The sequence below is a fragment of the Leptolyngbya sp. PL-A3 genome, from assembly GCF_039962325.1.
Taxonomy (GTDB): Bacteria; Cyanobacteriota; Cyanobacteriia; order Elainellales; family Elainellaceae; genus Vacuolonema.
Map to the genome: position 1 here is coordinate 57672 of NZ_JAMPLB010000027.1, position 42568 is coordinate 100239.

38 protein-coding genes and 2 pseudogenes (1 of these 40 running past the window's edge) are annotated in these 42568 nt (G+C 45.2%); 28 read left to right on the top strand and 12 right to left on the bottom strand.

The window, feature by feature from the left end; all coding sequences use genetic code 11:
• A protein-coding gene (locus tag NDI52_RS19605; RefSeq protein ID WP_348256507.1) for an amino acid adenylation domain-containing protein crosses the window boundary here: on the bottom strand, window positions 1-1162 show its 5' portion. It extends 8882 nt beyond the left edge of the window; the window shows 1162 of its 10044 coding nt (coding positions 1-1162); its start codon is at window positions 1160-1162; its stop codon lies off the left edge, out of view.
• A gap of 830 nt (window positions 1163-1992) precedes the next feature.
• Entirely contained in the window at window positions 1993-2889 is an 897-nt protein-coding gene (locus tag NDI52_RS19610; protein WP_190775739.1) for a sulfotransferase family 2 domain-containing protein, read from the bottom strand.
• Window positions 2890-3804: 915 nt separating this feature from the next.
• Between NDI52_RS19610 and NDI52_RS19615 the strand changes: the two genes are divergently transcribed.
• From NDI52_RS19615 to NDI52_RS19690, 16 genes are all read left to right on the top strand, one after another.
• Window positions 3805-4110, top strand: coding sequence for a hypothetical protein (locus NDI52_RS19615; protein WP_190775738.1), 306 nt, complete (start codon window positions 3805-3807; stop codon window positions 4108-4110).
• Between the two features lie 366 nt (window positions 4111-4476).
• On the top strand, window positions 4477-10449 hold the full coding sequence (locus NDI52_RS19620; protein ID WP_190775737.1) for an AAA family ATPase: 5973 nt from the start codon (window positions 4477-4479) through the stop codon (window positions 10447-10449).
• On the top strand, window positions 10446-11075 hold the full coding sequence (locus tag NDI52_RS19625; RefSeq protein ID WP_190775736.1) for a response regulator transcription factor: 630 nt from the start codon (window positions 10446-10448) through the stop codon (window positions 11073-11075). Before NDI52_RS19620 ends, NDI52_RS19625 begins: the two co-directional genes overlap by 4 nt.
• Before the next feature lie 389 nt (window positions 11076-11464).
• On the top strand, window positions 11465-12031 hold the full coding sequence (locus NDI52_RS19630) for a thioredoxin domain-containing protein (protein WP_190775735.1): 567 nt from the start codon (window positions 11465-11467) through the stop codon (window positions 12029-12031).
• Window positions 12032-12297: 266 nt separating this feature from the next.
• Entirely contained in the window at window positions 12298-13047 is a 750-nt protein-coding gene (locus NDI52_RS19635) for an SDR family oxidoreductase (protein WP_190775734.1), read from the top strand.
• A 417-nt stretch (window positions 13048-13464) separates the two neighbouring features.
• Window positions 13465-13683, top strand: coding sequence for a hypothetical protein (locus tag NDI52_RS19640; RefSeq protein ID WP_199330967.1), 219 nt, complete (start codon window positions 13465-13467; stop codon window positions 13681-13683).
• 267 nt (window positions 13684-13950) lie between these two features.
• Window positions 13951-14187, top strand: a complete 237-nt coding sequence (locus tag NDI52_RS19645) for a hypothetical protein (protein WP_199330965.1) — start codon at window positions 13951-13953, stop codon at window positions 14185-14187.
• Window positions 14177-14869 (top strand): antibiotic biosynthesis monooxygenase, encoded by a 693-nt coding sequence (locus NDI52_RS19650; RefSeq protein WP_242046007.1) that lies wholly within the window; start codon window positions 14177-14179, stop codon window positions 14867-14869. Before NDI52_RS19645 ends, NDI52_RS19650 begins: the two co-directional genes overlap by 11 nt.
• Window positions 14870-15214: 345 nt before the next feature.
• On the top strand, window positions 15215-15451 hold the full coding sequence (locus tag NDI52_RS19655; RefSeq protein WP_190775733.1) for a CopG family transcriptional regulator: 237 nt from the start codon (window positions 15215-15217) through the stop codon (window positions 15449-15451).
• Entirely contained in the window at window positions 15438-16958 is a 1521-nt protein-coding gene (locus NDI52_RS19660) for a helix-turn-helix transcriptional regulator (RefSeq protein WP_190775732.1), read from the top strand. Before NDI52_RS19655 ends, NDI52_RS19660 begins: the two co-directional genes overlap by 14 nt.
• A 1667-nt stretch (window positions 16959-18625) precedes the next feature.
• On the top strand, window positions 18626-20425 hold the full coding sequence (locus tag NDI52_RS19665; RefSeq protein WP_190775731.1) for a hypothetical protein: 1800 nt from the start codon (window positions 18626-18628) through the stop codon (window positions 20423-20425).
• A 382-nt stretch (window positions 20426-20807) separates the two neighbouring features.
• Window positions 20808-21062 (top strand): GlsB/YeaQ/YmgE family stress response membrane protein, encoded by a 255-nt coding sequence (locus NDI52_RS19670; RefSeq protein WP_190775730.1) that lies wholly within the window; start codon window positions 20808-20810, stop codon window positions 21060-21062.
• A 682-nt stretch (window positions 21063-21744) separates the two neighbouring features.
• Window positions 21745-21921 (top strand): hypothetical protein, encoded by a 177-nt coding sequence (locus tag NDI52_RS19675; protein ID WP_190775729.1) that lies wholly within the window; start codon window positions 21745-21747, stop codon window positions 21919-21921.
• Between the two features lie 1055 nt (window positions 21922-22976).
• Complete coding sequence (locus NDI52_RS19680) at window positions 22977-23105, top strand: hypothetical protein (protein WP_277874892.1); 129 nt, start codon at window positions 22977-22979, stop codon at window positions 23103-23105.
• A 173-nt stretch (window positions 23106-23278) separates the two neighbouring features.
• Window positions 23279-23806 carry a GNAT family N-acetyltransferase gene (locus NDI52_RS19685; protein WP_199330964.1) on the top strand — a complete coding sequence of 176 codons (528 nt, stop codon included), beginning with the start codon at window positions 23279-23281 and terminating at the stop codon, window positions 23804-23806.
• A 156-nt stretch (window positions 23807-23962) separates the two neighbouring features.
• Window positions 23963-24403, top strand: a complete 441-nt coding sequence (locus NDI52_RS19690; RefSeq protein WP_190775728.1) for a GUN4 domain-containing protein — start codon at window positions 23963-23965, stop codon at window positions 24401-24403.
• Window positions 24404-24583: 180 nt separating this feature from the next.
• Here NDI52_RS19690 and NDI52_RS19695 read toward each other — a convergent pair whose 3' ends face one another.
• Window positions 24584-25069, bottom strand: a complete 486-nt coding sequence (locus NDI52_RS19695) for a GGDEF domain-containing protein (protein WP_190775727.1) — start codon at window positions 25067-25069, stop codon at window positions 24584-24586.
• Window positions 25070-25403: 334 nt separating this feature from the next.
• Window positions 25404-25751 carry a ssl1498 family light-harvesting-like protein gene (locus tag NDI52_RS19700; protein ID WP_190775726.1) on the bottom strand — a complete coding sequence of 116 codons (348 nt, stop codon included), beginning with the start codon at window positions 25749-25751 and terminating at the stop codon, window positions 25404-25406.
• 157 nt (window positions 25752-25908) lie between these two features.
• On the opposite strand from NDI52_RS19700, the gene NDI52_RS19705 reads away from it, so the two are divergent.
• Entirely contained in the window at window positions 25909-26103 is a 195-nt protein-coding gene (locus NDI52_RS19705; RefSeq protein ID WP_190775725.1) for a hypothetical protein, read from the top strand.
• Window positions 26104-26432: 329 nt separating this feature from the next.
• Here NDI52_RS19705 and NDI52_RS19710 read toward each other — a convergent pair whose 3' ends face one another.
• The 5 genes from NDI52_RS19710 to NDI52_RS19730 form a co-directional block, all read right to left on the bottom strand.
• On the bottom strand, window positions 26433-26663 hold the full coding sequence (locus NDI52_RS19710) for a hypothetical protein (protein ID WP_190775724.1): 231 nt from the start codon (window positions 26661-26663) through the stop codon (window positions 26433-26435).
• Window positions 26664-26810: 147 nt separating this feature from the next.
• The gene (locus NDI52_RS19715) at window positions 26811-27602 is read right to left on the bottom strand and encodes a transglutaminase family protein (protein WP_190775723.1); all 792 of its coding nucleotides are present in this window, start codon (window positions 27600-27602) and stop codon (window positions 26811-26813) included.
• 30 nt (window positions 27603-27632) lie between these two features.
• Complete coding sequence (locus NDI52_RS19720) at window positions 27633-28187, bottom strand: pentapeptide repeat-containing protein (RefSeq protein ID WP_190775722.1); 555 nt, start codon at window positions 28185-28187, stop codon at window positions 27633-27635.
• Window positions 28188-28357: 170 nt separating this feature from the next.
• Entirely contained in the window at window positions 28358-28585 is a 228-nt protein-coding gene (locus NDI52_RS19725) for a DUF3134 family protein (protein WP_190775721.1), read from the bottom strand.
• A 1580-nt stretch (window positions 28586-30165) separates the two neighbouring features.
• Entirely contained in the window at window positions 30166-30435 is a 270-nt protein-coding gene (locus NDI52_RS19730; protein WP_190775720.1) for a hypothetical protein, read from the bottom strand.
• 1252 nt (window positions 30436-31687) lie between these two features.
• Here NDI52_RS19730 and NDI52_RS19735 point away from each other — a divergent pair.
• The gene (locus NDI52_RS19735; protein WP_190775719.1) at window positions 31688-31993 is read left to right on the top strand and encodes an RNA-binding protein; all 306 of its coding nucleotides are present in this window, start codon (window positions 31688-31690) and stop codon (window positions 31991-31993) included.
• Between the two features lie 172 nt (window positions 31994-32165).
• On the opposite strand, the pseudogene NDI52_RS19740 reads toward NDI52_RS19735, so the two are convergent.
• Window positions 32166-32291: pseudogene (locus tag NDI52_RS19740) on the bottom strand (3-ketoacyl-ACP reductase); the annotation flags it as partial.
• Between the two features lie 513 nt (window positions 32292-32804).
• Here NDI52_RS19740 and NDI52_RS19745 point away from each other — a divergent pair.
• On the top strand, window positions 32805-33212 hold the full coding sequence (locus NDI52_RS19745; RefSeq protein ID WP_190775718.1) for a hypothetical protein: 408 nt from the start codon (window positions 32805-32807) through the stop codon (window positions 33210-33212).
• 970 nt (window positions 33213-34182) lie between these two features.
• Here NDI52_RS19745 and NDI52_RS19750 read toward each other — a convergent pair.
• Entirely contained in the window at window positions 34183-34317 is a 135-nt protein-coding gene (locus tag NDI52_RS19750; RefSeq protein ID WP_277874891.1) for a hypothetical protein, read from the bottom strand.
• A gap of 35 nt (window positions 34318-34352) precedes the next feature.
• Between NDI52_RS19750 and NDI52_RS19755 the strand changes: the two genes are divergently transcribed.
• From NDI52_RS19755 to NDI52_RS19770, 4 genes are all read left to right on the top strand, one after another.
• On the top strand, window positions 34353-34475 hold the full coding sequence (locus NDI52_RS19755; protein ID WP_277874890.1) for a hypothetical protein: 123 nt from the start codon (window positions 34353-34355) through the stop codon (window positions 34473-34475).
• A 696-nt stretch (window positions 34476-35171) separates the two neighbouring features.
• Window positions 35172-35543 (top strand): hypothetical protein, encoded by a 372-nt coding sequence (locus NDI52_RS19760; RefSeq protein WP_190775717.1) that lies wholly within the window; start codon window positions 35172-35174, stop codon window positions 35541-35543.
• A 677-nt stretch (window positions 35544-36220) separates the two neighbouring features.
• Window positions 36221-36361 carry an IS1-like element transposase gene (locus tag NDI52_RS19765; protein WP_348256508.1) on the top strand — a complete coding sequence of 47 codons (141 nt, stop codon included), beginning with the start codon at window positions 36221-36223 and terminating at the stop codon, window positions 36359-36361.
• 165 nt (window positions 36362-36526) lie between these two features.
• Window positions 36527-36793: an IS1 family transposase gene (locus NDI52_RS19770; RefSeq protein ID WP_277874889.1), complete on the top strand. Its 267-nt coding sequence runs from the start codon at window positions 36527-36529 to the stop codon at window positions 36791-36793.
• A gap of 625 nt (window positions 36794-37418) precedes the next feature.
• Here NDI52_RS19770 and NDI52_RS19775 read toward each other — a convergent pair.
• Window positions 37419-38477, bottom strand: a complete 1059-nt coding sequence (locus NDI52_RS19775) for a PDDEXK nuclease domain-containing protein (RefSeq protein ID WP_190775771.1) — start codon at window positions 38475-38477, stop codon at window positions 37419-37421.
• A gap of 133 nt (window positions 38478-38610) precedes the next feature.
• Between NDI52_RS19775 and NDI52_RS19780 the strand changes: the two genes are divergently transcribed.
• The 5 genes and pseudogenes from NDI52_RS19780 to NDI52_RS19800 all read left to right on the top strand — a co-directional run.
• The gene (locus NDI52_RS19780; RefSeq protein ID WP_190775716.1) at window positions 38611-39369 is read left to right on the top strand and encodes an AAA family ATPase; all 759 of its coding nucleotides are present in this window, start codon (window positions 38611-38613) and stop codon (window positions 39367-39369) included.
• Between the two features lie 2 nt (window positions 39370-39371).
• The gene (locus NDI52_RS19785; protein WP_190775715.1) at window positions 39372-40295 is read left to right on the top strand and encodes a ParB/RepB/Spo0J family partition protein; all 924 of its coding nucleotides are present in this window, start codon (window positions 39372-39374) and stop codon (window positions 40293-40295) included.
• Window positions 40296-40838: 543 nt separating this feature from the next.
• A complete protein-coding gene (locus NDI52_RS19790; protein ID WP_190775714.1) occupies window positions 40839-41183 on the top strand; it encodes a hypothetical protein in 345 nt (114 codons plus the stop codon).
• Window positions 41184-41210: 27 nt separating this feature from the next.
• Window positions 41211-41495, top strand: coding sequence for a hypothetical protein (locus NDI52_RS19795; protein ID WP_190775713.1), 285 nt, complete (start codon window positions 41211-41213; stop codon window positions 41493-41495).
• A gap of 12 nt (window positions 41496-41507) precedes the next feature.
• Window positions 41508-42272, top strand: a pseudogene (locus NDI52_RS19800) (transposase); the annotation flags it as partial.
• Window positions 42273-42568 lie beyond the last annotated feature (296 nt).

Sequence of the window (42568 nt, forward strand, 5' to 3'; positions counted from 1 at the left end):
TGATAATTACAGTATCTAAGTGCGATCGCCCACAACTAATGAGATACTTTTTCTCTTTACCACTGGATGTCACTTCTACTCGATGGTTTACCAGTACCTTCTCCTCAACCGTACATTTCTCAGGCAACTGATTGATAGAACCGCCGGATACCATCAAAGTTGCTTCAGCCAAACCATAGCAGGGGTAAAAGGATGCTGCACGAAACCCACAAACTTCAAATTCTGCTATAAACCGTTCTAGTGTTGCTGAACGAATGGGTTCTGCACCGTTATAAGCGCTGGCCCAGTGGCTTAGGGCTAAGCTCTTCTTTTGTTCTTGGTTAATTTTATTGATGCATAGTTCATAGGCAAAATTTGGTGCTCCAGAATGTGTTGCTCCAGAATGTGAAATTGCTTGTAACCATCGATAAGGCTTTTGTAAAAAAGCGGATGGTGCCATCAGGTAACCAGTAAAACCTGTATAAAGAGGTTGAATAATTCCATCAACTAGACCCATGTCATGGAAGTGAGGTAACCAACTTACCGATACGCTGTTTGTGGTTAGTTGAAAAGCCTGCCGGATATACTCCGAATTATGTAATACGTTTTTATGGTTGACCATTACCCCCTTAGGGACAGAGGTGGAACCTGATGTATATTGCAGATAAGCTAAGGTATTGCTATTAATTGCTGGATTTTTTAAAGAGTATTCTGCATCTTCTACAAGATGGTCCGTTTCAATCCAAGCTAAAGGTCGTATTTCTGGTAATTGAAAAAGATATTTCTTGAATACGGGAAACACGGCTTTTGTTGTCAAAACTATTGTAGGCCTGGCGTCTGCAATAATTGACTTTATCCGGGCTGTAGAACGGCTAGAGCGGGGTGGATAAGCAGGAATTGCTACATATCCCAAATACAAACAGCCGAAAAAAGCAGCAATAAAATCTAAACTCGGTGGATATAAAAGTAGAACCCGTTCACCATCAGCACCGTAGCTCTGGAGTTTATAGGCGATCGCCCTCGCCTGGTGATCTAAATCTCCATAGGTCATGCAGGAGGATTGTTCTTCCCCTTCTGCCAGAAAAGTAAATGCATGTTGTGTAGCCTGGCAGGTTGCTCTCCAGTGCAGCAATTCAACCAGCGTTGAACATTGAAGTTCTTGATTGCAGAAGGGGTAATCCATAAAAAATATATTATGTTCCCAGATCTGATCCCTGAATTAGCAATTCATAGATGAAGAGAGTAAAAAGGAAAGCTGCAATACGTGTTGTGTCCTACCCCAACATATGTTTGTCTGGATACCATTTGGAATTAAAATTACCAAAATGAAACACTTAGGAAAACTTTAAATAACTTTATGGATGAACCTAAAAAATCTACCTAAAGAGGTTCGCCGCTCGTAACAAAAACAATACAAAAATCAAGCTTTTTAATTGGGTCGTTGGCCAACACGAATATACAGTAATAAATTAATAGGATGCTGTCAAATCAGGAGTATAAAGAGAAATTTAAAGATGATTTAATAAGTAGCCTGGGTTATCCTTTACCTTTATCTAGACTCAGCATATCTGACTATTTATGTATTGCTTCCGCTCATCATCTACAAAAGCCAATTCGTTAGCTCATTTGAGAATTGTTTAAGGAGTAAATTTCTTGTACACTTCGTACAGTAGAATTACTCCTTGAGCAATCCTCAAAGAGCTTCTGATGATTAGAACTAGTGAAGCTCACATCTTCCTGGTAAAACCAAAACTCAGAGGTCCTTTTTGGGTTTTGTCACCGCTGTAATAGAATCGAGGCCAAAAGTAAAATTTATAAAGACACAATCAGCAATTCTCAGTATGAGCTTCAAAGCTGAGAGGTCGTGCCCTTCGGGCACGACCTCTCAGCTTTGAAGCCCGAAAATAGCCCGCCTTCGGCGGGTTATTTTCGGGCTGGATTCCAAAATGAAAATTGCTGAGACACAATAGAACAACTTACACTTCAACCAGAGTGAAAATGGAGGAAGGAGTCCTACCGGATGATCTGGAAGAAACGACGATCAAGCTTTTCTCGCCAGGATTTTGGGAATGATCGACTGACCTTAAAAAACTGAGTATAGAGCCGGTTCAAGGTACGAAATAAGACTAGTTTGAGTTTGAAATAGGGTACTTCTTTAGCAATTAGCTGATCCATAAGTTCGTTAGCATAACGGTGAAGCTCTACATCCAAGGCATTATGTTGGTAGATCGCCTCAACAACATTAGAAGATAGATTCGCTCGTCTTGCTGGAGTATCGCCGATATTCCAGCGAAGATAGAGAGGCATTGTCCATCCAAAAATCTCCTTAGCAAGGACTAAAGTTTCATCGAATCGCTCTGTAGTGCCAACTACTGCAAAGTTTTCTTGTAAGTTCTGTTTGGCCTGTTCTAGAAACTCAAGAGGTAACTCTCCAAAAGGAATATCCCAACCACCCTTCTTAACCAGCATTCGAGTTTGACCATTATCCATTTCTTGAGAAATACCGTTTACAATATATTCCTTAACTTTTAACTTCTCACTCGTGATCTTTTTATGGAGATAGTGATCCTTTCGCTTGCGAGCATAGTAGTAGTGAGAAATAGCTCGATCGACAGGCTCACGCAGCATCGTGATATAAGTAGAAGGCTCTTCGATGTCCCGCTCTAGGCCAAAATCAAAATGGCCCCATACTACGTTGTAACGCAGGCGTTCTTCTGCAGATAATTGTTTGAAGTCTTCAGGAGTACAGCCAAGCAGATTGCGATCTGGGTGGCAGGAGAAAACGCTTTTTCTGCCGTATTGCCTGACCATAATGCATCCCAACGTAGTTCCCGCTGTTTTAGGAATGTGCATAAAGAGAATGAGGGGTGTTGTGCGGTGACTCGATAGTGGTGTTGAGGAACCGATCATAAAGGTTTGAAGAAAACAATAAGTATAGCAATCTTAATGAGTTGGGAGAGGCGATTTTGGCTCAAAGAAGTGTAGGGTAAGGCGCAAATTATCACGAAACTTAAGTATCCACAGCAAATCTAGCCTATTCTGTTGCTGTATCCTTTGTCCCCTTCATAAGCTAATCACCCATTGCTGTAACACTGGTAGCAATCCGTTTTATCTAGGGATATTGCATCGCTAGGAGACCCAAATATCTCCGTTCCTAGTTTATCAGCCTACACTTCTTTGAGGCACAACCAGCTTATCTCTGGTATCGGCAGAGAAAGCTGCGTTGCCTGGTCGAGAATAAATCAGCTTGCAATTGCCCACTTCAGCTCCCAGCAGAGGCTATGGCTATATTTTCCAAGAGTTAAGGTTACCTTACCGAGGTTCGTCATTCAATGCAAAGCCATCTGAACTTAAGTTCGGTTGAGAATTAGTTGATCGAGATGGTTCGCAGTTGATCTTTTGTTGCTTTGATGACTCAACTCTGAGTTGGCGACAAAGCAACATGAATTCTATAGACTAAAGCTAAAGGAATTAACAAAGTTAGTTCAACCCGTTCAAGCAAGAGGAATTATAAATACAACCCACAGTAGTTACTTTGTGCTGTGAAAGTTTCTTTTGACCGAAGTGCTTGATCGTAGAGAACACTAACAAGTGAATTTCTTGCTGCATGTCTATGGTGCGATCGCCCCAAATACCCGGCTTTCTAAGCGGGTATATTTCGAATGCAATCGCACTGGATCACTCATCAGAGTCACGTTGTAAGATAACGAATTTGTCATCATCATTAAATTCTAACTACAAAAGTTAGTAGGAAATGATCCCATTCGTCATTGAGCATTGTCTAATCACACATCATCAACCTTTGATTTACAAGGATCTAACATTATGAAATACATTGCATCATCTTTCCTCGCCATAATTTTGTCTGTCGCTTTTACTTCGGTTGCAAAGGCTGAAACTGAATTATCTTCATTTAACGTGGTTAATCTTGCCTACCAAGGTCGGTTAACCCAGGGTGGAATTCCAGGTTATGCTTCCCTGGAAGCCGGAGTAGATTCTGGTTCTATTACCGCTGAGGAAGTGATCCATGCGGCGATCGCATCGGGTTATTTATCAGAAGCTACTTTGCAAGATAGCGAGTTTATTACTGCCGTTGAACACCAATTACAAAATCTGGTAGACGACAACTAGAGAGTAAAATTTCGCCCTTTCGAAGGCTAGCGGGGTGTGCGGTCATGGAGCGATCGCACACTCAACCCTATGTATCAAAACCCAGAAGGGCTATTGCACCGTCACTTTACGGCGGTGCAATAGCCCTTCTGGGTTTTGGTTTTAAAGGGTGCAAGATGTGAGTTGAGCTACTTACAGCACTTTTCAAACGCTTAAAATCTAGTTGTTTTTATGAGAGCCACGCGGAGTGCGGCTCTCATAAAAACAACCGTAGCTGATTCAAGCGCAAAGCGCTATAGATCGTCGCGTTAATGAGTCTCCCAGAATTCCATCGGGATCGATACAATATGATGGCATAGCTCATTAGGATGATTTGGAAGGAATTCTATGGTTACCTTCTCTGGAATTACCATCCAAAGCAAACTCTATGAGAGTTCAGCATCTCTGGTATATCGGGGTATTAGAGAGCAAGATGGCCGAGCGATCGTCATCAAACTGCTCAAGCAAGATTACCCCTCTCCTCAAGAGCTCATCCGCTACAGGCAAGAATATCAAATTACTCGTTCTCTCGACCTGGAAGGTGTAGTCAAGGCTTACAGCCAGCAGGATTATCAGCGTACTCTTGCTATCTTCCTCGAAGACTTTGGTGGGGAATCTTTGGAGTATTGGATGAAGACACACTTGGGCTTCTACCCGATGTCTTTATCCAGTTTTCTGGAATTGGCGATTGCCATTACCGATACCTTAGGTAGAATTCATGCTGCCAATATTATCCATAAGGATATCAACTCTAGCAATATCGTTCTTAATCTCAATACGGGTGTTGTCAAACTCATTGACTTCGGAATTGCCACTCAATTTAATCGCATCAATCCTACGTTCAGAAGCCCGAATGGCTTAGAAGGAACGCTTGCTTACCTGTCCCCAGAGCAAACTGGACGCATGAACCGATTGCTCGACTACCGCACCGATTTTTACTCGTTGGGTGTGACATTCTACGAACTGCTCACTGGGCAACTGCCATTCCCTACTACTGATATTCTTGAACTCGTTCATTGTCATATTGCCAAATCACCCATTCCTCCTTGCGAATTGAATGCTGCGATTCCCCATCCTGTTTCAGAGATGATTCTCAAATTGATGGCGAAAAATCCTGAGGATCGTTATGAGAGTGCCTGGGGTATCAAAGTAGACTTAGAAATCTTTGCGGAACAATTAGCAGAAACCAATCAAGTTAGCAGCATTCAGCTTGCGCTGCATGATGTTTCGGAGCAATTTCACATTTCCCAGAAGTTGTATGGGCGAGAAGCAGAGATTGCTGCATTGTTGGCAGCATTTGAGAGAGTCGTCGCAAAGGGCAATGTTAGTGAAAACAGTCAACCGGATGAAGGCATAAGTAAGCCTCAGTTGAATGTTGAAATGATGTTGGTGTCTGGGTATGCTGGAGTTGGCAAATCAGCACTCGTACAGGAACTCTACAAGCCCATTACGGCAAAACGTGGCTATTTTATCGCGGGTAAGTTTGACCAGCTTCAGCGCAATATTCCCTACAGTGCGATCGTGTCTGCCTTGCAAAAGTTAGTGCAACAACTGCTCGGTGAACCTGGAGAACAGGTGCAACAGTGGCGATCGCGTCTACTCACTGCATTGGGTAATAACGGGCAACTCATTATTGATGTGATTCCGGAAATTGAGCTGATTATTGGCAAGCAGCTGCCTGTTTCAGAAATTGGGGCAATGGAAGCTCAAAATCGATTTAATCGAACCTTTCAGCACTTCATTCGAGTGTTTTGCTCAGCAGAACACCCTCTGGTGATCTTCCTAGATGACTTGCAGTGGATAGATTCGGCTACGTTAAAGCTCATCGAGTTGATGTTGTTAGATGAGCAAACTCCATCCCTATTCCTGATTGGAGCCTATCGGAATAATGAAGTTTATCCCACGCATATCCTCGCATTAACATTGGAGAAACTCCGGCAACAGGGAGCTGTGCTGCAAGAGATTGTTCTAGAACCTCTGACGCTAGAACCGTTGAAGCAGTTGATCGCTAAAACGCTGCATCACAACACCGATACTGTTTGTACTTTAACTCAGCTAGTGTTACGTAAAACTGAGGGCAATCCTTTCTTTGTAAATGAGTTTTTGAAAACGCTGTATGTAGAAGATTGCCTGGCGTTTGATGTCGATCGTCGAAATTGGCAATGGAATATTGAGCAGATTCAGGCAAAGAACATGACAGATAATGTTGTTGTGCTGATGACAAACGCATTAGGCAAATTGTCAGAATCAGTAAAACGAACATTACGGTTAGCAGCATGTGTTGGGAATGAATTTAGGCTGGATACGCTTTCCATGGTTTGTGAGGCACCTGCTCATGAACTTTTTTCAGATTTAGTGGTAGCCGCTCGAGCAGGATTAATTTTACCGATCTCTGCATTAGATGAAAGCCTAATGGTTCAGAACTATAAATTCCTGCACGATCGCGTCCAGCAAGCAGCATACGCCCTGATTGATGAGCCGCAGAAACAAGTGGTTCATCTTCAAATTGGTCGTAGTCTCCTGAAAAAAACATTGCCAGAACCGATATTAGAGAGATTGTTTGAAATTGTCGATCATTTAAATTATGGAATTGAGTTAATCAATGATCAATCTGAACGAGATGAAATTGCCAGATTAAACTTGATGGCAGGGCAGAAAGCAAAGGCAGCGATCGCCCACAGTATGGCTCAAGAATATTTGGCGATTGGATGCGCATGGCTGGCAGCATCTAGCTGGAAAACGAACTATGACCTGGCTTTAGCACTAGCGTTAGAAACGACAGAAGTCGCATATTTATGTGGTGATTTTGAACAGGTGGAACGTTGGTTTGCGATCGTTCTGCAAGAAGCTAAAACGGTTCTCGATACCGTAAAAGTTTACGAAGTCAGAATTGAAACTGCCTTTGCGCAGAATCGGTTATTGGAATCAATCAATACAGCATTACAAGCTTTGCAGCAACTAGGAATCAGGTTTCCTGAAAAGCCAAGCCCGCTAGATATCCAGCATGCACTAAGTAGCGTTACATCTTATTTCAGTAAAACCTCAATTGAGGATTTTATCCATCTACCAGAAATGACTGAACCGGGCCAGTTGGCGGCGATACGAATTCTATCAAGAATTACGATTTCTGTCTATTTTGCTATTCCTGATTTAGTGCCTTTGCTTGTATCTAAACAGATTAGCCTGTCTATTCAGTATGGCAATACGTTTATATCTCCCTATATTTATGCCAAATTTGGTGGACTAGTCCTTTGTGGAATGGCTGATGATATTGAGTCTGGTTACCAGTTTGGACAGTTAGCCTACAGGCTATTATCGCAGCCCCATACTTATACATTAAAAGCGCGAACCCTATTCATTATCAATTTCTTCATTGCCCACTGGAAGGAGCATGTTAGAAAAATAGCGGAGCCACTGCTGGAAGTTTATCAAAGTGGACTGGAAACTGGAGATTTAGAGTTTGCTGTCTATGGTGCTTATGCTTATTGTCTCCAAGGCTTTATCGTCGGTAAGGAACTCGTCGAGCTTGAAAAGGAAATGGGAGTATATGCCGAAGCGATTCGCCGCCAAGTTCAACAGAAAACCGCACTCATTCATGTTCAAATCCTACAGCAGACTGTCCTGAACTTGATGGGGCGCTCGATTACCCCAACCCATCTCATTGGTGAAGCCTATGATGAGCGTAAACAACCCCAACACGAACTGAATAGAATCTCAATTTTTTTGGGATCCCTCAGCAAACTTATTCTATGTTACCTGTTTTCTGAGTATGCTGAAGCTATTAAAAACTCAGTTAGAGCAGATAGCCATTTGAGCCAAGTAAGAGTAACGCCAAGCATTCCCGTATACCACTACTATGATTCTCTAGCAAGACTCACAGCGTATTATGAAAGCAGTGCTAAAGAGCAAAAGAACATCCTCAAGCGAGTTACGATTAATCAGCAGAAAATGAAGCAATGGGCCCATTTTGCACCCATGAATTGTTTGCATAAATATTACCTGGTTGAGGCAGAGCAAGCACGAGTTTTGGGCCAGCTACTTGAGGCAGAAGAGTTTTATGAACAAGCGATTCAAGGAGCTAGAGACAATGAGTACCTTCAAGAAGAAGCCTTAGCTTATGAGTTAGCTGCAAAATTCTACCTGTCTCGTGGTCGAGAAAAGTTTGCCCAAACCTACATGAAAGAAGCACACTATTGTTACGAGCGGTGGGGGGCAACGGCCAAGGTGAAGGATTTAGAGATCGGCTATCCACAGTTCTTTCCTCAGTCACCCGGCATCGCTGACACATCAATTCGCACAACCTCTAAAACTACTTCTAAAAACTCAGATACTGCTTTTGATCTAGCGGCGGTACTAAAAGCATCCCAGGCAATTTCAAGTGAGATTGAATTAGAGCAGTTACTCCGCTCCTTGATGCAGATTCTCATTGAGAATGCTGGTGCACAAACAGGATTTTTAATTTTAGAAGAAGCTGGGGAATGGAAAGTTGAAGCCGCCTGTGAAATGATTTCTAATACCTCTGAGAACGCTTATGCCATCAGAATATTGCAGTGTTCTCTGGCAGAGAGTTGTCTCCCTACAGCCATTATTAATTATGTTATCCGGACAGAGAAAAGCTTGGTCTTGAATGATGTTAGTCGTGAGGGAAAATTTACCCTTGATCCTTACATTAGAGCGCATCAACCTCAGTCAATCCTATGTGCGCCACTTCTCACTCAAGGCAAATTAAGTGGCATTGTGTATTTAGAAAATAATCTGTCGGCTGGAGCGTTTAGTAACGATCGCATCAAAATTCTACAATTTTTATCAGGGCAAGCAGCGATCGCCATTGCCAACGCTAAACTTTATGCCGAAGTCAAGGAGCGAGAAAACCGCCTGACGCAGTTTATTGATGCAATGCCGATCGGGGTTACGGTTCATGATTCTACAGGGCGCATTACCTATGCTAATCGAGCAACCCGTCACTTAACAGACAAAGCCGATCTTCTAACGGAAACCCCACCTGAGCAAATTCCTGAAATCCATCAAGTTTATAAAGCTGGAACGCATCAGTTATATCCTACTGCCCAATTGCCCATTTTTCGTTCTCTAGCAGGAGAGGTTGTAACGGTAGACGATATCGAAGTTCGCCTATCCAATAGAACAATTTTTGTCCAAATTTCCAGTACACCCGTGTTTGATGAGACGGGAAGTATTGCCTATGCGATTACTGCTTCTCAAGATATTACCCAACGCAAGCGAGCAGAGAAGTTATTAGCCGATTACAACTGCACTTTAGAGCAACAGGTTACCGAACGGACAGCCGCTTTACAGCAAAGCGAAGCTGCACTAAGCGATCGAGAACAGGAGCTACGGCTCATCACAAACGCTCTACCCGTCTGTATAAGCTATGTAGATGCAGATCAGCGCTATCGGTTTGTCAATCAAACTTATGAAGACTGGTTTAACCAGAGCCGAGATGAGATCCTGGGTAAACCTATTCGTGAACTTCTAGGTGAAACGGTTTATATAATGGTTGAGCCGTATATTCATCAAGTGTTTGCAGGGCAAACGGTAACTCTAGAAACAGAGTTGCCCTATCCATTCGGTAAAAAGCAAATTAGTGCGACCTTTATTCCTGATTTTGATGCCCAAACTCAAGTGAGAGGGTTTTATGGTTTGATTACAGACATTGGCGATCGCAAACGTGCTCAGCAAGCCTCAATTTTAGAAGAACGCAACCGCATGGCCCGTGAAATTCACGATACGTTGGCGCAAGCCTTTACAGGGATTCTGGTTCATATGGGAGCCGTTTCCCGATTAGTGGCAACCAACCCAGAAGCCATACAAGCGCATATTCAGACAGTGCGTGACCTAGCTAGCAATGGCCTGACAGAAGCTCGACGTTCTGTGGCAGCACTGCGTCCTCAACTCTTAGAGGATGGTACCCTGTGGGCGGCACTGGAGCAATTTGTATCTATAATGCAATCTTCAACTGAAACTCACTTGATTTATGAGATTCTGGGTACACCCTATGTATTACCTCCTGAAGCTGAGAATAATTTATTGAGAATTGCACAGGAGGCATTTACGAATGCAATTAAGTATGCTGACGCGAGTGAGATTCGCATTGAATTAGTCTACGAACAAATATCATGCTTTTTACGAATTAGAGACAATGGACGAGGATTTGAAGCCAACACTATCACTTTGAGGCAGGGGTTTGGCCTACTGAGTATGACTGAACGAGCGGAGCATATCGGAGCACAGTTCTCCATTGAGAGTCAACTGGGGAAAGGCACAGAAATAGTCGTATCTTTGCAGCGGGAGGCAGGAACATGAACGAGTCTGTAGCCATCCGTGTTTTGATTGTTGATGATCACGCTATTGTTCGGCAAGGGCTTGCTGCAATGATTGAAAATGAACCGGATATGACGGTGGTGGGGCAGGGGGGGAATGGACGGGAAGCGATCGCTCTATTTCAAAACCATCAGCCCGATGTCACCTTAATGGACTTACGAATGCCACAGATGAGCGGAGTGGATGCAACAGAGGCAATTTGTACAGAGTTTGCTGATGCCCGCATCATTATTCTCACGACTTACGATGGTGATGAAGATATCTATCGTGGATTATGTACTGGAGCTAAAGGCTATTTGCTCAAGGATGTCGAACCAGATGCACTAATTAATGCGATTCATACTGTTCATGAAGGACAGCAGTATATTCCCCCCGACGTGGCGGCCAAGCTTGTGCAGCGGATGAACAACCCAGAATTGAGCGATCGTGAATCGCAAGTTATTGCTCTGATGGTGCATGGTTTAAGTAACCATGACATTGGTACGACTTTGAATATTACCGAGAGTACTGTCAAATTCCATGTCAATCGAATTTTGAGTAAGTTAGGAGTGAGCGATCGAACTCAAGCCGTTGTTACAGCCTTGAAGCGAGGGATCGCCAAGTTATAGCAATCCCAAATAATTTTTGAGATATAGGCTATGCCCACCCTACATCTCAAAGATATTTTGAAAAGCATACAGAAGCGTTATAGGGTGGCATGTAACCGCGTTTAGTATAAAAATGGTGGTATAGCCCCACCCTTCATACTGAACCAACCCGCAGAGCGTTACAGAACTAAACTTAAGTTCAGTGGAGGATTGGTTGTAGCTATAGGTCATGCTTGTTCTTTTGGTCCTTTAAACGCTCAACTCTAAGTTGGCGACAAAGGAGCATCAACTTTATAAGCTAATGCTATACAAATATCAGGGTGAGGTTTGAACGTTGCAACAGAAGAAATTGCAGATATGACTCATGACAATCATTTTGTGTCATAAGAACCCTTTTACCAGAGTGTTCGATGAATCAAAATAATGATCCTTATCACCTCTTTGTTCCACCCTCACAAGACGATCACTACCAGGGACTGCTGAACGCACCTGTTGTACTTGTAGAATATGGAAATTATCAATGTCTTGAGTGTAAAAAAATACATCAATTAATTCAGATAATTCAGCAATACTTCGCTTCTGTGCTTTCTAGAGAGAATGAGATATGTGTGGTATTTCGTCACTTTATTGAGGGTTCAATTCACCCTCAAGCACAAAAAGCCGCAGAAGCGGTGGAAGCTGCGGCCGTACAAGGTCAGTTTTGGCAGATGCACGATATGTTGTTCATGCATCAGCAAGAATTGGGAAATGGCTATCTGGTGGAGTATGCTGATTATCTAGGACTTGATATTTGCCAATTTCTGCAAGATATATCTAAACAAGTCCATGTTGATCGTATTAATGCAGATATCGCTGGTGGACTAAGTAGCGGAATATTAGACGCTCCAGCATTGTTTATTAATGGAATGCGATATATAGGTCAGTGGGATACTACACACTTGATTTCGGCTATTACGACCGCAAGCCATGAATCCTAACTTTTCACTTAAAACCATTGCTTAAGTGGGGGAAGCATCTAAATTTTACGCAGTCAATGGCGAATTAAGTTCCATCGAATGGAAGAACTACGAGTTGCGAATGCCTTTATATAGGACATCCAGAGGCCGATCGCCTGTGCTCCCACTATAGCCTGGCCATTCTCCCTCCCAATGCATCAGAGGCTGTTTGAAAGTCTGATGAAAAGCTGGTCTTTAAACAGCCTCTCAGATATCTACTAACCCCATCCCAAAGAGAAACCATAACTATGAGAAAACTAGAAGGAAAAGTTGCGCTTGTCACTGGCGGTACCAGCGGTATCGGTCTTGCCACGGCCAAACATTTTGTTGCTGAAGGTGCCTATGTTTTCATCACAGGCCGTCGCCAAGCTGAACTAGATGCTGCTGTGGAGGCGATCGGTAAAAACATCACGGGTGTCCAGAGTGATGCCTCCAAGATGACAGATCTCGATCACTTGTTTGCCACAATTGAGCAGGAGCAAGGACACCTTGATGTGCTCTTCGCTAATGCTGGAGGTGGAGGGATTGCCCCTCTGGGATCAATCACCGAAGAACACTTTGACAAAACGTTTAACACAAACGTCAAAGGTTTACTGTTTACGGTACAGAAGGCACTGCCTCTGTTGCCAGAAGGTGCTTCTATTATTCTGAATGCCTCGACTGCTTCTACCACAGGCACTCCAGCCTTCAGCGTTTACAGCGCGACTAAAGCGGCTGTGCGGTCGTTCGCCCGTAATTGGATGCTTGATCTGAAAGAACGCAAAATCCGGGTTAACGCCATTAGCCCTGGCGTGGTCCCAACACCGGGTTACGACCACTTGGGATTGAGCGATGAGCAGGTGCAGGAATTTATAGATAGCCAAGCTGCTACCATTCCGCTGGGGCGAGTGGGTACACCCGATGAGATTGCCAAAGCGGTTGTTTTTCTTGCTTCAGATGATAGCAGCTTTGTGAATGGCATCGAACTATTTGTTGACGGCGGTATGGTACAAATTTGAAGCATTCGGTGAACTGCTTTATCGTGCGACCATCCTATTGGTAATCTCAGTTTAGGCGACGGAACTAGCCAAGCACTAGAAGGCGTTCAAGTGTATAGGTTTCGGGATGGAACTTATAAGTATTGGGGGTGGACCGGTACGCTGGATGACCCACAAGTTGGGGTTTTAGAGGTGTATGAAAACGACCGAATCTTGATGCAGCAACCCTGCACAAGAAGTTGATTTTTCTCACGTTGCGTAATCAAAAAGGACAATCTGCGAGCTTGCTTTGAACATGATTTTGGTCTGGATAGCGGATGATTGCCATTTCACAATCATGATATCCAGATCGTTTGACGGTAGTTCAACAGATCACTGGCCCTTAATTAACAAAAGGATAATCCTAATAAGACCAATCATTCGCAAGAGATTTCTTTCATGTTTATCGATTACGTTACACTCATGCTGATAACCTGGCGGCTGGGCATTTTGTTTGTCGGAACTTCGCTGGCACTAGCCTTAGGGTGGGAGCTACTCACGCTGGGCATTTATGGATTCTTTGTTGGTCTGGTGTCGCTTGTGAGGGATGCTTCATCAATCTGGGACTCACACCGATCGCCACACTTCCAGGAACAGGCTTTATTCTCGTTGGCTTAGGTGGATTTTTGCGGCATTAACGCTCTACCTATAAAGAGAACCCGCTCCTGCAAGATATTGGTGAGATTGTGCTCATTCTGGTAGCCCCTATCTTTGCCTTTATTGGGGTTCCCCTGTCCACATGGGAAGTCCAGATTGGCGCGTGAAAAAATTTGTTGATCAGGTTTGCGGCCCCCTTTGGGTGAGAGATAGCCTTATTGGGAAAGTGGGGGCTGTCTTCGCGACGGGTGGTGGTTATGGTAATGCAGGGGGTGGTGCTGGCTAACCATGCTAGCGCTGTTAAATAACTTTGCTGAACTGGGAATGGTGATGGTACCTTTACCCAAAATCACACCAGGCTATCCTCTTGGTGGTCTGCAATGGGGGCCTTACGGGCGCTCAGCGGGAGAATATATGGAGCAGACAGGCGTGACAGAACAGAGGTTGGAAGCTGCCAAATATCATGGTGCGAATGTAGCACGCGTGGCTACTGCCTTAGCAGGCAAAGACTTGTTTGCCAGGTAAGCAAGCCGTATTCCAAACTCAACAACTCCAGAACTGCACTGCTGGAAAGGCGATCGCTAACGTACAATGCCTCAAAAGTAGCGATCGCTTACTGAGGTTATCTTCTATGCTCGAACCCCTGGCACTTGGTACAGATAAAGAAACTCAGCAGGTAACTGCTATTATTTCTCACATGGTTCGCCCAGGACGCGAACTGGGCTATGAAGAGTGGTTGCATGGGATTACTACAGCCGCCCAAAAATTTAAAGGATATTTAGGAGTCAATGTAATTCGCCCCTGGGATCATGTTCATCCTGAGTATGTGGCAATTGTTAAGTTTGATCAGTACAGCAATCTCAAAGCCTGGATGGAATCCACCATCCGGAAGGAATGGATGGCGCGATTACAACCGATGCTTGAAAAGCCTGAAGCTATTCAAACCCTGACTGGTTTGGAAACCTGGTTTATGCTTCCAAACAGGCTGAAGGTTCCACCGCCGCGTCACAAGATGGTATTAGTGACCTGGGTTGGAGTGTTTCTCACTCAGACTATCCCAATCCGTGTGCTGTCACCCCTATTGTCTGAATTTCCTATATTCCTCAAACAACTCATTAGCACAGGATTTAGTGTCCTCCTACTTACATACATCATCATGCCACGCTTAACTAAGCTGTTTTATAAATGGCTTTACCCCTCCCCATAAAAGGCTAGTAGCCATTCTCAGTCAAGTAGGACAGCTCAGATCGTCACTCTAGAGTCTCTATGGATGAGGTGTGGTAGAAGGGGCACGAAGTGTCTCTTCTACCACACCTCATCCACAGATTTAGAGCATAACTGGATAAGTTTTAGGCTGCTTGATGAACTGAGCTGTAGATAGCTCTATACGTTTCAGTTTTGCTTAGCGGCAGACCTGGCTATGAAAACTGTTGATTCTTCTGACGTTACACCCATTGGTGAGTGAGAGAAGAGACCAGAAAAATTTGGGAAAAGTCGTTGTGTCCGATCGCGAAAGCTGTGTTATCTCTTATATAACCGATCGCGTATCACTATGAGTGTTGGTAATGACAAACAGAGCCGCAAAGGGCTAGGGCAGTATTACTCGGAGCCAAAGAAGCCGACGATGATTGGCTTAACTCCGACTGCTGTAGAGCAGCTCGATAAGCTTGCAGCGGAGTTCCACCTATCTCGGTCTGAGTTTATTGAGCGAATAGCCCGACGGATGATTCCAGTAGGAAAGCCTCGACGTAGAGCTGTTTCTTCAATGGGTAAGCATGATGAAGCCTAAATCTAGTCCACGAAAGAATGCTACCTCAGAGATTGAAACGTCTTCTCAGCTATCGTTGACTGAGGTCGAGGTTCTGCCGCCACAATCTACTCGTACCCGGATCCGCAAACCGCGAAATTTACCCCGTACTGAACCGCCGCTATTTACCAATAAGTCTGTTGAAATGATGGCGAGTGGAGCACCTGTCATCTCCGCCACTCAGGCATTTCTCAAACCTCCTGACTGGAGTGAGTATGGGCAGGATCGGCTGTATTTCCAGAAGCAGTTTGGTAAAGGTCGTTATATCGAATTCTACGTTCTGAACAAACAGAAGCACCAGGCTGACTCCATTTCATCGCAAGCTGAGCGAGAAATTTTGGAGCAGTATGGTGTGATGGCAGCCCGTCTCCATGCGGTGTTTGCGTCCTATGCTGCGATCCAAAGTGAGCCCTGGAAGCAGCCGTTTTACCTGCTAGGGACGGATCTAATTAAGACGCTCAAAGTTCATAACAGCAATAAGTTTACGAAGTCACAAAAGCTGAAGGCGATCGCTGACTTAGCGTGGGTTGTTGGTACTCTGGGTGCCGTTATCCACTGGTTTGAAGGTGATATGGATCTCTGTGTGCGAGAGCGTAGCCTTTTATGGATTGTCAGCGTGCAGGAATACACTCAACCCCATGTTGATGGAGAAACAGAGGAACTGCATGAGGTTGTGATCCGGGTTCAACCAGGCTTATGGACCCATAATTTCCTCAATCGGGAAGGTGCACAGCAACAAAAAGCCTTGTATCAGTACGGGCTAATTCCTAAAGAAGTGTTTGACATTGATCCCCACCGCCGTAAACTGGCGACTAGCATGGGGTTGTATCTGATTCAAAACAGCCGTGCTCGCCCTAATGGGATCTATACGATTGAAAGTCTCATCGAAAGCGTACTCCCCAGCAATGAGATTGAGAGGGCATTGTCCGATCGCCGCTACGGGTGGAAGTTAAAGGAATCGGTCGATAACGCGTTGTTGACGCTCAAGGATAACCTCAAGATTGAGATTGGCTTTGATGATGAAACTTACCCAGTGTGGCTAAGACCTGTTTGGAGTCTGCCCGATGAAATAGCCCTATTACCCACTAAGGAACGCAACCAGCAGCTTCTGGGTTCGAAGTGGTTACCCGACAACTACATTTCCAAGCATTGGTTCCCGGCGAAAATCTCGTTCAAGCTACCCTCACAGATTCAAGAATGCCTGGATGATCTGGAAGCAAGGCGAACTGAGAAAAGCCATCGGTCATCTGCTAGACGGCGAAGTGTTGAAGCTAACATTCAGCCTACAATGGTCATTGCTCAACTACCCGCCGTGGAATTGGCAGGAGCTACCGTCAAAGCAGCACGACAAGCAAAAGGATGGACGCAAGCTCAACTAGCGTCCACGATCGGGAAGAGTGTGAGTTGGGTGAAGTTGGTGGAGAGCGATCGCCGTCGAGCGGTAGATAGTGATCAAAGTTTGCTTCGCCAAGTATTGAATATTCAGTAGATGGAGTAAGTGATAGTTACATACTTTGTAACCTGTGGTAACTCTTGCTAGATCAAGAGTTCAGCTTTTAGCTAACTCCAAAGCTGCCGTTAAAAGTGACATTACCATCCCCAACTCGTGACTTGAGTTTCAGAACTCAAATCACAAGCCTTACTGAATGGAGCTATGAGATGGGATATGAAACTGCAGTTTCATATCCCATCTCATAGCTCCATTCAGTAAGGGAAAAAATTGAGCTCACTCTAACGGGATGTAACCGTGTAACCCTCTTTAAAAAAGGGTTTCTGCTCTTTCTAGCCTCAATATTTCCCGATAGTTGTGACATCAGTACCCCCTAAGAGTGACTTCAGCGGCGGTAACAGGATTTATAGTTACAAGCTCAGTAACTTCACTGTAACCATTGCTGAGAGCTTGATAGAGGCTAATTAGCTCTCTTTTAGTATCCCATTGTTGTGACATTAGCCTCCCCTGGAAGTGACTTCAATGGTGTAGGAGACTGAATCTGTAACCCTCTGTAACCATTTCAGATCAGAGCTTTTAAGCAGTCTAGGTATCTAATTTTTCCCCTGAGCGTGACAACAAAGCCCCCTACCCGTGACTTAAGTAGCATGAGGGAAGGCGGGAAGAACTTGGTTACAGGCTTATCTGGTGTAGACAAGTATGATTACCCGCTAAATACAGAACTAGTGTATGTGAACTATGCCCGCATCGGCTCAGCTCTGAAAAGCAACCACTAGATGCAGGCGTCGTAACGTTGGTTCTGGATGTCACTGTAACCTAGTAAGTAACTTTACTGTAACCATTACTCTGTAAAAGTTACAGCTATTTTTGTGATGGTTACACATCCCCTGATTATGACATTAGCCTCCCCTTGTCGTGACTTTCGGTGAAGCTTCAAGTCACTTGTATCTGTAACCCTGCTGTAACCCTTGCTAGCTCTATGTTTGGAACCATTTTGGTTACAAATCCTAGAAAGTAACCCCCTTTGGCGGGGACTTTAATTTCCCCTGCTTCTGACTTTGCTATCCCCTTCTAGAGACTTTAGATACCCCTACTTATGACTTAAAAATTTTTAATTGCTTATATATCAGGGGTTTCCAGGATCGTTACAAGTCTGATCAGATCAATTAGATCGATCACTGTGTAACCACACGATTGAGAAAACTGAGGAGCTACGCTTTAAAGGCGAAAAATCAATTGTTTCCCGCAGGTATGAACTTGAAGTGTCAGCCTGCGTTTGAGACCTATATCAAAAGCGATCGCTATTCGCTTTCGTTTGGTCTGTACAACCTAGGAGAAGAATCCATGACTTAAATAGAAACTCATAACGTCAAAAGCCCCAACTGCTGACACAGATGGAGCTTTCGAGTTCAAACGTTACTTTCATCGCAATAGAGCGTGGTGATACTAACTAGATACTTTGGCGAGTGACAGTTAGATCCCTAGCTTTGCTGTGTCTATTTTAAGCAAATTTTCTCCAATGCTGCAAGCCAATAGCGGCTGTACCCAAAACTGCTTGAATACGGCACAACGCTCTATTCCTCAACCCGGTAATTGGTCAGCCCTCGTTGAACTGCCAATTGCTGCAGGTTTCTTTGGCTATTTGAGACAGAGCGTTTCATGTTAATCCACAAAAATTTATTCTTGGGCTCAGATGGGGGCGTTGCATGAGCAAACCCCGTCGAGTGGAGCCTCTGCCTGGTGATCCATTGGGCAAGCGGCTATGCCAAACATTCCCTTACCTCTGGAAAGCGATTGTTAAATCCAATGAGCTAGATAGCAGTTGGAAAACCTTAAATGACTATCCGTTGCGCCCAAGAGAGCTATGGCGGCTCTGGCAGGATGCAGCGCAGGTCGTAGGGGTACGATTTGACTCGTTGACCCGCTACGCCATGATTGACCTGGATGTGAAGGGAGCGTATCATCCTCAACAGAATGCTCAAGCCTTGTCTGTCATTCGAGCCGCATTAGAAACAATTGGAATTACCCGAACGTTCCTGATCCAATCCAGTTCAAGTGGCGGGCTGCATCTCTGGCTCCCCTTTCCGGAGCAAATGCCTACATTTGGTTTAGCAACTGCAATCCGGCAATGTCTGGAAGCCCAGGGGTTAACGCTTGAGCAAGGACAGTTAGAGATCTTCCCCAACTGCAAAGCCTATGCGCGGGGAGGTGAGTTTACTGAATATCAGGGGCATCGGCTTCCCCTGCAACCTGCAACAGGTGCCCAGCTTTTGGATGATGACCTAAATCCAATGGTTGGTGGACTAGAACGGTTTTTTGAGATTTGGGATCACTGTACTGCTGGACAGGACACCGACCAGTTACGACAGGCGATCGCCCAAGCGCAAAAGAACTGGAGGAAGCGGTCGGCACGTCGAGATTCCGCTGTTGTGGAAGCATGGCGTACTGCTCTGGAATTTGAAATTAGCGAGGGATGGACTGATCACGGCCAAACGAATCACCTTCTAAAGCAGATTGCCTGTTATGGGGTCGTGTTTCAGCGGCTGAAGGGTGAACACTTGATGGAGTACGTCCAGCGTACTGCAACGAACAGTGCTGGATACGCTCAATGGTGCCGCCACCAGCATGAAATTGAACTACGCTGCCAAGTATGGGCGCGGGCGGCGGAAGGATATTATTGGCCCCTTGGAACTGAGAGTACCCGGCAGGGCAACATTCACAAAGACGAGGGAAATGGCGCGAGCTCGTCAGGCATCCGCATCAATCAAGCCCGTGCTGAAGATGCTCAAGCCCGAATTAAGAATGCGTTTAATCAATTGAAAGAAGCAGGGCAGCTGGCACTGTATCAGACAAAGACAGCGCTGGAAAACGCCATTATTGAGCTTGCCAAGTGCAGTAAGCAAACAACCCGCAAATATATGCACCTCTGGTATCCCAGTGTGAGCGATCAAACGGAAGAGGTGTGTACTAACGATTTTGAGGCTGTTTCAGGCTCTTCCAAACCATCGTTAGAAGACATTGAGAAACTGTCAGAGCCCTTATCAAATAAACAAGTACACACTCAGACCTATATGAAGGGTTTAGCGCCTGCAGCTGATTCTGGGTTGGATCCTTCTCCAATTCTGCCTTCAAAGGGGGGTGCGGGGGGGCTATCCACAACCCCAGCAGGTGAGGTAGTTGGGGATCCGTCTTCGCAAAATGTAGCTGTAAAAGCTGCTGTCCCTGTTTTAAGCAGTAATTCGGAGAAACAATCTCGAACTTCTTCTAATTCAACATCTGCTCCGAAGTCTAAATCTTTCCAATCAACTACGCCAAACTCAGCATTAACCTCGCACGATGACTTAAGGTATCAGTTTGGCCAATTGGTAAATCAGATGGGCTGGTCACTGGAACGAGTGAAGGAATTCATTGGGCAAGTCGTTGGTAAAACACTTCAAGCTCTTGTCGAAGATGATTGGATCTTGCTGGTTTATCAGATACGCAATCTCTCACCGGAAAATGGTTAAGCAGGAATTCCTCAAAAATTGGATGTCTAAAGGCAAGAGTGCGATCGCCATTGCTCGACAGTTTGGAGACAAACAGCGCAATTTTGCTGGAGAACATTTCTAGGCGAGAGGCTATGCAATATCGGCGATGGAATTTGAGCTAGAGGCGTGCTACATCTGAAAAATTATCGCGGATAGAGGGGAGTTCTAGAGCCAAACCCACCCCTTTTTGCACTATCGAAGTTGGTTGCTGCTGTTACCAGCCAGAACAGCCTTTAATCATTAATGTAGAAGATTTAGGTTCTGCAACAATTGATTGCTGCGTACAAAGAAGCTGAACAACGATCACTTACATTCACTTAAGCTATGAATAAAGCTTGGTTGATGCTCAGCAGGAGTGCTTATGGATCTGCTCACTTGGCTTATTGTTGGACTGATTGCAGGCATTCTGTCTAGTTTTGTCGCTGGGGGTATCGGGTACGGTATTGTCGGCGATATTGTAGTCGGCATTGTCGGCGCTTTTGTTGGCGGCTGGCTTTTTGCTCAATTAGGGCTTGCATCTCCTTTTGCAGGCTTAGCTGGCACTATCTTTGTTGCTTTTGTTGGTGCTGTCGTTTTACTCGTGGTTCTCCGCCTTATTCGAGGAGCACGGGTGTGAGAAATGGTATTCAAGCGACTTTGCAGAACTCTGTCATCCGTTTTAGCGTGTAGTGCGCACAAATCTCACCACTTTAGAAAATAGCTGTAGAGCTGTTGTTCTAGAAACGTCTACAGTGCGATCGCCCTCCTTCATCATCTATCCACAAGTAGATCTTTAATGAATTGTCGGTATGAAACACTCAAATTGCTTCTAAATACGGCGTAAGTAGAACTCTTGCTTGCCTGGAGTGTGTCATTAGAACGAGCGTAGCAAAAGCCACCACCGATTATGGTGGTGGCATAGCAAGAACATATTAGCTGTTCACAATTTCTCATCTCCATCCATCAGAGCCATCTGTCATATGCTTTAGTCCATCTCTATAGATGGGCAGGAATACTGACTCTTCCAATAGGAAAGGGTATTTATCAGCCACAACAGAAAACCGCCGTTAGACAATGAACGGCGGCACAAGGATGTTTTTCTTACTTGCTTGTCACATTTTCGCGGTAATCGCACCGTAAGTGATCTACCAAATAGGGGTAATACAGATTCCTTAGGGAGGAAAACCAGGGTTCCGATTTGTTGTGGAGACAAAGCAAGTACAATCTTTCTTAAGAAGTATTTCTTAAGAAAGATTTAAGAATTGAGCTTATTAGTCTTTGATCAGTATCGTTAGGCTCTAACACAAAGCACAACTTCCATGAATACCCTTGAGAATACGCTTGATATGGCTTTAGAGGCTGCCTCCGTTGCTGGTTATCGACTGCTGGCAGGAGCAAAGAATGGTAGTGGATACGCTCTTTGCCCCCAAAACTCTAAGAACCCGGTAGTAGTATTCCAGACCTTGGATGAAGTAATGAATTTCCTGACAACTTAAACTCATACAGGGCACATAAACGAGAAGTCGGTAGACGCGCGCTCTCCGGAACCAATAAAAAGCCTGCATCCGTTATTGGATCTACGTCTACCGATTTCAACAAATTCTGCTTTGTGAGAGATGCAACAAAAGCACTGACGAAGAAGCGAAGGCTGTATCGTGTGGGGTAATGCGGGCAACAATATCGCCAACAACCCAACAAAAACACCCTGGCATTAAGCGCCAGGGTGCAAGTCATTTCTTCATTTGCTGTTTCATCCTCCCATTGCTTCTCACCAAGCTCTACCGCAGAAACACCAGCACATTAGTGGCAGTGGTCAGGGAAATAGGTGGTGGTGCGGAGAGGGGCAGAGGACTGGATTGGAAAATTCAACACCTACACGGATAGGAGTCGCAGTATTAACGATGTAAACGGCGGCGTGAGCCAGACAGCTAATGAGCGTGCGACGTCGAAAATACTGCTCATGACAAAGAGAAGTGGAAGATTGAAGCGGCCAGGGAGATGATTCTGAAGGTTAGAATTGCGGGTTACAACTGGCTCGACTCAGGTGGGTAGGGGCGATCGCAGCAAAAAGCCACCCGGGAGGTCAGGACAGGTGGCAGACAATTTATTCAAATAGTTACGGCTTACATTGACTTGTAAATCAGAATTACACGAATTACCTTAAATGTCCTGCCAATTTGGCCCAAACAAAAACGCAACATGTGAGTCAATACGGGAGGCAGTTAAAATCTTCTCCTCTAGAACTGTGCCACGGGTGGCACTCGCCACCCTCAGCATTAAGTTCGATGAGGAGATTCAAATAAAAAAACTCCGTTGGACAACGGAGGTAACGTTCCTTACTTCTTTGAACGCGCTCTAACTTTATTGGATTGAGTGTTGAAAAATTGTGCAACCAGCAAAAAGTCCATTTCTGAGGTGTGGGCTGATGTGGGCTGATATCGTCATACACGCATTGCAGGTGAGGCTCAGTAGAGCTGCCTGAGCTGCCCATCAGAGCAATAATGTCGTTGGCCTGCTGACACCTTCACGTGCTTAGAAGCCGTGGAGCACAATGAGCGGAACTGAGTTTTGGGAAATATCTGGGGAAATGAGTTGGGGGCGATCGCCTGCTGCACTGTCTAGCGGCGCTTTGCCAGCTTACAGTGCTTTGCGCTTGAATCAGCCCTGGTTGTTTTTGTGAGAGCCGCGCTTCGCGGCTCTCACAAAAACAACCAGATTTTAAGCGCTTGAAAAGCGCTGTATCAGTATATCTTTGGAAACTGTATCGGTAGCTTCTAGTAGTTTAAGGTTATCTGTAGCAGGTGCTGGGTAACGTTCGGTGTCGTCATTGCTGTGAGGGTAAATGGTAATGGTATGAGTCAAAATCCTGACCTGACAATTCGTCGTGCCACCCCAAAGGACGCAGGCTTGTTGGCCGAGTTGGGTGCGCGCACCTTTTTCGAGACGTTTGCCGCCGATAATAGCCCAGAAGATATGGCTGCCCACCTCGCGGTGTCCTTCAACCCATCACAGCAGATGGCCGAGTTGAACGATCCCGCCTTCACCTACTTCATCGCAGAAGTCAACGGGCTCGCGGCGGGCTACGCCCTACTTCATGCCGGCCGGCCAGCAGAGGGTGTCAAAGGTCCTAAGCCTGTCGAACTATTGCGGCTGTACGTATCGCGGGAATGGCTCGGCCGCAGCGTCGGGGAGGCATTGATGCGTGCGTGTATAGATGGAGCACGGGGAGCAGGGCATGAAACTATTTGGCTGGGCGTGTGGGAGCAGAACGGGCGTGCACAGGCTTTTTACCGCAAGTGGAACTTTCGCGCAGTCGGCGAGCACATTTTTCAGTTGGGCTCGGATCCACAAAGGGATATCCTGATGGAGTATGTGCTATAGCCGGAGCGGTTTTGTACTTTCTGGCGGGTACACCGAATGACGTCGTGCACTCGGCTGCCAACACGATTGCTCTCACACAAATCAATTGTTCGCAGCGGCGGATGAGAACGAAGTCGTTCGCTAGATAATTAAGGTAAAGCTAAGGAGGTCTCCATTATGGCGATTGCTTTTGGCAAAGAATTTCCTGATGAATTCCAGGACTTGATTGACTGTCTAGCTAACAACCAGTGGGAAAAAGCGAATCGAATCACTGAGGATCTCGAACGTTTTGAAACCCGGCTTATCTTGGATGAGCTATGGACAGAGTTCAGTAATGGCTACTTTGGGTTCACTATCCAAAGCCAGATTTGGCAGGAAGTAGGTGGGTTTGTCTATCCAAAGAATCGTGGAACTCAAAGATACAACGATTCGTGGGAGAGTGGAGATAGTGACTCGTTTATGGAAGCACGTGACAGGTATCTTGATCGTGTAGGGCGTGGAAGAAATGGCTGTGGTTCCAAGGCCCCGCCCGGTTATTTGCCTTTTGGACGCGGGGGAAGTCTAGAATCTTTTATCGAGCGTTTCTCCCATATCGTTGCAGCTCAAAGCGTGCAGTGATTGTGAGAATCCTGCTAGCAATCCGGTAGTACACCGACCCATCCGTCGTCGGCAATGATCTACCTGGATAGTAACCTATTGCTCCTTCTCAACCATCCATAAAACGACTTCATGGGATGATTGAAAAGGAGCAATAGGTATATCGTGCTGCTATGACTTAAGACAATTGCTATTCCATCACTAAAAAGTGGAACTCAACAATTGCTTGCTTCGCTTGTTAACATACATTTGCTCATCCGCAAAGGTCATCATCTCCTCTAGGGATGTGTTCTGCTTAACCTGGCACATTGCTAAACCAATGCTCATGGACAACGTATAAGGCCTACCCTTTTCCTGATTAAACTGGCTCACCCTTGCTTGTAATCGTTCAACTATTTCATCTGTGTTTCTGCAAGCAGGAATAAAAACTGCGAACTCATCGCCACCTAATCGAGCAACCACATCCGACTCACGAAAAACTTGTCCCAAAACCTCAGCCGCATCTCTAATTAAACTGTCACCAGAGTCATGTCCCTGCTGGTCGTTGACCTTTTTTAATCCATCTAAGTCAATAAATAGTAAGCAGACAGTTGTTTTCAATCGCTGTGCCAGCTTGATTTGTTGTTCGGCTAATAGGAGAAAGCTGCGACGATTATGTAATCCGGTTAGCTCATCCGTTAACGACAAACGTCTAACCTCCACACCACGAGGTTTTCAACAAATATAGGGAATTATTAGAATTCCTCACCAGGTACTTTCAATCCTAAGTTGCGTCCCTTATCTCAACTAATGTGTCTGTTCTTTTTTGAGTAGCTGTAGAAGAATGGCTGTAGAAACCTTGGTTTGAGAAGTGAATATATCTGAGTCTTAATGATCGCCCCTTCCACTCCGGGTACTCTAAAGCAGCCACAATAAAAATCCCCCAGTGTATACCAGGGGATCTTGAGATGAAGAGAGTAAAGAGTTAAGGCGTAAATTTGCACCCCACGCGCAAATCTACGTTTTTGAAAGTAGCTCCGTCTTAGCTAACCGCCAAAGACATAATAATCAATCCCGCAATCAGCGTTGCGGCGGCTAAGCCTTGAATTGCGTATTGGCGCGCCTGCTCTTGAGAGGGGAAAGCAGCGTAATACATCTCGGGTTCAACAGCATAGTTATTAGTCAAACCCTCTTGGTCAACTGTTGCACCGTTGAGGCTAGGGCGACGGAGGAAGCTGCGGCCTTCGCGTTGCATGCGGGAAAGAGCTTCAGCCGGAACCAGTTCGCTCCCGTCACTGAGACCAAAGTTAACCTTGCGGGTTTCCCGGCTAGAAACCAACTGCTGAGCCATGGAACGGAAGTCAGGAGTAATGGTGGCAGCGTGGGACATGGGTTACCTCTGTTAAGGTGTGTAAACTTCTGTAAACTAAATGTAACATTATTTTTACAAAAGTTGCAATATCTTTTTGGTCATGCTAGTAATTTCCTTGCTTTTAGAAGGTGAGAGCGAGGTTAAAAGATAGAGGGCAGCAAGTTTAAGGTGCGCGATGAATAGCCCCATCTTTCAGCGTGTCGAGCAGTGCGGCTACTGCCAGAGCAACATGCACAACTTCTGCTTACCCTGTGCTATTCGGCTCTACCGTATACCAAAGGACGAGGAACGCTGCACGCATTTTGAGGCCGATCCAACGGTGCTGCCTGGTGAGGTGTGGGACCATAAACTTAACTTGAGTTCGGGTTAAGGGCGTTTTCGAGTGCCGCGCGTTGCGCGGCACTCGAAAACGCTCATTTTGGCGTGCGCAAAGCGCACGCCAAAATGAGCACTTCAGCTTATCCCGAACTGAGGTTAAACTTAGGTGGCCGAGCGGACATAACAGATAGGGGCGATCGCTGTAGTTCCTAATATTGAGCCGTGACAGCTTCACTCTTGTGACTCAATATCGAAAGCGAATCTTGATGAGCCTGAGAGTTAAGCTTACTTGGGCAATTCTTTCCTGCCAACCTTTAGATGTACACAGTTACAGCGTAATCTAGCAGCAGACTCACCTCTGTAGTGATAAGCGCGAGTCTTTCATGTGGAGTGAGCTCCTATCCTCATCATTATCATTCGTTGATAGGCAGGCCAGTTGTCAATGATTGCTGCTGCTTTTAATAGAATAGAAGCTTGAAACCGTGCCTTTTCTGCTGTCAATTGCCTTGACTCAGGATTGATTTCAATTATGGTACCTTCGTCGCTTTCGTTTATCCGGCACAGCATCGAAATGGCACTACGGTTTTGAGATGGATAAATTTCGATAGACATGCCGATATTTGTGGAGATGTATAGCCAAAAGATAGAGGATTTTATCCAAACGCCATCAGTTATGTTCATAATAAATAGCCATTATAAGTGGAGGCTTCGAAGATTTAGTATTAACAACAGTATTACTAATGCTAGCCATATATTCGTCTAGTTATTTTGATCTTCAGCCTTGCTCACCCATACCTTCATAGTTGTTAAAGAAGGCCCAAATTGAGTCGCTAACGCGACATCTACAGCATCTCGACCGTAGGCGATCGCGATCCGATTACCCTTTGGCTCTGCTTGAGTAGCATCAAACGTATACCAACGACCACCCACAAAGGCTTCAAACCAGGCATGGAAGTCCATCGGCTCCAGCTGGTAAAGATAACCCACTACCATACGCGCAGGAATGGTTAGACTACGGCATAACGCGATTCCTAAATGGGCAAAATCACGGCAGACTCCTACGCGTGTCTTTTCCGTTTCAAGGGCTGATGTCGAAGTATCGCTTGTTTCATAGCGATACTCAACATGCGTATAAACCCAATGACGAATTGCTTCTACCTGATCGTAGGCGGACGTAACCCCTGCAACAATTTTGTTCGCTGAATTTCTCATCAAGTCAGCCTGACAATAGCGGCTGGGTAAAAGAAATTGTAAGGTGTAATCAGGTAATTCTTGAACGGGAACGAATTCAGCACCAGGTTGCACATCAATGAAATCTGGTGTTTCAACCGTTGCTGTAGCTTTGGCATGAAAGATGCCTGGAGGAACCAGGAGCCGTTGGCAGAGATTGCCATAGCTGTCTGTGTACTCAATGATTGGAATATTCGGTTCAAACAGGATTTCATCTTGCATAACTAACTGTCCTACTCCTGTACGAGGTCGTACCATCAGAATGAGGGGAGATGGTGCGATCGCTTCAAATGTAAGATGACATCCTGCATCTAATTTCATCGGGGCACATGTAACTAAAAAGGCTATTCGTTAAATATGAATAGTTCCATCAGGCATCCTGGTTTTACTGAATCCTGCCCGATGAATTTTTGCTCCAGTAATATCGGCTCCTGTCAAATCTGCCTCTCCTAAGTATGCCCCCTCCAAATCTGCATTGCTGAGATCAGCTTCTTTCAAATTTGCTTCACATAAATCTGCTCCCCGTAAATCAACCCCACTCAAATCTGATTTACTAAGGTCTGCTTTCCTTAAATCTGCTCCCCCGAGATTGGCTCCCCGTAGGTCTGCTCCGCTCAAATCTGCATGGGTCAAATTTGCGCCGCTTAGATCTGCTCCACTCAAATCTGCATGGGTTAAACAGGCTTGAACCATGTCGGTGTTGGTTAAATTCGCCTGGTTGAGTTTTGCTTGTTGGAGGTGAGCCTCTGTTAAGTCTGCGCCTTGTAAATCAGCTCCAATTAACTCAGCCCCAATTAGATCTACGCCAATTAGTTTTGCATTTATCAAACAAACTTGAACTAGACTAACATGGCTAAAATCGCGGTGCCCCTCTGCATAAAGCTTTAAAATCTCTTGAGCATCCATAGTTTAAGTTTTGGGGTTAATGAATTGAGTTTGATCGACTAAAGATACAGGGAGAAAATTTATTTATCCCCATACTACTCATGAATAAAAAATGTTTAATTTATCTAGGGATAACAACGAAACATTAGAAAAATTCTATGAATAGGCCATTTTATGAAGTATGGTTTTTCTCAATCCATACTCTCTTCTTCAGACTCAAATACATAGACTTCTGGGTCTAGTATCTCATCTACATCTTCTGAAATAACCGGCTCCTGAAATTTGTCTTCACTACCAGAATGAAATCTGCTAGTGCGCTCTAACCAACCAAAAAGTGTTTCTCTAGGGATTGGAGGTACTGCTTTTACAGGCTGATTTCGTGGCTCTTCAGACAGAGCCGGGTTATTGTGCTTTGCCATGATAGTTCCTTAGAATAATATGGTCACAATCAAGCGAGAGCGATCCCTGATTTCTAACGTAGCTGAATAGGACAAAGAACTAAAACTCTTTGTCCATCTGGAATCATCCTGCTTTTGATTAGAGAAATTACTGTTGATTCAAATACAAGTACTTGAACACAGAGTTAAATATAATCCTCTATTTTTATCCTGAGGGTTATACTAGCGATTTTGATATCGCTTATCACTAATTTCTGATATTTCACAGCTTCATTCTAATACATTCGGGCGATATGTACTCGTCCTGAATAGTGCGACTTAGGTCAAATAAATCTCAAAACGTTGATGGTAAAGCATTATGGGTTTTATATAGAATTGAGTTGAGCTGCTGAGAATCTAGATTTTCTGTTGTATTGGCTAAGTCATCGTTATCGAAAACTTAGGCTCTACAGATTGCGTCTTGAGCACATGGGTTTGTCTTCAAAACAATATTTGTCAGCAAAACAGTTTTGTAGATGCACAAGCTGTGGCCTTTGCCCCAGTATTCTTCAGAATTAGTATGCTTTGATAGGGGTGCTTGCAACGCTCTCATTGCTCGTGGGGGGTAATGGTTTTTATGTCCAGGCGATCGTTTACTACAAGTTTTTCCTTAGCCCTAAATGTGTTGAACCTAACTCCTTCAATCGCACAAAGGATTGAATTCATAGATTGGTTGATCTATCGCTAGAAAGCACTTCCATAAAAGACGGCAATCAAGTAGCTTTATCCCAGGATGATACAAGCCACAGCCAATTAGTATGTCAAAGATGGAGAGGCGATCGCTCAGTTGTAAGGATTACATCCTAGTAATTCCTAAGAGTTTTACTAATAAGTTATTGTCCCTGATGCAAAGCATTCATCTATCAACAGGATTTTATGATGGAGAATAAGTGATGTAGTAAATCGGCGCTAAAGAAGGCATCCTGGCTCAAAATATGTGATTGCACAATACTCTTCTCGTTGAGCGATCGCTACAAATGTTGCTCGAATATCAGACCTAGACAAAAGCGGAGCCTGGAAAGGCGATCATCCTAACCCAACAGGATGCGATCGCAATCCAGCAGTTATTGTTTACTAATCCAAAAATTGCCAGAGCACCTCTCGAATTGGAGCTTCATACCCCTGCTCACCCGAGAACGCTTGTGAGGTGATCGAAGCGGTGCGATGTAAAAAGCCGAGTGTTTGAGGACTAAAGCCAATCACTAAATGAGTGGAGATCTGCCTCTCCCTGTGGAGCCTGCTCCACGGCCCCCCCCACAAAAGGGCCTCTAGCTCCAGCCACGCAGGTGAGATGTGGTGGGCGAAGTCCACTACATCTCACCTGTCAAAATCGGTGTGGTGCAGTACTATAACTAAGCTGGGAAGCACGAGATGCAATTGAACAATGCTACTTGTGGCTGCGAAAGGGATGTGACATCTGAATTTTAGATGCAGATCTCAAAGGTGTATTTGCCGTCTGAACGGCGGCAACGACCCTAGAGTGAAATAACTTGCTGGGGCGGTAGGGGCGAGCGCATGGCAGTGATGTGTGCAGGGGGGAACTGCGATCGCCCTCATTTCCCCTACCGCTCCTCAAACTCTGGTACCCGCCGCCCAGCCTTTGCTGACCGCAACCGTGGCCCCGCTGGTTTGCCCTGGCTCTTGACGGGAGGTAGCTCTGGTTCGACCGGAGTGGCTGTTACCAGGAACACGCATCGTCCATCTACGGTGTAGAGGTTTTCGCGTAAGCATTCTAGCCCTGTCGCTTCCAGCTCCTCGGATCGCTCATCCCGTCGCTGTCGAGCTGTAGTTGCATCTTCCCAGGTGCTTTCGATAAATACTTCTTGAATCATGGGCTTGCACTCTTTGTAAAAGGGACTGGAGCCGAAAGCGGCGATCGCTTTCCCTATAGTGCAGGTTGTGTAGCGGGAGTGCAAGTAGTTGATTTGTGCTGCCTAGAGTAGGCGCGATCGCTGGCTTACACCCTTTGCCAAGTGCCAGCCTCACAACTCTAGCCGCTTTGCGCTTGAATCAGCCACGGTTGTTTTTGCGAGAACTGCGCGGAGCGCGGCTCTCACAAAAACAACTAGATTTTAAGCGCTTGAAAAGCGCTTTATTGCCTTTTCTTACCAGTTCCGATCCTGTAAATCAATTGCGTAAGGGTTTGGTAACCGGCCTGGGTCAAGAAGTAGATGGTGAGGACCAATAGCCTCAATAATACATTTTCCTGGCAGAACCCTGAATCTACAGGTCTTTGTGCTTACTGCTCGACTTGCTGCCTATGCCGTGTATCGGTGTTTATGTTCCTTCCTCGTCGAGTTCTCCCATCAGCAATATGCTGCGGCTCATCATCCCGCTACACGCGTACTGTGATCGTTTCAGTTGCAGTCTTCCACTCCCTCTAGTGTTTCGATAGCAAAAATTGCTTGACGGTCAATCAACGTTTGCAACTTCCCTTTAGGAACAGGGCTAATCCAGATGTTTACAGGGGTAACGCTGCCGGAGTTGCGGACGATCTGGATGAAGGGAGGCGATCGCGCTCTGCTGCAAGGTGGAGGCTGAACATTTCTGTCGATTAGACGTTAGATCGACAGAAAGACAGAAACTTATCTGTCTAAGGGATTTGGCTATGGCTTCATAAATGGGGAGTTCTGTCGAATAAAACTTAAATCGACAGAAAAATGTGCCGTAACGAGCAAGCAACGACGAGCGTTCTCTTTTCTACCCGTCGTATAAGGTTCTATCTAGCCGCCATAAAGCTTTGCGGTGCAACAGTCTGATGCCCCTCCTCCATACGTTGTTAGGAACTGCTCAGCGAGCGCCCCCACAACCTCCCTCTAATGGCCTCACCCTTTGACCTCGCCCAGCTCGAAGGCTATGTTGGGCTACTAATCAACTATAAGTAAAAATACTTGCCAGGTTTTTTTGTTGATCTCATAACTCCAAAACCCCCAGAAACTTTCCAAACGTGTTAGATTGATTTCAGAGAATAGATATCGGTTAGCAACATTTGTTTCTAGTATTAACGAGTTTTCACGTTTTTCCATTGACAGACTTCTCTCCGAAAATTTACTCTACATATCCTCAAATTTTTGGAGACAAACTATGTCAATCTACGTAGGCAATCTTTCCTATGATGTTACTGATGCCGATCTGACTTCTGTATTTGCAGAGTATGGATCCGTAAAGCGAGTTCAGCTCCCCGTAGATCGTGAAACTGGTCGTATGCGCGGCTTTGGTTTTGTAGAAATGGGCGCAGATTCTGAGGAAACGGCTGCCATTGAAGCACTAGACGGTGCAGAGTGGATGGGTCGTGATTTGAAGGTCAATAAAGCCAAGCCTCGTGAAGATCGCGGCAACTCATTTGGTGGCGATCGCAGAAGCGGTAATAACTTCTCCCGTAGCTACTAAACGTTGAAACTGAGTCAGTAGTTTGGTTGTAGAGATCAAACTTAAACGAAGAAGGGTTCAAGCAGAAATGCTTGAACCCTTCTTGTTTTTAACTCAGCAATTTGGAGCTGTATAATTCATACCGCAAATTAGCCTAATGACAAAAGTCAGCGGGTACAGAAAACCTGGTGAAAAAAGAATGAATAAATACGTCTGCACCTAGCACTGCTAATTGTTGGGCGATCGCAAAGCCAATTCCTTTACGCCGACTAACACCAGTCACAAGGGCAACACGACCTTTTAATGCAGCTTCCGGCAAAACATCACCTCTTCTGCAAAATTCAACAGCTAGCTCTAACTTTATATCAATCGTTCTACAAATAACCCTACAGCGCTTTGTGCTTGAATCAGCCACAGTTGTTTTTGTGAGAGCCGCGCGAAGCGCGGCTCTCACAAAAACAACCAGATCTTAAGCGCTTGAGAAGCGCTGTAAGTCATGACCTCAGCAGATGATTTAGCAGTCTAATGTCTCTCATCACCGGCATAGAACGCTTGGAATTCTAACTGAGATCTACTTAGCTGCGGGTGCATGAGCATAGTTAGACGGTAATAACCTACACACCTCCGGTTGTAGCAGTTCTAATCAAAACTGCGGAGCAGCTACTCAAACTTCTATGTATGCATTGAGTAGGATGAACTCGACTGGACTTGTAGACTGCTATCGGGATGGCGATTGCCAACAACACTACTAAATTTAGAGTTCATCAAGCAGGAGGAGTCCCACTTTTTCAGTGCTTATGCATAATGGATGAACATTTAGGGGGCGATCGCCATGACTCAGAACCAACAGATGAATCTGCATCAGCAAACCGTGTTCATTTCTCTCATCTTAGGAATGGCCGAAGAGGATAAACGAAAGCTTGTAGTCCTCAGAAATCCTGAATCTCCAGAATTCAAGTGCGTATTCCAGAACTCGATAGATTTATGGAAAGAGCAATGTCCTGAAGAGGCTACTGCATGGGAAAGCCGGTACGGGAAGCTCTTTAATCCATCCCCTATTGAAGAATCGGTAGAAATCGAGGAAGAGTTAGAAGAGACTGCCCCATCAGAAGCCGTAAGAGTAGAAGCCACAGAGGAAGAACTGGCCCTCCCCGCTAGGCCACTGCCTACCTATGTGTCATTGCTCAAAAATGCTCATCTTACGGAGCTGTGGGACGAAGTCAGTGTACTGGATGCCTGATAGAACTACAGCAGATGATCGATACTGGAGAATTTGAGCAGGCTTGGAAAGAGATTGGAGAGGCGATCGCCACCTTGAAAGGGTGTATCCGCTCGAAGGATGGAAAAGGGATTAATTGAAGTGAACAACGAGAGTAGGAGGGCGATCGCCCATAAACTTTTTCAATTGGTTTCTAACGCTGATGGCTGGCCTAGCAATAGGCATTTCCATAGAAAGAACCCATGACTGACGGCTTATTCCTTTGCCCTGTTCATGCTTGCAGTTCCAAGAATCGACCAAAAGTTAGAACAGGTAGGGCGATCGCATGGGTCTCCCTGAGAGGCTAAACGCTACGGATTTTGAATAAAAGAAACAATCGCTCGTAGCTATGCAGATACCACACTGACCACGAACGAGGCAGAATACCTGGGGGCAGTGGAGGCTTCTCTGAGACAGTTGAAGGATTGGATCAGTGCGTCCCCGGCCCCATTGTCCCCGTGAACACCTGGATAGACAAAAGCTTTGTGAGGAAGCAACACACTTGTTAATGTAAACCCTAGGTGCGCCGTTGCTACTGATGTCAATTCCGGCCATGAAAAAAAGCCTCTGTGTCCTTGTTGGTCACAAAGGCTTTTGTCCCGTGTTGAGCGGGGTTAACGGTCTGGACAAACGATGATGGGCTCAGGGTTCAAGGTCGCGTGAATACCGGGGGAAACTTCCATCGTGAACGGAAAACCAAAGAGAGCGACAGCACTTCACAGGAACAGCTGATACATGGGGCGATGTTCATCAGAGCTGTTCCTAAACAAGGCTTTATTCGTCTTTAAAGAGCTCTGGGTAAAATAACTGGGTCAGAATAGTGATAATGATCGCCACATCCAAAACAATGGATAAATCTTTCATTAGAGGAAGAATGTCAGGGTGTAAGATATACCGATACTCCAGTTAAAGGCGTAGAAGATAAACCGTAATAATGCTGAGAGTGCTTCAGTCATGTGGCTAACCTCTCTTCAATTTCATATTTCTCTGTGATAGCATTTTCTTCTTTGAGGTAGAACATCACCAAACCGTCTTCGACATCGCGGTCGACTCCGATCAGACCCGCCGCAACGAGCATGATTTCCATGCGGAGGTGAAGGAGGCGGTCGTCACGTCCCAGATGTGGATCTGCCTAGTATCGGTGCGCTATTTGCGGAAGTGAATCAGGTGGGCGATCGCTACCTGGCTCCCTCAAGGATTAAGGAATGTGACGCGGTACAGACTGCGATCGCTAAGTGCTGGTGACGTGCCTGCCCTATGGGGCGGCCTCACATTTGGGGCTTGCCCGGTCATGGGAACTGCGGGAGTGGGAACTGATGGTTGATCCGGCAACCTTCACCGTTGCCCAGGTAGCAGTGAATCGGTTGAGGGTCAGGTAGCAGGGTAGGTGATGGGGGTGGAATTGCGATCGCTAACGTCCCTAATAAAAACCCCGGCAGCAGGGCCAGGGCGAAGGTTTGTTTTAGGTGGCATTAATCTTCACACTTTACCAAGCTCAGCCATACAGCAGATCCACGGAGTAACCCAGCAGTAGGAAGCAGAGGCATTAGGTAGAGGTGCGGTAGAGTATCAGACAGCTGCCCATGAGACCGTATCAGGCGGCAGTTCAGGATCGTGATGATTGGGTATTTCTATCGTATGTGCCCAGCAGCCTCGCAGCGATCGCTCTCAGATATCTGCCAATATGCCAAAAAAATACCTCATCTCAAAGAACATGGGTGAAGCTTATATATACCTGGGATTGTGCCATGAAGCGATCGCTATGGTTCCTGATAGCTCTCCCTACTTTGAGTGGGCTATTTGCAGAGGCCAATCAGCACTTCCCCAGTCACAGAACCTGGCTGCTCGGATTGCCCATGAAACTATCGTAAAATCTGTGACTGTTTTGTGTGCAATATTGTTGGTTTGTTCAATTTGAAAAAGTATTGTGAGGCTCTCTTTATGACTAGTTCGTCTACCAATAGAAAGGAAATTAGCGGTATGAGTGAAGGGGAATTGCAAACCCAAATGGAAGCTTTACAGGCTCAAAGCACAGATTTGCAGAATCAGATTAAAACCTTACAAGCAGAGCTGAAAACCCGTACATCATCTAGGGTTAGTGCACTGATACCAAGCCTTAAGGAATTTACTATGGAGGAGTTGGTAGCACTAGGTAAACTAACTCAATCAATTAGGCTTGCAAAATTCAAAGAAAAAATCAGTGGGATGACATGTGAAGAGCTTCAATCTATAAAAGACGAGGATTTCAGCACAGAAGAACGTAGCATCTATACCTGGCGCTTTATGGAAGCAGCAACACCATCCATGAAATAAAATTTCAAAATTCCTGGTTTGAACCAGTAACATTCCCAGACAGATCTCCTACCCACCTTTTATTTACCTACTGTTGTGTCACCAAGTTTTTTCTATCCCAATTGGTGGCACAACACACCAGATCTGGCTGCTGGTAGGCGGCGATCGCTCTTCCCTGAAGGCGGACAAAAAGCCTATGCCCTATGAGGCAATGCAGTCGGAAATCAAGGCTACTGGGATTGTGTCATGGAGGCAATCATCAAATCTGGATAGAGCATTAAGCAAGAGGATCAACAGCTTAGGTTGCTTGAGGTTTTCTATTGATATTGAAACTAGTACGCTGAGGCAGAAATCCATCACCTATGTTTTGTGTGGGGTGCTTCGCACCCCACACAAAACATAGGTTGCGAACTTAGGCCGCAGCCTACTAGATTCCTGGTCTTATGCTGTGTGAGCGTTTTGGGGGTGGTGTTCTAGACGTGTGGATCTGAGACAACATATCTCTAAAGCTACCAGTACCTACTCCTATGGCTTCAGAACCAGTTCTATGTTCTACCTGTGGTAGCTCTAATGTAGTTAAACATGGACAATCAGCCGCAAGTAAACAATGCTACAAGTGACGTCGCCCAAATTGCTCTCGTAGCACCTTCATTCGACACTATTTCTACCGGGGTTATTGGGCAGAGGTTAAACAGCAAATTGTTGATATAGCCGTCAATGGCAGTGGCATTCGAGATACAGCAAAAGTACTGGGCCTTAGTCCTACCACCGGGATTGAAAAATTAAAAAATCTCCAACTGGTGCCTGTTAACGAAGCCGTACTGGAACGATTAGCTTAACCTCAAAATCTCGGAATCTTTGTACAGTGGGCAGGAGAGGCCGAGCTGGACGGAATGTGGAGTTTCGTTAGCAGCAAAAAACAGGAACGGTGGTTGTGGCACGCGATCGATTATTAGATGGGTGTAATTCTCGCTTAGGTTCTGGCTGGGTATGCTGATACTGCCTTGAGGGAGTTGATGGTGCTGCTTGCTCCTTTTGGTATCTGTCGCTTTTACACTGATGCTTGGGGAGCCTATGCCAGAACCCTTGACAAAGATAGTCATGAGGTCAGTAAACAATATGTCCAGAAGATTGAGCGCAAACATATTAACCTGTGGACTCGAATCAAACGATTAGCACGGAAAACGATTTGTTTTTCCAAGTCTGAACGATTACACGATACTGTCATTGGGCTATTTATCAACCCTTATAAGTTTAGTCGGGCCGTTTAGCTCCATATATACCTCTAGAACACCACCCAAGGTGGAAGCTAAGCATTTCTGTCGATTGAGAAGCAGATCGACAGAAATGTAGAAGTTTTGTTGTGTATAGAATCTAACTATGACTTTATAAACGGAGGGTTCTGTCGATTTGAGCTTCATTCGACAGAAAACATGAAACGAATGCGGTAGGGTGGAGCGTTGTTAGAAAGAACATTCACCTGATCAATTCTGAAATTATCCTATTTAGATTTTGTAGGTTATAGGGTTGTAGAGCGACCTTTTTATTTGACCTAGAGACACATTAGTGTAATTGAAGAAATAAATTTAAGTCTGGCCTGCTGCTTTGCCTGAAGCCAAGCTTAGATTTGCTAATGAACAGATGATAGCCCGCTGAATAAATCCTCCCTGTAATCTTGCAGCAGAGGAGATTTTTCTCGACGATATGAATTTGTCTCAATGCTATTTAATCTGTCACTGTACAGTTGAGGGGCTGAGCGGCTTTCTGATGCCATTCTTGTGCGCGCTACTCATTTACTAGTTTTCTATTCGACCGTATTAGTCCAAAGTCCAGTCAGACGATGTGCTCAGTTGATTCACCCAGGCTTACTACTGTATTTAACTTACCTGCCCATGGCTATAATTCTTCCGCTTTAGATTGTTGCTCACGTCCTAACTCAGAGATGATAGTCTCTATCTCACTCTCTAACTGTTCTACAGAAGGGAGACTGTCTTTCAGTTGCTTAGGCAAACGATGAGTAGATACACCAATGGGTGTACTGAGGTTGCGTAGTGCATACTCAGCTGTTGTTTTGCTCTTGGACTTACACAAAATCAGCCCAATCGTTGGTTGATCTTGAGGATGGCGTAGCAAATCATCAACCGCAGATACATAGAAATTCATCTTGCCAGTGAACTCTGGCTCAAATTCGGTCATCTTCAGGTCAATTACTATGTAGCAGCGCAAGTGGACATGATAGAACAACAAGTCCAAGCGGTATTCTTTGCCATCCACTTGTATTGGATATTGGCTTCCCAAGAAGGCAAATCCAACTCCTAACTCCAACAAAAAACCTCGAATATGATCAACCAAGGCACGTTCGAGTTCTCGTTCCTGTGCCCCCTCTTGAAGCGTGAGAAAATCAAAATTGTAGGGATCCTTAATTAAATTTTGGGCCAGATCTGATTGAGGCCGAGGCAATGTTTGTGCAAAGTTTGTGATAGCCCCCCCCTGACGACAGTACAGATCAGACTCAATCTGCATAACAAGAACATTACGACTCCATCCATTCTCAATCGCCTTCTGAGCGTACCACAGCCTTTGCTCTGGGCTTTTTAGCTTCTCCAGTAGGGCAATATTATGGTACCAAGGAATTTGGCCAAGCGCCCCTTGGCTAATTTGCTCCTCTGAGTATGCCTGGGCAAATAAGCGCATGTATTTCAAATTAGACCGGGAAAAGCCATTGATGTCTGGGAACTCCTGTTTGAGATCTTTTGCTAATCGATCAATGATTTTCGCTCCCCAACCTTCTACTTGCTGCCGCTCTAGGATCTCTTTTCCAATTTGCCAGTAAAGCAGTAAAAGTTCCTTATTGACGGCTAAAGCAGCCTTAATCTGTGCTTGGCGAATTCGTTGCTTTAAGTCATTGAAGAATAAAGCATAGTTATCTGGTGAAGAGAGAAATCCTGACTCGATCACAATTGCACACCAATCGTAAAAATGACGTTCTAAACGCTTGCTGTTTTAGTATGATTCATCTCAGGGTTACTTAACTGTGTTTTAGGGTCTCCAGTACGTAAGCTTTGAAAATGAATTAACGGTTCACACAGTGACAAAAATAATCACAATCTTTAACCAGGCTGGTGGCGTTGGTAAGACGAGCCTGACGATGAACTTAGGATATCAGCTAGGGCAACGGAAAAAACAAAAGGTCCTTCTCATTGATATGGATCCTCAAGCTAGCTTGACCATATTTATGGGAATAGACCCGGCTGAACTGGAAGTAACAGTCAAAGACTCTATCCTAGATAAAAAGGATTTGCCCATTCTGAATGGAATACACGGAATGGATTTAGTTCCGGCCAATATCCTACTGAGTGCTGCTGAGATGCAGTTGTCCTCTGTTCTCCGGCGTGAACTACGGCTGAAGCAGGCGATTGATAAGGTTGCCAATCAATACAGCTTTATCTTGATCGACTCCCCACCAAGCCTAGGCATGCTCAGTACTTTGAGTCTGGTTGCGGCTAATTATGTTTTAGTTCCAAGCCAAACCCAGTTCAAAAGTATTCAGGGTACTAATTTAGTTCTGCAAACCATTGCAGATGTAAGAGATGCGATCGACCATAAGCTTGAATTAGCTGGAGTTGTGCCGACGATTTATGCTAAAGGTACTCTTCAAGACCGTGAAGCCCTAAGTGTTCTTGAAAGCCAGCTTTCAGCCATCACAAAGGTTTATCCCCCTCTTCCACGTTCTACAGCATTCCCTGATGCATCCCAAGAGCGCTTACCCCTAGCCATATTCAGTCCAAAGCATCCCGGAATCACAATTCTCAATCAGATAGTGAAAGATTTGGAGAAGTTACCTTGAGTATGAAGCGACAAAGAACTCAATATTCTGCTCTAAGCGGAGTCAATGCATTCTTGAGCAGTGGAAGCAAAAAGGATGTCGAACAAGCTTCCAACACAGCATTAATTGAAAATATTCATCTTCCCCATCGGCAGCCCCGCCGCTACTTTGACCCTGCCAAACTGGAACAGCTAACTCAATCCGTCAAAGAGCATGGCATTTTAGAGCCTCTTCTAGTTAGAAAGCTGGCAGACGGTCAATACGAATTAGTCGCTGGAGAACGGCGCTACAGAGCTGCCAAAGATGCTGGACTAGATGCGGTTCCCATATCAGTTCGAGAACTAAATGATGAACAAGCCCTCCAAGTTGCTTTAATTGAGAACCTTCAAAGGGAAGACCTTAACCCTGTAGAAGAGACTGAAGGTCTTCTCGACCTCCTTGCGATAACCCTACAAATACCGAGGGAAGAAGTCATTAGTGCCTTGAACGTAGCAGCCCACGCAAAACGTAAGGGAGAAGAAATTGCGGATAACGTTATCCGCAAAAATTTAGATGAAATAGAAAAGGTGTTTGCTCTAGTAGGAACGCTAACGCCGGAGAGCTTTCGGACGAATAGGCTTCCCCTACTCAATCTTCCCAAAGAAGTGTTGGATGCCCTAAGGACAGGCCAACTTGAATATACTAAGGCTAGGGCGATCGCCAAGATTAAAGAGGCTGAACAGCGCCAACAGCTTTTAGAAAAGGCTATAACCGAGAATCTTTCTTTAGCTCAAATCAAGGAAGAGGTTCAACAAAAGTCACCAACTAAAGCAGGGAATCTAGATTTTAATCGTCGTTTTTCTAAAATTGGTAAGGTTATTCAGCAAAGAGGGTTACTAGATGATGTAAAGAAACGGGAGCAGATTGAAAAGCTTTTGAAGAGCCTGGAGAATTTGATCGGAGAATAGCCTGGATTTCAGCACGACAAGAATATGGATGGGAAGGGCCTAAGGGTCTACCGTACGTGTACTTACCGCGTAAAACTCAGCTCGACCTGAAGATGGTTTGAAAAGCCTTGTGAGGGGTTGATGTTACGTAAGCAACATCAACCCCTCGCAAGGCTTTTCAAACCATTTCTAAAACACAATATCAAATATCAAGCTAATTTGAGAGAAACAGCTCGTTTATTTTAAGAAGTCGATGTGTCAGTAATGCTAAGTTTGTTTCACATCAGTAATAAGCTGCCTGGTAGTAGTTCCAGCTCATCTTATAAACCTTTTCAAGCCAATGTTGGAACAGGAAGCGGTGCATTTCTGCCAGGCTGATAGAAGCAATGACTCTAGTTCTGACTAAATGGCTATGGCAAAAACACTATCTCGTAGCACCTTGGGAGATAACCAGAAATGCTGCTAGGGTTTGAGGTAGCTGTCTATTTTCCGGGAGGTGAAAGTTGTGGAGAAGTATGCTAAGTTTCAGAGCAATTGCTCTTAATTTGCTTGGCCAAACCTGGGATGTCTGATGAGTTCAGTACGATTTTAGCGAAGCTAATTGAGGAGATCAATCGCCTGAGCAAGCGGGTGGAAGAGCTGGAGCAGCGAAATCAAGAACTGGAAGCAGAAAATAAACATCTGAAAGACTTGTTACATCGGCAAGGTGCATCCAAAGACGCAAAAGCACCCCAGTTCAAAGAGAACTATAGCGTTGACAAACAAAAAGGCAAAGAGAAACGGGGACTACAATCAACAGGACGACGAGCACAAGATGTAAAGCTTGAGTGGGTGAGCTACGACGTTGATATCTATCCAGTGGGTGCAGCAAAATCGGAATGTATTGAACAGCGACAACAATACGGATAGCGGTTCATATCGGGTCGAGCCGAGTATGTGTGCTACCACATCTATGGGTTGCCGCTGGCAACCCAACTGCCAAAGATTAGTGGACTGCGGAACAGTCGCAGTGAATATGGTATCGAAATCATCTTGACAGTGGCTTTTTTACACTACTGGATTGGGATTTCCCTAGACCATGTCTGTGAAGTGATGGCATTTTTTACAGGCCTGGAGGTCAGTAAATCGCAAGCGAATGCGCTGTTGAATCAATTGAGTCATGATTGGAAACAAGAGTACAACACCCTAGCCGAATTACTGGCCCAACAACTGGTGATTTAAGTCGATGAGACGGGTTGGCAGGTGGGGAAAGAGGCATGTTACACCTGGGTATTTTCCACCCCCCTGCATATGTTATTGGGTTGTGGGGTGGGACGAGGGAAAGCCGAAGCGCAAGCAATTTTGGGAGAGCAGTTTAGTGGCGTCGGGGTCAGTAATGGCTATGGGGCTTATAAGTATTTGTTTAACGAGCATCAACTGTGTTGGGCACATCTATTGCGCAAAGCGATTCAGTTAATGCTTCAGCATCCCCATGAAGAACACTATCGCCAGTTTTTCGACGACCTCTATGAACTTTATCAACAAGCAGTGCGTTGGCAGAAGGATCAACGCCTGAGCCTGGGTCGAGGGCAAGAAGTTGAACGTCTCGAAGCTCGTCTAAGCGAACTTTGTACCCATTGGCAGGAGACGGTTGAACCCCAGACGATGCCCATCGGTGAACAAACCTCTATTCGACTCCAGCAGGAGTTGATGAAGGGCATCGGTGCGCTAATTGTGTTTGTTGCAAATCCTCAAGTCGAACCGAGCAACAATTGCTCTGAGCGCAATCTGCGAAAAGAAGCCGAGGTGCGAAAGGGTGGACGTACTAGCAAAACCCAAACGGGTGCTCAACGACGCAGTGTTATCATGAACGTCTTGGCGACCCTCAACACACGCTTTGAAACGTTCACCTTAAATCACCTCCTGGCTGAGTTGGTACGTTGGAGTGAACGTGGACTATCTCAATTTCAAGCAGAACTAGCTGGCATGACTCAAGCCAATTCGCTGTCGAGTGCCTAAACCATCCGTCAGTCTGCCCTGAATCTTAAATTCGCAATATTGGCTTCGCTATCGATTAACCTTGCCTCTCTATTTTCCTCTATTCGTAACTTGCCAAGTCCTGACAATACGCCAAACTCCAACTCCAATTACCCGCTACCCTCACCAAACTGGACCGTTTTGACCTGCTCATCCTCGGCGATCGAGTTATCGTCAAATCTGGTGTACGAAGAAAGATTAAGCGGCGTTCTTGCTGATGTCGGTTTTTGGGTCTACTCGGATCCCATCCTTGAATTTCACTCCTTCAATCACCTCCC

Coding starts and splice junctions, on each gene's coding strand:
- NDI52_RS19610 (WP_190775739.1), bottom strand. CDS start 2,889: ATGATCGGTTCCTCAACACCACTATCGAGTCACCGCACAACACCCCTC.
- NDI52_RS19615 (WP_190775738.1), top strand. CDS start 3,805: ATGAAATACATTGCATCATCTTTCCTCGCCATAATTTTGTCTGTCGCT.
- NDI52_RS19620 (WP_190775737.1), top strand. CDS start 4,477: ATGGTTACCTTCTCTGGAATTACCATCCAAAGCAAACTCTATGAGAGT.
- NDI52_RS19625 (WP_190775736.1), top strand. CDS start 10,446: ATGAACGAGTCTGTAGCCATCCGTGTTTTGATTGTTGATGATCACGCT.
- NDI52_RS19630 (WP_190775735.1), top strand. CDS start 11,465: ATGAATCAAAATAATGATCCTTATCACCTCTTTGTTCCACCCTCACAA.
- NDI52_RS19635 (WP_190775734.1), top strand. CDS start 12,298: ATGAGAAAACTAGAAGGAAAAGTTGCGCTTGTCACTGGCGGTACCAGC.
- NDI52_RS19640 (WP_199330967.1), top strand. CDS start 13,465: ATGTTTATCGATTACGTTACACTCATGCTGATAACCTGGCGGCTGGGC.
- NDI52_RS19645 (WP_199330965.1), top strand. CDS start 13,951: ATGCTAGCGCTGTTAAATAACTTTGCTGAACTGGGAATGGTGATGGTA.
- NDI52_RS19655 (WP_190775733.1), top strand. CDS start 15,215: ATGAGTGTTGGTAATGACAAACAGAGCCGCAAAGGGCTAGGGCAGTAT.
- NDI52_RS19660 (WP_190775732.1), top strand. CDS start 15,438: ATGATGAAGCCTAAATCTAGTCCACGAAAGAATGCTACCTCAGAGATT.
- NDI52_RS19665 (WP_190775731.1), top strand. CDS start 18,626: ATGAGCAAACCCCGTCGAGTGGAGCCTCTGCCTGGTGATCCATTGGGC.
- NDI52_RS19670 (WP_190775730.1), top strand. CDS start 20,808: ATGGATCTGCTCACTTGGCTTATTGTTGGACTGATTGCAGGCATTCTG.
- NDI52_RS19675 (WP_190775729.1), top strand. CDS start 21,745: ATGAATACCCTTGAGAATACGCTTGATATGGCTTTAGAGGCTGCCTCC.
- NDI52_RS19680 (WP_277874892.1), top strand. CDS start 22,977: ATGAGCGGAACTGAGTTTTGGGAAATATCTGGGGAAATGAGTTGGGGG.
- NDI52_RS19685 (WP_199330964.1), top strand. CDS start 23,279: ATGAGTCAAAATCCTGACCTGACAATTCGTCGTGCCACCCCAAAGGAC.
- NDI52_RS19690 (WP_190775728.1), top strand. CDS start 23,963: ATGGCGATTGCTTTTGGCAAAGAATTTCCTGATGAATTCCAGGACTTG.
- NDI52_RS19700 (WP_190775726.1), bottom strand. CDS start 25,751: ATGTCCCACGCTGCCACCATTACTCCTGACTTCCGTTCCATGGCTCAG.
- NDI52_RS19705 (WP_190775725.1), top strand. CDS start 25,909: ATGAATAGCCCCATCTTTCAGCGTGTCGAGCAGTGCGGCTACTGCCAG.
- NDI52_RS19710 (WP_190775724.1), bottom strand. CDS start 26,663: ATGTCTATCGAAATTTATCCATCTCAAAACCGTAGTGCCATTTCGATG.
- NDI52_RS19715 (WP_190775723.1), bottom strand. CDS start 27,602: ATGAAATTAGATGCAGGATGTCATCTTACATTTGAAGCGATCGCACCA.
- NDI52_RS19720 (WP_190775722.1), bottom strand. CDS start 28,187: ATGGATGCTCAAGAGATTTTAAAGCTTTATGCAGAGGGGCACCGCGAT.
- NDI52_RS19725 (WP_190775721.1), bottom strand. CDS start 28,585: ATGGCAAAGCACAATAACCCGGCTCTGTCTGAAGAGCCACGAAATCAG.
- NDI52_RS19730 (WP_190775720.1), bottom strand. CDS start 30,435: ATGATTCAAGAAGTATTTATCGAAAGCACCTGGGAAGATGCAACTACA.
- NDI52_RS19735 (WP_190775719.1), top strand. CDS start 31,688: ATGTCAATCTACGTAGGCAATCTTTCCTATGATGTTACTGATGCCGAT.
- NDI52_RS19745 (WP_190775718.1), top strand. CDS start 32,805: ATGACTCAGAACCAACAGATGAATCTGCATCAGCAAACCGTGTTCATT.
- NDI52_RS19750 (WP_277874891.1), bottom strand. CDS start 34,317: ATGGAAATCATGCTCGTTGCGGCGGGTCTGATCGGAGTCGACCGCGAT.
- NDI52_RS19760 (WP_190775717.1), top strand. CDS start 35,172: ATGACTAGTTCGTCTACCAATAGAAAGGAAATTAGCGGTATGAGTGAA.
- NDI52_RS19785 (WP_190775715.1), top strand. CDS start 39,372: ATGAAGCGACAAAGAACTCAATATTCTGCTCTAAGCGGAGTCAATGCA.
- NDI52_RS19790 (WP_190775714.1), top strand. CDS start 40,839: ATGTCTGATGAGTTCAGTACGATTTTAGCGAAGCTAATTGAGGAGATC.